Origin of the sequence: Mycobacterium scrofulaceum, assembly GCF_002086735.1 — a bacterium.
Classification (GTDB): domain Bacteria; phylum Actinomycetota; class Actinomycetes; order Mycobacteriales; family Mycobacteriaceae; genus Mycobacterium; species Mycobacterium scrofulaceum.
Genome location: NZ_MVIJ01000040.1, coordinates 1 through 53,178, shown reverse-complemented (window position 1 = coordinate 53,178; position 53,178 = coordinate 1). Strand labels below are relative to the sequence as shown.

General features: G+C 70.6%; 54 protein-coding genes and 1 pseudogene. 36 read left to right on the top strand and 19 right to left on the bottom strand.

Annotated elements, in window-relative coordinates:
- From BST44_RS21870 to aroQ, 5 genes and pseudogenes are all read left to right on the top strand, one after another.
- Positions 1 to 278, top strand: a pseudogene (locus BST44_RS21870) (prepilin peptidase); the annotation flags it as partial.
- Between the two features lie 32 nt (positions 279 to 310).
- Positions 311 to 1,516, top strand: coding sequence for a chorismate synthase (gene aroC, locus BST44_RS21865; protein WP_083179182.1), 1,206 nt, complete (start codon positions 311 to 313; stop codon positions 1,514 to 1,516).
- Positions 1,516 to 2,061, top strand: coding sequence for a shikimate kinase (locus tag BST44_RS21860; RefSeq protein ID WP_083179181.1), 546 nt, complete (start codon positions 1,516 to 1,518; stop codon positions 2,059 to 2,061). The genes aroC and BST44_RS21860 overlap by 1 nt, the downstream gene beginning before the upstream one ends.
- Positions 2,058 to 3,149, top strand: a complete 1,092-nt coding sequence (aroB, locus tag BST44_RS21855) for a 3-dehydroquinate synthase (protein WP_083179180.1) — start codon at positions 2,058 to 2,060, stop codon at positions 3,147 to 3,149. The genes BST44_RS21860 and aroB overlap by 4 nt, the downstream gene beginning before the upstream one ends.
- Positions 3,146 to 3,586 (top strand): type II 3-dehydroquinate dehydratase, encoded by a 441-nt coding sequence (aroQ, locus tag BST44_RS21850; protein WP_083179179.1) that lies wholly within the window; start codon positions 3,146 to 3,148, stop codon positions 3,584 to 3,586. Before aroB ends, aroQ begins: the two co-directional genes overlap by 4 nt.
- Here the strand turns inward: aroQ and BST44_RS21845 are convergent.
- Positions 3,583 to 4,290, bottom strand: a complete 708-nt coding sequence (locus tag BST44_RS21845; protein ID WP_208619866.1) for a B-4DMT family transporter — start codon at positions 4,288 to 4,290, stop codon at positions 3,583 to 3,585. The genes aroQ and BST44_RS21845 overlap by 4 nt on opposite strands.
- A 33-nt stretch (positions 4,291 to 4,323) precedes the next feature.
- Between BST44_RS21845 and BST44_RS21840 the strand changes: the two genes are divergently transcribed.
- From BST44_RS21840 to BST44_RS21815, 6 genes are all read left to right on the top strand, one after another.
- Positions 4,324 to 5,442 carry a M24 family metallopeptidase gene (locus BST44_RS21840; protein WP_083179177.1) on the top strand — a complete coding sequence of 373 codons (1,119 nt, stop codon included), beginning with the start codon at positions 4,324 to 4,326 and terminating at the stop codon, positions 5,440 to 5,442.
- Between the two features lie 51 nt (positions 5,443 to 5,493).
- Positions 5,494 to 5,715, top strand: a complete 222-nt coding sequence (locus BST44_RS21835; RefSeq protein WP_083179189.1) for a hypothetical protein — start codon at positions 5,494 to 5,496, stop codon at positions 5,713 to 5,715.
- Positions 5,716 to 5,834: 119 nt separating this feature from the next.
- Positions 5,835 to 6,398: an elongation factor P gene (gene efp, locus BST44_RS21830; protein WP_083179176.1), complete on the top strand. Its 564-nt coding sequence runs from the start codon at positions 5,835 to 5,837 to the stop codon at positions 6,396 to 6,398.
- Positions 6,395 to 6,901: a transcription antitermination factor NusB gene (nusB, locus tag BST44_RS21825; protein ID WP_083179175.1), complete on the top strand. Its 507-nt coding sequence runs from the start codon at positions 6,395 to 6,397 to the stop codon at positions 6,899 to 6,901. Before efp ends, nusB begins: the two co-directional genes overlap by 4 nt.
- The gene (locus BST44_RS21820) at positions 6,898 to 7,311 is read left to right on the top strand and encodes an antitermination protein NusB (protein WP_083179174.1); all 414 of its coding nucleotides are present in this window, start codon (positions 6,898 to 6,900) and stop codon (positions 7,309 to 7,311) included. Before nusB ends, BST44_RS21820 begins: the two co-directional genes overlap by 4 nt.
- 78 nt (positions 7,312 to 7,389) lie before the next feature.
- Positions 7,390 to 10,242: an aminotransferase class I/II-fold pyridoxal phosphate-dependent enzyme gene (locus BST44_RS21815; RefSeq protein ID WP_083179173.1), complete on the top strand. Its 2,853-nt coding sequence runs from the start codon at positions 7,390 to 7,392 to the stop codon at positions 10,240 to 10,242.
- 11 nt (positions 10,243 to 10,253) lie between these two features.
- Here the strand turns inward: BST44_RS21815 and BST44_RS21810 are convergent, their stop codons facing one another.
- Entirely contained in the window at positions 10,254 to 10,505 is a 252-nt protein-coding gene (locus tag BST44_RS21810) for a hypothetical protein (RefSeq protein ID WP_083179172.1), read from the bottom strand.
- A gap of 58 nt (positions 10,506 to 10,563) precedes the next feature.
- Between BST44_RS21810 and BST44_RS21805 the strand changes: the two genes are divergently transcribed.
- Positions 10,564 to 11,985: a sensor histidine kinase gene (locus BST44_RS21805; protein WP_083179171.1), complete on the top strand. Its 1,422-nt coding sequence runs from the start codon at positions 10,564 to 10,566 to the stop codon at positions 11,983 to 11,985.
- Here the strand turns inward: BST44_RS21805 and BST44_RS21800 are convergent.
- Entirely contained in the window at positions 11,967 to 12,635 is a 669-nt protein-coding gene (locus BST44_RS21800) for a response regulator transcription factor (RefSeq protein ID WP_083179170.1), read from the bottom strand. The genes BST44_RS21805 and BST44_RS21800 overlap by 19 nt on opposite strands.
- Before the next feature lie 4 nt (positions 12,636 to 12,639).
- Positions 12,640 to 13,416: a COG4705 family protein gene (locus BST44_RS21795; protein ID WP_083179169.1), complete on the bottom strand. Its 777-nt coding sequence runs from the start codon at positions 13,414 to 13,416 to the stop codon at positions 12,640 to 12,642.
- 298 nt (positions 13,417 to 13,714) lie between these two features.
- Here BST44_RS21795 and BST44_RS21790 point away from each other — a divergent pair, with 298 nt between their 5' ends.
- Positions 13,715 to 14,983: an MFS transporter gene (locus BST44_RS21790; protein WP_142274630.1), complete on the top strand. Its 1,269-nt coding sequence runs from the start codon at positions 13,715 to 13,717 to the stop codon at positions 14,981 to 14,983.
- A gap of 121 nt (positions 14,984 to 15,104) precedes the next feature.
- Here BST44_RS21790 and BST44_RS21785 read toward each other — a convergent pair whose 3' ends face one another.
- From BST44_RS21785 to BST44_RS21770, 4 genes are read right to left on the bottom strand one after another with little or no spacing between them, the layout of a single operon-like run.
- Positions 15,105 to 15,644 (bottom strand): GNAT family N-acetyltransferase, encoded by a 540-nt coding sequence (locus tag BST44_RS21785; RefSeq protein WP_083179168.1) that lies wholly within the window; start codon positions 15,642 to 15,644, stop codon positions 15,105 to 15,107.
- A 1-nt stretch (position 15,645) separates the two neighbouring features.
- The gene (locus tag BST44_RS21780; RefSeq protein ID WP_083179188.1) at positions 15,646 to 16,851 is read right to left on the bottom strand and encodes a serine hydrolase domain-containing protein; all 1,206 of its coding nucleotides are present in this window, start codon (positions 16,849 to 16,851) and stop codon (positions 15,646 to 15,648) included.
- Between the two features lie 43 nt (positions 16,852 to 16,894).
- Positions 16,895 to 17,245 (bottom strand): STAS domain-containing protein, encoded by a 351-nt coding sequence (locus tag BST44_RS21775; RefSeq protein WP_083179167.1) that lies wholly within the window; start codon positions 17,243 to 17,245, stop codon positions 16,895 to 16,897.
- 48 nt (positions 17,246 to 17,293) lie between these two features.
- Positions 17,294 to 17,926, bottom strand: a complete 633-nt coding sequence (locus tag BST44_RS21770; protein WP_142274631.1) for a class I SAM-dependent methyltransferase — start codon at positions 17,924 to 17,926, stop codon at positions 17,294 to 17,296.
- 212 nt (positions 17,927 to 18,138) lie between these two features.
- Here BST44_RS21770 and pyrR point away from each other — a divergent pair, with 212 nt between their 5' ends.
- From pyrR to pyrF, 7 genes are all read left to right on the top strand, one after another.
- A complete protein-coding gene (gene pyrR / locus BST44_RS21765) occupies positions 18,139 to 18,711 on the top strand; it encodes a bifunctional pyr operon transcriptional regulator/uracil phosphoribosyltransferase PyrR (RefSeq protein ID WP_083179165.1) in 573 nt (190 codons plus the stop codon).
- Complete coding sequence (locus BST44_RS21760; protein ID WP_083179164.1) at positions 18,708 to 19,667, top strand: aspartate carbamoyltransferase catalytic subunit; 960 nt, start codon at positions 18,708 to 18,710, stop codon at positions 19,665 to 19,667. Before pyrR ends, BST44_RS21760 begins: the two co-directional genes overlap by 4 nt.
- Complete coding sequence (locus BST44_RS21755; RefSeq protein WP_083179163.1) at positions 19,664 to 20,968, top strand: dihydroorotase; 1,305 nt, start codon at positions 19,664 to 19,666, stop codon at positions 20,966 to 20,968. The genes BST44_RS21760 and BST44_RS21755 overlap by 4 nt, the downstream gene beginning before the upstream one ends.
- Positions 20,965 to 21,465 (top strand): PH-like domain-containing protein, encoded by a 501-nt coding sequence (locus tag BST44_RS21750; RefSeq protein ID WP_083179162.1) that lies wholly within the window; start codon positions 20,965 to 20,967, stop codon positions 21,463 to 21,465. The genes BST44_RS21755 and BST44_RS21750 overlap by 4 nt, the downstream gene beginning before the upstream one ends.
- Positions 21,462 to 22,592, top strand: a complete 1,131-nt coding sequence (carA, locus tag BST44_RS21745) for a glutamine-hydrolyzing carbamoyl-phosphate synthase small subunit (protein WP_083179161.1) — start codon at positions 21,462 to 21,464, stop codon at positions 22,590 to 22,592. Before BST44_RS21750 ends, carA begins: the two co-directional genes overlap by 4 nt.
- A gap of 82 nt (positions 22,593 to 22,674) precedes the next feature.
- Entirely contained in the window at positions 22,675 to 26,028 is a 3,354-nt protein-coding gene (gene carB, locus BST44_RS21740; protein ID WP_083179160.1) for a carbamoyl-phosphate synthase large subunit, read from the top strand.
- Positions 26,025 to 26,852 carry an orotidine-5'-phosphate decarboxylase gene (gene pyrF / locus BST44_RS21735; protein WP_083179159.1) on the top strand — a complete coding sequence of 276 codons (828 nt, stop codon included), beginning with the start codon at positions 26,025 to 26,027 and terminating at the stop codon, positions 26,850 to 26,852. The genes carB and pyrF overlap by 4 nt, the downstream gene beginning before the upstream one ends.
- Positions 26,853 to 26,983: 131 nt before the next feature.
- Here pyrF and BST44_RS21730 read toward each other — a convergent pair whose 3' ends face one another.
- Complete coding sequence (locus BST44_RS21730; RefSeq protein WP_083179158.1) at positions 26,984 to 27,406, bottom strand: TOBE domain-containing protein; 423 nt, start codon at positions 27,404 to 27,406, stop codon at positions 26,984 to 26,986.
- A gap of 464 nt (positions 27,407 to 27,870) precedes the next feature.
- Between BST44_RS21730 and mihF the strand changes: the two genes are divergently transcribed.
- The 5 genes from mihF to metK all read left to right on the top strand — a co-directional run bounded on the left by mihF (position 27,871) and on the right by metK (position 31,889).
- Positions 27,871 to 28,185 carry an integration host factor, actinobacterial type gene (mihF, locus tag BST44_RS21725; protein WP_007171927.1) on the top strand — a complete coding sequence of 105 codons (315 nt, stop codon included), beginning with the start codon at positions 27,871 to 27,873 and terminating at the stop codon, positions 28,183 to 28,185.
- 49 nt (positions 28,186 to 28,234) lie between these two features.
- Entirely contained in the window at positions 28,235 to 28,903 is a 669-nt protein-coding gene (gene gmk, locus BST44_RS21720; RefSeq protein WP_142274629.1) for a guanylate kinase, read from the top strand.
- A 75-nt stretch (positions 28,904 to 28,978) separates the two neighbouring features.
- On the top strand, positions 28,979 to 29,305 hold the full coding sequence (gene rpoZ, locus BST44_RS21715) for a DNA-directed RNA polymerase subunit omega (protein WP_055403752.1): 327 nt from the start codon (positions 28,979 to 28,981) through the stop codon (positions 29,303 to 29,305).
- A gap of 21 nt (positions 29,306 to 29,326) precedes the next feature.
- Positions 29,327 to 30,580: a bifunctional phosphopantothenoylcysteine decarboxylase/phosphopantothenate--cysteine ligase CoaBC gene (coaBC, locus tag BST44_RS21710; protein ID WP_083179156.1), complete on the top strand. Its 1,254-nt coding sequence runs from the start codon at positions 29,327 to 29,329 to the stop codon at positions 30,578 to 30,580.
- Positions 30,581 to 30,677: 97 nt separating this feature from the next.
- A complete protein-coding gene (gene metK / locus BST44_RS21705) occupies positions 30,678 to 31,889 on the top strand; it encodes a methionine adenosyltransferase (RefSeq protein ID WP_083179155.1) in 1,212 nt (403 codons plus the stop codon).
- A gap of 78 nt (positions 31,890 to 31,967) precedes the next feature.
- Here metK and BST44_RS21700 read toward each other — a convergent pair whose 3' ends face one another.
- Genes BST44_RS21700 through lipI form a run of 3 tightly spaced genes read right to left on the bottom strand, consistent with a single transcriptional unit; the run spans position 31,968 to position 35,424 of the window.
- The gene (locus BST44_RS21700; RefSeq protein ID WP_083179154.1) at positions 31,968 to 33,452 is read right to left on the bottom strand and encodes a flavin-containing monooxygenase; all 1,485 of its coding nucleotides are present in this window, start codon (positions 33,450 to 33,452) and stop codon (positions 31,968 to 31,970) included.
- 9 nt (positions 33,453 to 33,461) lie between these two features.
- Positions 33,462 to 34,427, bottom strand: coding sequence for an alpha/beta hydrolase (locus BST44_RS21695; protein ID WP_083179187.1), 966 nt, complete (start codon positions 34,425 to 34,427; stop codon positions 33,462 to 33,464).
- Positions 34,428 to 34,449: 22 nt separating this feature from the next.
- On the bottom strand, positions 34,450 to 35,424 hold the full coding sequence (lipI, locus tag BST44_RS21690; protein ID WP_083179153.1) for an esterase LipI: 975 nt from the start codon (positions 35,422 to 35,424) through the stop codon (positions 34,450 to 34,452).
- Here lipI and BST44_RS21685 point away from each other — a divergent pair.
- The 3 genes from BST44_RS21685 (at position 35,423) to BST44_RS21675 (ending at position 38,851) form a co-directional block, all read left to right on the top strand.
- Positions 35,423 to 36,157: a lysoplasmalogenase gene (locus BST44_RS21685; RefSeq protein WP_083179152.1), complete on the top strand. Its 735-nt coding sequence runs from the start codon at positions 35,423 to 35,425 to the stop codon at positions 36,155 to 36,157. The genes lipI and BST44_RS21685 overlap by 2 nt on opposite strands.
- A gap of 121 nt (positions 36,158 to 36,278) precedes the next feature.
- A complete protein-coding gene (locus BST44_RS21680) occupies positions 36,279 to 38,234 on the top strand; it encodes a primosomal protein N' (RefSeq protein ID WP_083179186.1) in 1,956 nt (651 codons plus the stop codon).
- A gap of 128 nt (positions 38,235 to 38,362) precedes the next feature.
- Positions 38,363 to 38,851 (top strand): MarR family winged helix-turn-helix transcriptional regulator, encoded by a 489-nt coding sequence (locus tag BST44_RS21675; RefSeq protein ID WP_083179151.1) that lies wholly within the window; start codon positions 38,363 to 38,365, stop codon positions 38,849 to 38,851.
- On the opposite strand, the gene BST44_RS21670 is transcribed toward BST44_RS21675, so the two are convergent.
- A complete protein-coding gene (locus tag BST44_RS21670) occupies positions 38,848 to 39,672 on the bottom strand; it encodes a class I SAM-dependent methyltransferase (RefSeq protein ID WP_083179150.1) in 825 nt (274 codons plus the stop codon). The two genes, BST44_RS21675 and BST44_RS21670, sit on opposite strands and share 4 nt — an antisense overlap.
- A 166-nt stretch (positions 39,673 to 39,838) precedes the next feature.
- On the opposite strand from BST44_RS21670, the gene fmt reads away from it, so the two are divergent.
- The 4 genes from fmt (at position 39,839) to ribD (ending at position 44,236) form a co-directional block, all read left to right on the top strand.
- Complete coding sequence (gene fmt, locus BST44_RS21665) at positions 39,839 to 40,771, top strand: methionyl-tRNA formyltransferase (RefSeq protein ID WP_083179185.1); 933 nt, start codon at positions 39,839 to 39,841, stop codon at positions 40,769 to 40,771.
- Positions 40,768 to 42,156, top strand: a complete 1,389-nt coding sequence (locus BST44_RS21660; RefSeq protein ID WP_083179149.1) for an RsmB/NOP family class I SAM-dependent RNA methyltransferase — start codon at positions 40,768 to 40,770, stop codon at positions 42,154 to 42,156. Before fmt ends, BST44_RS21660 begins: the two co-directional genes overlap by 4 nt.
- 371 nt (positions 42,157 to 42,527) lie before the next feature.
- Complete coding sequence (gene rpe, locus BST44_RS21655; RefSeq protein ID WP_083179184.1) at positions 42,528 to 43,217, top strand: ribulose-phosphate 3-epimerase; 690 nt, start codon at positions 42,528 to 42,530, stop codon at positions 43,215 to 43,217.
- The gene (ribD, locus tag BST44_RS21650; protein ID WP_083179148.1) at positions 43,214 to 44,236 is read left to right on the top strand and encodes a bifunctional diaminohydroxyphosphoribosylaminopyrimidine deaminase/5-amino-6-(5-phosphoribosylamino)uracil reductase RibD; all 1,023 of its coding nucleotides are present in this window, start codon (positions 43,214 to 43,216) and stop codon (positions 44,234 to 44,236) included. The genes rpe and ribD overlap by 4 nt, the downstream gene beginning before the upstream one ends.
- A 31-nt stretch (positions 44,237 to 44,267) precedes the next feature.
- Here the strand turns inward: ribD and BST44_RS21645 are convergent, their stop codons facing one another.
- Together BST44_RS21645 and BST44_RS21640 are read right to left on the bottom strand one after the other, a co-directional pair.
- Positions 44,268 to 45,824, bottom strand: a complete 1,557-nt coding sequence (locus BST44_RS21645; protein ID WP_083179147.1) for an MFS transporter — start codon at positions 45,822 to 45,824, stop codon at positions 44,268 to 44,270.
- Entirely contained in the window at positions 45,821 to 46,528 is a 708-nt protein-coding gene (locus BST44_RS21640; protein WP_083179146.1) for an LppX_LprAFG lipoprotein, read from the bottom strand. The genes BST44_RS21645 and BST44_RS21640 overlap by 4 nt, the downstream gene beginning before the upstream one ends.
- A 129-nt stretch (positions 46,529 to 46,657) precedes the next feature.
- Between BST44_RS21640 and BST44_RS21635 the strand changes: the two genes are divergently transcribed.
- Positions 46,658 to 47,266, top strand: coding sequence for a riboflavin synthase (locus tag BST44_RS21635; protein ID WP_083179145.1), 609 nt, complete (start codon positions 46,658 to 46,660; stop codon positions 47,264 to 47,266).
- A gap of 349 nt (positions 47,267 to 47,615) precedes the next feature.
- Here the strand turns inward: BST44_RS21635 and BST44_RS21630 are convergent, their stop codons facing one another.
- Complete coding sequence (locus BST44_RS21630; RefSeq protein WP_083179144.1) at positions 47,616 to 48,689, bottom strand: putative sugar O-methyltransferase; 1,074 nt, start codon at positions 48,687 to 48,689, stop codon at positions 47,616 to 47,618.
- 181 nt (positions 48,690 to 48,870) lie between these two features.
- Positions 48,871 to 49,146, bottom strand: a complete 276-nt coding sequence (locus BST44_RS21625; RefSeq protein ID WP_244184894.1) for a hypothetical protein — start codon at positions 49,144 to 49,146, stop codon at positions 48,871 to 48,873.
- Positions 49,147 to 49,412: 266 nt separating this feature from the next.
- Between BST44_RS21625 and BST44_RS21620 the strand changes: the two genes are divergently transcribed.
- The 3 genes from BST44_RS21620 (at position 49,413) to BST44_RS21610 (ending at position 51,725) form a co-directional block, all read left to right on the top strand.
- Positions 49,413 to 50,690, top strand: coding sequence for a bifunctional 3,4-dihydroxy-2-butanone-4-phosphate synthase/GTP cyclohydrolase II (locus BST44_RS21620; protein ID WP_083179143.1), 1,278 nt, complete (start codon positions 49,413 to 49,415; stop codon positions 50,688 to 50,690).
- A 79-nt stretch (positions 50,691 to 50,769) separates the two neighbouring features.
- Positions 50,770 to 51,267 (top strand): 6,7-dimethyl-8-ribityllumazine synthase, encoded by a 498-nt coding sequence (ribH, locus tag BST44_RS21615; RefSeq protein WP_083179142.1) that lies wholly within the window; start codon positions 50,770 to 50,772, stop codon positions 51,265 to 51,267.
- Entirely contained in the window at positions 51,264 to 51,725 is a 462-nt protein-coding gene (locus tag BST44_RS21610; protein WP_083179141.1) for a PH domain-containing protein, read from the top strand. Before ribH ends, BST44_RS21610 begins: the two co-directional genes overlap by 4 nt.
- A gap of 44 nt (positions 51,726 to 51,769) precedes the next feature.
- Here the strand turns inward: BST44_RS21610 and BST44_RS21605 are convergent, their stop codons facing one another.
- A complete protein-coding gene (locus tag BST44_RS21605; RefSeq protein WP_083179140.1) occupies positions 51,770 to 52,108 on the bottom strand; it encodes a hemophore-related protein in 339 nt (112 codons plus the stop codon).
- A gap of 94 nt (positions 52,109 to 52,202) precedes the next feature.
- Positions 52,203 to 53,081, bottom strand: coding sequence for a PPW family C-terminal domain-containing PPE protein (locus tag BST44_RS31350; RefSeq protein WP_083179139.1), 879 nt, complete (start codon positions 53,079 to 53,081; stop codon positions 52,203 to 52,205).
- Positions 53,082 to 53,178: the final 97 nt, after the last annotated feature.

The window sequence follows — 53,178 nt, the reverse complement described above, 5'->3', positions numbered from 1 at the left end:
GCTGGGATGCCCTGGCCGGGTCGGCGGCGCTGGCGGCGATCTACCTGCTGGTGCACGTCGTCGCGCCGGCGGGGATGGGGGCCGGGGACGTCAAGCTGGCGGTCGGCCTGGGCGCGCTGGCCGGCTGTTTCGGCGCGGGGGTGTGGTTCCTGGCGGCGCTGGCCGCGCCGGTGCTGACGGCGCTCGTCGCGGCGGTGTGCCGCGCGCGGGCCGTGCCGCACGGCCCGTCGATGTGCCTGGCCACCGCCGCCGCGATCGGGCTGGCCGTCGGGATTTAAGCCCGCGCCGGGCCCCGTGGGAAGATGTTCGGGTGTTGCGTTGGATCACCGCCGGGGAGTCGCACGGCCGCGCGTTGGTGGCCATGCTCGAGGGCATGGTGGCCGGCGTGGAGGTCAACTCGACCGATATCGCCGACCAATTGGCCCGCCGCCGACTCGGCTACGGTCGCGGGGCGCGGATGAAGTTCGAGCGCGACGCGGTGACCGTGCTGTCCGGGGTGCGCCACGGCGTCACGCTCGGCGGCCCCATCGCGGTCGAGATCGGCAACACCGAGTGGCCCAAGTGGGAGACCGTGATGGCCGCCGACCCGGTCGACCCCGCGGAGCTGGCGAACGTCGCGCGCAACGAACCGCTCACCCGCCCGCGCCCCGGCCACGCCGACTACGCGGGCATGCTCAAGTACGGCTTCGACGACGCCCGGCCGGTGCTGGAGCGGGCCAGCGCCCGCGAGACGGCGGCCCGCGTCGCGGCGGGCACGGTCGCGCGGTCCTTCCTGCGTCAGGCGCTGGGCGTCGAGGTGCTCTCCCACGTCGTCGCGATCGGCCCGTCGGCGCCCTACGACGGCCCGCCGCCGCGCCCGGAGGACCTGCCGGCGATCGACGACAGTCCCGTGCGCGCCTTCGACAAGGCCGCCGAGGAGGCGATGATCGCCGAGATCGAGGCGGCCAAGAAGGACGGCGACACGCTGGGCGGCGTGGTCGAGGTGGTGGCCCTGGGCCTGCCCGTTGGGCTGGGCTCGTTCACCAGCGGGGACAACCGGCTGGACAGCCAGCTCGCCGCCGCCGTGATGGGCATCCAGGCCATCAAGGGTGTGGAGATCGGCGACGGCTTCGAGACGGCGCGCCGGCGCGGCAGCCGCGCCCACGACGAGATGTACCCCGGACCCGACGGTGTGGTCCGCTCGACCAACCGCGCCGGCGGGCTGGAGGGCGGCATGACCAACGGGCAGCCGCTGCGGGTGCGCGCCGCGATGAAACCGATCTCCACCGTGCCGCGGGCGCTGGCCACCGTCGACATGGCGACCGGCGACGAGGCCGTCGCCATCCACCAGCGCTCCGACGTGTGCGCGGTGCCGGCCGCCGGCGTCGTGGTCGAGGCCATGGTGGCGCTGGTGCTGGCGCGGGCGGCGCTGGAGAAGTTCGGCGGCGACTCGCTCACCGAGACCCGCCGCAACATCGAGGCCTACCAGCGCGCCGTCGCCGATCGGGAAGCGCCGGCCGCCCGGGGTACCGCGTAATGGCGCCCAGGGCGGTGCTCGTCGGGTTGCCGGGCTCGGGCAAGTCCACCATCGGACGGCGCCTGGCCAAGGCGCTCGGCGTCGGGTTCCTCGACACCGACGCGGCGATCGAGCAGCGCACCGGCCGCACCATCCCCGACATCTTCGCCGCCGACGGCGAGCAGGAGTTCCGCCGCATCGAGGAAGAGGCGGTGCGTGCCGCGTTGGCCGATCACGACGGCGTGCTGTCGCTCGGCGGCGGGGCCGTCACCAGCCCGGGGGTGTGCGAGGCGCTCGCCGGCCACACCGTCATCTACCTCGAGATCAGCGCCGGCGAGGGCGTGCGGCGCACCGGCGGCAGCGCGGTGCGCCCCCTGCTGGCCGCGACGGACGAGGCCGAGAAGTTCTCGAAATACAAAGCGCTGATGGCGCACCGGGTCCCTCTCTACCGGCGCGTGTCGACGATCCGTGTGGACACCAACCGCCGCAACCCCGGGGCGGTGGTGCGCTACATCGTGTCTCGGCTGCAGGCGCCCGAGAGCGCCCACGCGGAGGCCGCCACATGACCGCGCCAGTCACCGTGCAGGTGGCCGTCGACCCGCCCTACCCGGTGATCATCGGCACCGACCTGGGCGACCAGCTCGTCGAGCTGCTCTGCGAGCGCCACCGGGTCGCCGTCGTGCACCAGCCGGTGCTGGCGCACACCGCGGAGGCGATCCGAAGCCGGCTGGCGGACAAGGGCGTCGACGCGCACCGCATCGAAATCCCGGACGCCGAGGGCGGCAAGGACCTGCCGGTCGCCGGCTTTCTCTGGGAAGTGTTCGGCCGCATCGGGATCGACCGCAAGGACGCGGTGGTCAGCCTGGGCGGGGGCGCCGCCACCGACGTCGCCGGTTTCGCGGCGGCCACCTGGCTGCGCGGCGTCGACGTCGTGCACATCCCCACCACGCTGCTCGGCATGGTCGACGCGGCCGTCGGCGGCAAGACGGGCATCAACACCGACGCGGGCAAGAACCTGGTGGGCGCGTTCCACCAACCGCTGGCGGTGCTGGTCGACCTGGCCACCCTGGAGACGTTGCCGCACAACGAACTCGTCGCCGGCATGGCCGAGGTGGTCAAGGCCGGGTTCATCGCCGACCCGGTGATCCTCGACCTCATCGAGGCCGACCCGCGGGCGGCGGTGGACCCCACCGGTGACGTGCTGCCGGAGCTGGTCCGGCGCTCGATCGCCGTCAAGGCGAAGGTGGTCGCCGCCGACGAGAAGGAATCGGAGCTGCGCGAAGTCCTGAACTACGGCCACACCTTGGCGCACGCGATCGAACGCAGGGAACGCTACGAGTGGCGGCACGGCGCCGCGGTGTCCGTGGGCCTGGTGTTCGCCGCGGAGCTGGCCCGCCTCGCCGGGCGGCTCGACGACGCGACCGCGCGGCGCCACCGCGCCGTCCTGTCCGCGCTCGGCCTGCCCGTCAGCTACGACCCCGACGCGCTGCCGCAGCTGCTGGAATACATGGCGCAGGACAAGAAATCGCGGGCCGGCGTGCTGAGGTTCGTGGTCCTCGACGGGCTGGCCAAGCCGGGGCGGCTCGCCGGGCCTGACCCGTCGCTGCTGGCGGCGGCGTATTCGGGGCTGTCCGACGACGAGGGGGCCCGATGACCACGACCGTCCGCGTCATCAACGGCCCGAACCTGGGCCGGCTGGGCCGGCGCGAGCCCGACGTCTACGGGGACACCACGCACGAGCAACTGGCCGCACTGATCGAGCGCGAGGCCGCCGCGCTCGGCCTGAAAGCCGTTGTCCGCCAAAGCGACAACGAGGCCCAGCTGCTGGAGTGGATCCATGCGGCCGCCGACGCGGGCGAACCGGTGGTGCTCAACGCCGGCGGCCTGACCCACACCTCGGTGGCGCTGCGCGACGCGTGCGCGGAGTTGCGCGCGCCCCTGATCGAGGTGCACATCTCCAACGTGCATGCGCGCGAGGAGTTCCGGCGCCACTCGTACCTCAGCCCGGTCGCCACCGGGGTGATCGTCGGGTTGGGAGTCCGGGGCTATCTGCTCGCCCTGCGCTACCTGGCGGAGTCCGCCGGGGGTTAGTCCTTGCCGGGCTCGGGCTTGGTGTGCTCGTCGCCGACGGGGCGGATCACCTCGGTCTTGGGGTCGTCGTCGGGCTTGGCGAGCGTTTCGGTCGGGGCTTCCTGCTCCGTGGTGCCCACGGCTTCGGTCGGCGCCTCCCGCTCGGCCGTGGCGACCGCCGCGGTCCGCTCCTCGTGCTGCGCCCCGGCCGCGGGAATCTCCCCGGTCGGCGCGTCGTCACCGCGCACCGCGGAGAACACGTCGGTGTCCGCCCGCTCCTCGTCCGTCCCCGGCCGGCGGGGCGGGGGATTGCGGTCCACCCGCCAGCGGCCGATGGTCACGCCGATGATCCCGGGCAGGAACACGCACAGCGCGGTGAACGCGGCGAACGTGGTCAGCTCGTTGATCAGGCCGCCGGTGTAGAGACCCTTGTACACCAGCGCGATGAGCCAGGACACGGCTCCGGACAGGACCCCGGCCAGCAGACCGGCCAACAGCCAGGTCATCGCCAGATCGCGGCGCCGGTCCGGGTCCGGGTTCGCGATGGCGTCGGCCCGGCCGTCGAAGACCCCCCACACCGCCACGCCGATGATGAACAGAAGCAACAGCACCACACTAAAAAGCCCGGCCTGCGTCTGCCACGCGTTGATCAACGCCCCCTGGAACAAGCGGACCACGACCATCGCCGCGGCGTAGACCAATCCGCGCAACATCCAGCTCCTCATGGGCAATCAGCGTAGCGAGTACCGTCAAGGGTCGTGACACATTCTCAGCGCCGGGACAACCTGAAAGCGCAAATCCGGGCCGGTGGGCTGGACGCGATGCTGGTCAGCGACCTGAACAACGTCCGCTACCTGTCCGGTTTCACCGGATCGAACGGCGCGTTGCTGGTGTTCGCCGACGATCGCGGGCCGGTGCTGGCCACCGACGGCCGGTATCGCACCCAGGCCGCGGAGCAGGCGCCGGGTCTCGAGATCGCCATCGAGCGCGCCCTGGGCCGCTACCTGGTCGGCCGGGCCGCCGACGACGGCGTGGGGCGGCTGGGTTTCGAGAGCAACGTGGTCACCGTCGACGCCTTCGACGTCCTGACCGGCGAACTCGGCGAGCGCAAGGCGGCGACCGAGCTGGTGCGCGCCGCCGGAACCGTCGAGGCGCTGCGCGAGGTCAAAGACGACGGCGAGGTGGCCCTGCTGCGGCTGGCCTGCGAGGCGGCCGATGCCGCGCTGGCCGACCTGGTGGAGCGGGGCGGCCTGCGCCCCGGGCGGACCGAACGCGAGGTGAGCCGCGAGCTGGAGGCCCTGATGCTCGACCACGGCGCGGACGCGATCTCCTTCGAGACCATCGTGGCGGCGGGCCCGAATTCGGCGATCCCGCATCACCGCCCCACCGACGCCGCGCTGGCGACCGGCGATTTCGTCAAGATCGACTTCGGCGCGCTGGTGGCCGGCTATCACTCCGACATGACCCGCACCTTCGTGCTCGGCAAGGCCGCCGACTGGCAGCTGGAGATCTACCAGCTGGTCGCCGACGCCCAGCGGGCCGGGCGGGAGGCGTTGCGCCCGGGCGCCGGCCTGCGTGACGTCGACGGCGCGGCGCGGGGACTCATCGTCGACGCGGGCTACGGCGAGCAGTTCGGCCACGGGTTGGGGCACGGTGTGGGGCTGCAGATCCACGAGGCGCCGGGGATCGGGGCCACGTCGACCGGCACGTTGCTGGCCGGTTCGGTGGTGACCGTCGAGCCGGGCGTCTACCTGCCGGGCCGCGGCGGCGTGCGCATCGAGGACACCCTGGTCGTGCCCGGCGAGGCGGCGGCGACCCGCGGGCAGGCGCCGGAGTTGCTGACCCGGTTCCCCAAGGAGTTGGCGGTTATCGACTAGGTGAACCGCGCGGTTCGGCGGCCCGGGCCGTCCGGGGTAAAGTCGGGTGGCGTGAATGGGGTGGAGCCAATCGAACGTGGGCTGGCGCGCCTGCGGGACTTTCGGTGGGAGCTGAACGCCCAGCCCTTGCGGGAGCTGCGGCTGGAGGTCGACATCGTCTATTTCACCGTCCCGGTGCCGTTTTTCGGCGGGAAGAAGCTGAGCGTGCCCTTCTTGACGATGATCAAGCGGGTGCCCCCTTCGCCGGGCGAACAGACCGAGCCCGGCCGGTAAGGCGAGGGCTTCCCGCCGGCGCCCGACCCGCGGGACCGGGCCGCGTCGCGCTCTAGACTGACGGACAAATTGCAGACGGTCGCGAACGACCGTCCATTCCCTAGGAGATACACCGAACCGTGGCAAGCACCGCCGATTTCAAGAACGGACTGGTGCTGGTGATCGACGGCCAGCTCTGGCAGATCGTCGAGTTCCAGCACGTCAAGCCCGGCAAGGGCCCCGCCTTCGTGCGCACCAAGCTGAAGAACGTGCTGTCCGGCAAGGTCGTCGACAAGACCTACAACGCCGGCGTGAAGGTGGAGACGGCCACCGTCGACCGGCGCGACGCCACCTACCTGTACCGCGACGGCTCGGACTTCGTGTTCATGGACAGCCAGGACTACGAGCAGCACCCGCTGCCGGAAGGGCTGGTCGGCGACGCCGCCCGGTTCCTGCTCGAGGGCCTGCCGGTGCAGGTGGCGTTCCACAACGGGGCCCCGCTGTACCTCGAGCTGCCGGTGTCGGTCGAGATGGAGGTCACCCACACCGAGCCGGGCCTGCAGGGCGACCGGTCCAGCGCCGGCACCAAGCCCGCCACCGTGGAGACCGGTGCCGAGATCCAGGTGCCGCTGTTCATCAACACCGGCGACAAGCTGAAGGTGGACACGCGCGACGGCAGCTATTTGGGGCGCGTCAACGCGTGAGCAGGCCAGCGCGACCCGTTAAAGGGCGCCATCAGGCCCGCAAGCGTGCCGTTGACCTGTTGTTCGAGGCCGAGGCCCGCGGTCTGGGACCGGCCGAGGTCGTCGACGTGCGCGCCACCCTGGCCGCGGCGAACCCCGACGTGGCGCCGCTGCAGCCCTACACCGTCGCGGTGGCCCGCGGGGTCGGCGAACACGCCGCCCACATCGACGACCTGATCAGCTCGCACCTGCAGGGCTGGACGCTGGACCGGCTGCCCGCCGTGGACCGCGCGATCCTGCGGGTCGCGGTGTGGGAGCTGCTCTACGCCGACGACGTCCCGGAGCCGGTCGCCGTCGACGAGGCCGTGCAGCTGGCCAAGGAGCTGTCCACCGACGAGTCGCCGGCGTTCGTCAACGGCGTGCTGGGCCAGGTGATGCTGGTGACCCCGCAGATCCGGGCGGCCGCCGCGGCGGTCCGCACCCACGCGGCCGGCGCGGCGGAAGACGAGGAACACCGGGCGTGACCCGGCTGGAGCTGCGCGCCGTCGTCGCGGGGTTGCTGGCCGCGACGGTGGTGCTGGGTGCCGTCGTGTGCGCCGCGTTCGGGTGGACGATCGTCGCGTCGGCGCTGTCGATCTACGCGCTGGCGGTGGGCGCCTGGCTCTATCACTGCGTCGAACGGCTGATCATGGCCCGCCGCATCAGCACGGTGCGCACCGCCGCCAGGCCGCTGCAGCCGCTGCTCCCGGTGATGGCCGCGCTCATGGGCCTGACCCAGGCCGTGGTGCGGTCGCTGTCCGACGTCACCGAGTTGCCGGTGCGCCGCTGGGACCTTCCGGTGCTGCGCTGGGTGGACGGCACCCGCCCCGGCCGGCGCGTCGTCGACGTTGACGAGGATGACGCCGACGAGGATGACGACGAGCTGAACAGCTGAGGGGAGCTGATGCGAAACGATCACGTCGGCACCGCGGCGGGGTGAGAATACAAGTCGCCCAGAAGAACAGGTGAGGTCATGACTCGATACACCACCCAGCCGCGACGACTCCGGGTCTCCGCGCTCGCGGCGGTGGCCAACCCGTCCTACGCCCGCGTCGACACCTGGAACCTGCTCGACGACGCGTGCCGCCACCTCGCCGAGGTCGACCTGGCCGGCCACGACAAGGCCCACGACGTGGCCCGGGTGAAACGCCTGATGGACCGCATCGCCGCCTACGAGCGGTACTGGCTGTATCCCGGCGCGCAGAACCTGGCGACCTTCCGCGCGCACCTGGAGAGCCTGTCCACGGTGCGGCTCACCGAAGAGGTCTCCATGGCGGTGCGGCTGTTGAGTGAATACGGAGACCGCGCAGGCCTTTTCGACACCTCGGCGCCGCTGGCCGACCAGGAGCTGGTGGCCCAGGCCAAGCAGCAGCAGTTCTACACCGTGCTGCTCGCCGACGACGCGCCCGCGACGGCCCCCGACTGCCTGGCCGAATGCCTGCGCGCCCTGCGCAACCCGTCCGACGACGTGCAGTTCGAGATCCTGGTGGTGCCCAGCGTCGAGGACGCCATCGCCGCCGTCGCGCTGAACGGAGAGATCCAGGCCGCGATCGTCCGCGACGACCTGCCGCTGCGGTCGCGCGACCGGTTGCCGCTGATGAACACCCTGTTGGGGGCCAACGAAGACGTGGACATTCCCGACCGCGCCAACGACTGGGTGGAATGCGGCGAGTGGATCCGGGAACTGCGCCCCCACATCGACCTGTATCTGCTGACCGACGAGTCGATCGCGGCGGGCGACGACACCGAGCCCGACGTCTACGATCGCACGTTCTACCGGCTCAACGACGTCACCGACTTGCACAGCACGGTGCTCGCCGGGCTACGGAACCGTTATGCCACACCGTTTTTCGACGCGCTGCGCGCGTATGCGGCCGCGCCGGTGGGCCAGTTCCACGCCCTGCCCGTCGCGCGCGGCGCCAGCATCTTCAACTCGAAGTCGTTGCAGGACATGGGCGAGTTCTACGGCCGCAACATCTTCATGGCCGAGACCTCGACCACCTCCGGTGGCCTCGACTCGCTGCTCGACCCGCACGGCAACATCAAGAAGGCGATGGACAAGGCCGCGCACACGTGGAACTCCGACCACACGTATTTCGTCACCAACGGCACTTCGACGGCCAACAAGATCGTCGTGCAATCGCTGACCCGGCCGGGCGACATCGTGCTGATCGACCGCAACTGCCACAAGTCGCACCACTACGGGCTGGTGCTGGCCGGCGCCTACCCGCTGTACCTGGACGCCTACCCGTTGCCGCAGTTCGCCATCTACGGGGCGGTGTCGCTGCGCACGATCAAGCAGACGCTGCTGGACTTAGAGGCCGCCGGACAGCTGAACCGGGTGCGCATGCTGCTGCTGACCAACTGCACCTTCGACGGGGTGGTGTATAACCCGCTGCAGGTCATGCTGGAGGTGCTGGCCATCAAGCCGGACATCTGCTTCCTGTGGGACGAGGCGTGGTACGCCTTCGCCACGGCCGTGCCCTGGGCGCGGCAGCGCACGGCGATGGTTTCGGCCGAGCGCGTCGAGAAGATGCTCGCCTCGCCGGAATACGCTGCCGAATACAAGAATTGGGCGGCCGAGATGGAGCGGGTCGACCGGTCGGAGTGGGCCGACCGCCCGCTGTTGCCCGACCCCGCCCGCGCCCGCGTCCGCGTCTACGCCACGCATTCGACGCACAAGTCGCTGTCGGCGCTGCGCCAGGCGTCGATGATCCACGTCCGCGACCAGGACTTCAACGCGCTGACCCGCGACGCGTTCGGTGAGGCGTTCCTGACCCACACCTCGACGTCACCGAACCAGCAACTCCTGGCGTCGCTGGACCTGGCGCGGCGGCAGGTCGACATCGAGGGCTTCCAGCTGGTCCGGCAGACCTACGACATGGCGCTGGTCTTCCGGCACCGCGTCCGGCGGGACCGGTTGATCAGCAAGTGGTTCCGCATCCTCGACGAGTCCGACCTGGTGCCCGAGGAGTTCCGGGCATCGTCGGTGAGTTCCTACCGCGAGGTCCGCCAGGGCGCGCTGGCCGAGTGGAACGAGGCGTGGCGTTCCGACCAGTTCGTGCTGGACGCGACACGGGTCACCTTGTTCGTCGGCAAGACCGGGATGAACGGGTACGACTTCCGCGAGAAGATCCTGATGGAGCGGTTCGGCATCCAGATCAACAAGACCTCGATCAACAGCGTGCTGCTGATCTTCACCATCGGCGTCACGTGGTCGAGCGTGCATTACCTGCTCGACGTGTTGCGCAGGGTGGCAATCGATTTCGACCGCTCCGAGAACGCGGCCAGCGTCGCCGACCGGGCGCTGCACGCGCGCCACGTCGAGGAGATCACGCAGGACCTGCCGCACCTGCCCGACTTCAGCGAGTTCGACATCGCCTTCCGGCCCGTCGACGCGTGCATCTTCGGCGACATGCGGTCGGCGTTCTACGCCGGATACGAGGAGTCCGACCGCGAGCACGTCCTGATCGGCATGGCGGGGCGCCGGCTGGCCGAGGGCAAGACGCTGGTCTCCACCACGTTCGTGGTGCCCTACCCGCCGGGCTTCCCGGTGCTGGTTCCCGGTCAGGTGGTCTCCAAGGAGATCATCTACTTCCTGGCCCAGCTCGACGTCAAGGAGATCCACGGATACAACCCCGACCTGGGGCTGTCGGTGTTCACCGAGGCCGCGCTGGCGCGGATGGAGGCCCAGCGCAGCGCGGCGACGGCCGCGGTCGGGTCCGCGGTGGCCGCCTTCGAGCTGCCCGCGGACGCCTCCGGACTCAACGGCGGGCGCAACGGCGACGGCGCCGACCGCATCGTCAGCGAGGACGCCTCGGCCTAGGGGCTGGGCGGTCAGTTCCGTGGCGGGCCCTGGGGCCCGCCCAGTTCGCCTTGCCGGATCCCTCGTGTGATCTCGTCGCTGCGGGCGGGGCTGCCCGCCGGGGCCGTCTCCGGACAACTGCAGCTCAGCGTGTTGAACGGGCTGGTGTCGGCGCCGGCCGGCACCGCCCCCACCAGCCCCAAGCCCGTGACGATCGCGAGAAAGGCCAGTATTCGTGTGGTCGCGCGGTTGGTGCGGCGCGCAAGGCGTGCAGTACCTGACATGACGGGTTCAGCCTAGGAGGCAGTCGCTGAGAGGGCGCTGAGAAGCGCGCTGAGCTCGGTGTTTCCAGCCGGTCCCCGGCCCTGCAGAATCGGAGGCGTGCAGTTGCCTCAACTCCCGCACTGGGGTATCCCCGCCCGCTCGGCCGCGGTGTCGGCGGCCGTCGTCCTGTGCGCACTCGCCCTGGCCGGCGCGGGGCTGGACCTGACGCTGTATCGGTCGCTGTTGGGGGGTGTCGACTATGCGTCCGCGGAAAGGGTCCGCGACGTGGCGAAGGAATTGCAGTCCGATCCGCCGGCCCGTCTCGACAGCAGCCTGTTCAGCACCGACCAACGGGTGGTCGCGGTCCAGGTGGTCGCCCCCGACGGCAGGGTGATCAGGCGGTCGCGGTCGGCGCCGAGGTCGGCGCTCGTCCCCGTCACCGCCTTCGGCTTCGGCCTGCGGCGGGGGTTGTCCGACGACGCCGTGGCGGGTGACAACATGCGTGTCAGCGGGCAACGCGTGGCCACCGCGTCCGGCGACTACACGGTGCTGGTGGGGGGCGGCAGCCAGACGGTCGAGGCGACGGCGCGGACCGTCGCGCTGCTGTTGGCGGGCGGTGCGCCCATCGTCATCGCGGTGGCGGCGGGCGCGACGTTCTGGCTCGTCCGCCGGTCGCTGCGATCCGTGGACGCCATCCGCGCGCGGGTCGCCGAGATCTCGGCATCGGACCTGGCCGAACGGGTGCCGGTGCCGAACGGCCGCGACGAGATCGCGGCGCTGGCGGTCACCATGAACCAGATGCTGTCCCGGATCGAGGCGGGCCATCGTGCTCAACAACGCTTCGTCGGCGACGCGTCGCACGAACTGCGCAGCCCGCTGGCCACCATCATCTCCGGGCTGGAGGTCGCCGAGGCGCACCCGGATCTGCTCGACGCGGAGCTCGCGGTCAACACCCTGCTCCCCGAGGCGCAGCGCATGCACACGCTGATCGAGGATCTGCTGCTGCTGGCGCGCGCCGACGAGCGAAGGCTGGTGCGCCGCCAAGAAGAGCTCGCCCTCGACGACGTCGCGCAGGCCGAGGTCGCCCGGGCGCGCCGGGACGCGCCGTGCGCCGTGGGCGCCGACACCTGCCCGGTGCGGTGCACCGGCGACCCGGTGGCCATCTCGCGGATGATTCGCAATCTGATGGAAAATGCCGTCCGCCATGCCCGTTCGCGCGTCCACCTGGAAGTCGGCAGCCGCAACGGCACGGCGATCCTCACCGTCAGCGACGACGGCCCCGGAATCCGCGCGGCCGACCGGTCCCGGGTGTTCGAACGCTTCGTGCGGCTGGACTCGGACCGGGCCCGCAGCGGCGGGGGAGCCGGCCTGGGCCTCGCGATCGTCGCCGAGGTCGTCGCCGCGCACGGCGGCACCGTCACCGTCGACGACCGACCGGGCGGCGGGAGCCGATTCAGCGTGTCCCTGCCGCAACGCGGCCCTCACCCCGACAATCGGTAACCGACGCCCCGGATCGTTTCGATGGTGTTGGTGCCGAACGGAATATCGATCTTGCGCCGCAGATACCCCACGTAAACCTCGACCACGTTGTCGGGGCCGTGATAGTGAGCGTCCCACACGTTGCGCAGTATCTCGGCCTTGGTGACGACCATGTCCTTGTTGCGGAGCAGGAATTCGAGCACGCCGAACTCCCGCGGAGTCAACGCGATCGGGGAGGCGCCGCGCTGCACGCTGTGCCGCGCCGGATCGAGCAGCAGGGATCCCGCGGTCAGCACCGCCGGCCGCTGCGGCACGCCGCGGCGCACCAGCGCGCGCAGCCGCGCGACGAGCACCCGGAAGGAAAACGGTTTGGTCAGGTAGTCGTCGGCTCCCAGGTCGAAGGCGTCGGTCTCGTCGTACTCCCCGTCCTTGGCGGTCAGCATGAGCACCGGCGTCCACACGTTGCGCGCCCGCATCCGGCGCAACACCTCGTACCCGCTGTGGCCGGGGAGCATGATGTCGAGGATCACCACGTCGAAGTTGTTGTCGACCGCCTCCCGCAGGCCGTCGACGCCCGTGCCCACGGCCACCACCACGAATCCCTCGGCCTTGAGCCCCCTGGCGATGGTCGCCGACAGCCGCGCCTCGTCCTCGACCAGCAGGACCTTCATGCCGTCACGCCTCTTCGGGGACGGCGCCGGGGTGGCGCCCCGGGCGCTGCGGCAAGACGACAACCAAGGCCACCATGATCGCCGCGATCACCGCCGACGCCAGCGGGCGGCTCAGCGCCAGGCCGCCGTCGGCGACCGGCTTGTCGATGAAGTCGCCGACCGTCGCGCCCAACGGCCGGGTCAAGATGAACGCGACCCAGAACAACGCGACGCGGGATACGGCGGTCCAGTAGTAGAGCGCGACGACCACGGCCAGGCCCGCGGCGAACACCAACGCACCGCGCTCGTAACCGAAGTCGCGGGTGTCGGCGAGCCAGTCACCGAGCGCGGTGCCCAGGGTCTGCGAGAAAGTGATTGTCGCCCAATAGAACGCCTCCACTTTCGGCGTCGAGACGGTGGTCACCGACACGGTGCCCTCCGACCATCGCCACAGGCCCAACGTGGCCAGCAGGCAACCCAGCAGCACCAGCGATCCGCCGGTGTAGCCGATCCCGAGCGATCGGTCGGCGAAGTCGGCCAACGTCGTGCCGAACGTGGTGGAGGCCACGATCGTCGCCCAGTACAGGGCGGCTTGGAAGCGCTCGGCGAGGATCTGAGCGACGACCAGCACCACCAACGCGACACCGAACAGCGCGACCCCCGCTGCGTAGCCCCAGTTCAGGGTCATCGTGACGGTGTCCCCGCCCGTCTCGCCCAACGTGGTCGCCAGAATCTTGACGACCCAGAAGCCCAGGGTGACCGCGGGCACCTTGGTCAGCGCCTGCCGCGAAACGTCATTCATCCACAGTCATCTTCCGGTGTCATCTCCGGTCTCGTCCTTGGGGTATTTCTAGGGTAGCCGCGCTGAGAAAACGCTGAGTCCGCGCATGAGAGTTTCCTGTGTTGAACCTGTGCGAGTCCGTCGTGCGCCGAGTCCACGAAACACCCAGTCCCACAACGGATAACGTGAGACGCACGCCGTCGGCGCAGGGGCGGCCGCCGCGGGTTCGTGATCAAAAAGCTTAAGGTTCAATGAGTTACGGCGCGCCGTTGGCGTCGCGCGGCCCAGCGTCGGGCGCATGTCGTGCCACCATGGGGTGATGTCCCTCGAGGCGAAGAGTGCCGACGAACTCGGCACGGGCGCGCGCTGGTCGCTCATGGTCGTCTCCCTGGCCGTGACCGCGACGTCGTTCCTGTTCATCAACGGCGTCGCGTTCCTGATCCCGTCGCTGCAGGCGCGCCGCGGCATTCCGTTGGCCGAAGCGGGCCTGTTGTCGTCCATGCCGAGTTGGGGCATGGTGGCGACGCTGGTGCTCTGGGGCTGGGTGCTGGACCGCGTCGGTGAGCGGATCGTGCTGACGGCCGGATCGGCGCTCACCGCGGCGGCGGCCTACGCCGCGGCGTCGGCGCATTCGATGCTGGCCATGGGCGCGTTCCTGTTCCTCGGCGGGATGGCCGCCGCCAGCTGCAACACCGCCGGCGGCCGGCTGGTGTCCGCGTGGTTCCCGTCGCACCAGCGGGGCCTGGCGATGGGCATCCGCCAGACCGCGCAGCCGTTGGGCATCGCCCTGGGCGCGATGGTGATCCCCGAGCTGTCCGAGCGGGGCCCGCGTTCGGGGCTGATGTTCCTCGCGCTGATGTGCACGATGGCGGCGGTCGCGAGCGCGCTGGGGATCGTCGACCCGCCGCGGAAATCACGCAAGGTCGCCACCGACGCGGAGCTGGCCAGCCCGTATCGCGGCTCGTCCGTACTGCCGCGGATCCACGCCGTCAGCTCGCTGCTGATGGTGCCGCAGACGGTGACGGTGACGTTCATGCTGGTGTGGCTGATCGATCGCCGCGGCTGGTCGGTGGCCGGCGCGGGCGGGCTGGTCATGGTCTGCCAGCTGCTGGGCGCGGTGGGACGAATCGTGGTCGGACGTTGGTCCGATCGCGTCGGATCGCGCATGCGACCGGTCCGCGTCATCGCCGCCGCCGGCGCGGCAGCCCTCTTCCTGCTCGCCCTCACCGACAACGGCGGGTCGGGCTACGACGTGTTGCTGATGGCCGCCGTCGCGGTGATCGCGGTGCTGGACAACGGGCTCGAGGCCACCGCCATCACCGAATTCGCCGGGCAATTCTGGAGCGGGCGCGCCCTGGGGGTGCAGAACACCACCCAGCGGGTGATGGCCGCCGCAGGGCCGCCGCTGTTCGGCGCGCTGATCGTGGCCGCCGGATACCCGCCGGCCTGGGCGCTGTGCGCGTTGTTCCCGCTGGCGGCCGTCCCGCTGGTGCCCGCCGACTCGGGCGGAGCGAGACCATCGGGAAGCGCGGCATCGCCGGGATCGGGCCGTGGCCGCGAGGTGGTCGGCGCTCCGCGATCACGCTGAGGCGTTGTTTAGGGCGTCGGATAACCCGCGATCGCCCGTGCGCTCACGGTTTCGAGCGTGCGCACGGGGCGGCGACACGCCGGGAAACCCCACCCTGGATGCACGCGGGAAGCGGCGCCGCTCAGCGCAGGATCCTCGCGTACAGCAGGCTGTCCTGCGGCTCGATGCCCAGGTTGGGGTAGACCGCGTGGCGGGCCAGCCGGCCCTCCAGCACGAAACCGGCGCGCTCCAGCAGCCGCGCCGAGCGCACGTTGTCGACGTTGCAGGTGGCCCACACCCGATACACCCCGCGGTCGCTGTCGAGCGCGTCCAGCAGCATGTCGAGAACCTCGGCCATCAAGCCCTTGCCCCACCACCGCCGGCCCAGGCAATAGCCGATTTCGACCGAGTGCGGCACCGGGCGCCGGCAACTGGCCAGCCCGATCACCTCACCGCTGTGCCGCAGCTCGATCACCCACGTCCGCTCGTCGGGCGTGGCGTTGAGCTTCTCGGTGATCACCCGCCGGGTCGCCGCCACGTCCGGATGCGGCGCCCACATCAGATACCGGGTGACCTCGGGGTCCCGGGCCACCCGCTGGAACAGCGCGCCGGCGTCGTCGAGCACGGGCCGGCGCAGCACCAGCCGCGGCCCGGTGATGCGGTCGGGTGGGTAGTCGGCCACGTCAGAGGCCGAGCGCTTGATAGGTGCGGCGGACGAATTTCGGTTGCGCGGATTGGAGTTTCGCCAGCGAGGTGTTGCCGGCCACCGCCGCCGCCACGTCCGCGGACATGTCGGGCATGTTCTGCACCAGGTAGATCAGGATCAGCTCGGCGCCCGGGTCGGCCTGCCACCACGTCCCGTAGGCGCCCGGCCAGCTGAACGTCCCCAGCCCGCCCGGCCCGAACAGCGGCGCGCTCCTGGCCGGGTCGGTCACCACCGACAGGTTCAGGCCGAAGCCGCGGCCCACCCAGTACGGCGCCCCGAGGAAGTGGTGCCGCTTCTGTTCGTCGGTCAGCCGGTCGGTGCGCATCAGGCGGGCGGACTCGGGCGACAACACCCGCACCCCGTCGATCGTCCCGTCGCCGAGCAGCATCCGCACGAACCGCAGGTAGTCGTCGGCGGTCGACAACAGGCCACCGCCCGCGTTGGGGAAGGAGGGCGGCGTGATGTGCGGCGGGCCCATCACGTCGTGGTGCAGTTGGCCGTCCCCGTCGAGGCGGTACATCGTCGCGGCACGGCGGCGCGCCTCGAGGGACACGAAGAACCCGGTGTCGGGCATGCCCACCGGGCCCAGCACCCGTTCGTCGAGCACCTCGTGGAACGGCTTGCCCTCGATGCGTGCCGCGATGACGCCCAGCAGGTCGATGGAGTGGCTGTAGGTGAGCCGGTCGCCGGGTTGATGCACGAGAGGCAGTTTGGCCAGCTCGGCCAGCCAGGCGTCCGGGCCCTGGTTGAACGGCAGCCGTATGTACGCCTTCGCGATCGGCCCGGACACCGAGAAGCCGTAGGCCAGGCCGCTGGTGTGGGTGAGCAGGTCCTCGATCAGGATCGCGCGCCGCACCGGGTGCGTCCGGTCCAGCGGGCCGTGCGGGTCGTCGAGCACCCGCAGGTCGGCCAGCTCCGGCGCCCAGCGCACCACCGGGTCTTTCAGCGTGAGCTTGCCCTCGTCGACCAGGCTCATCACCGCCGCGACGGTGACCGGCTTGGTCATCGAGGCGATCCGGAACAGCGTGTCGCGCTGCATCGGCAGGGCGGCGTCCACGTCGCGGTGACCGATTTCGTTGACCTGCAACACTTCTCCGCGCTGCCAGACCATGGTCAGCGCACCGGCGAGCAGGCCCGCGTCGCACACTTCGCGGATGGAGGCGCCATTGACGTCGAGATTCACCCGATTGAGGTTAGCGTCGGGCCCGGTGCGCGCGATCGTCACACTAGGACTGTCGCCCGTCCAGCGCCTCCGAGACGGTGGGATAGAGGTCGATGAACTCGTCGAGGCCCACGATGCGCAGCGGCCTGCTGGTGGCCGAGCCGTCGGCCGCCACCCGCAGCGAGGTCGGGCTGTTCTCGGTCAGGCGATGCACCTCGACCAGCACGGTGATGCCGGCGGAGGACAGGAAATCCACCTCGGTGAGGTCGATGACGAGCACCGCGGGCGTGCCGGACAGGGCAACGTCGATGTGCGTGGCGAGCGAGGGCGCGGTGATGATGTCCACCACACCGTTGACCTGCAACACCACCGCGTCACCGGCATCGCGGCGGGTGACGAAGAACTCCTCGCTCACGATTCGAACGTACTGTCTTCTCCGCAACGCCCGACCACCCGGGCCGGTTCAGTGGCGCCGCGCCCGCACGTACCAGAACGCCATCTCGACCTGCGAGCCGTCCACCTCGCGGCGCATCGTGGCGGGCTCCAGCGATTCGATGTCCCAGCCCGCGCCGCCGAGCACGTCGCGCAGCGTCTGCTCCGAGACCGACGGCCGGGGCCACCGCTCGTCGGGGCCGTTGGTGTCGGAGAAGCAGCTGATCAACAGCGTGGCGCCGGGCCTGCACGCCCGGCGCACGGCGGCGGCGTAGCTGCGCTTGCCGTCGTCGTCCAGGCAGTGGAACATGCCGCTGTCGATCACCGTGTCGAACGCGTCGGTGAAGCCCTCCAGTTTGGTGGAGTCGGCCACCGCGAACGTGACGTCCGCCCCGGCCTCGTGCGCCCGCCGCTGGGCGGTGACCAGCGCGGTGGGCGAGATGTCCAGCCCGGTGACCCGGAACCCGTTTCGCGCCAGGTAGATCGCGTTGTCGCCGAGCCCGCAGCCGATGTCTAAGACGTCGCCGTGGACCCAGCCGCCGCCATGCCACGCGACGACACTGTCCTTGGGTGCCTTGGTATCCCACGGCGGAGTGGCCATCGGCGGGATCCCCTCGCCGGGGCTCTCGCCGCGGTAGAGCGCGTCGAAATCCATCCGCTGCAATCCCGAGAATCCCGAGCCGGTCATTTCCGCCAGGGTAGCGCGGCGAGGCGGGTGGGGCGGCTGTGGCGGGGTAGTTGCGGCGGGGCGGGCGATCGAGGGTGGCGCCGCCTCGTGCCTCCCGCCGCCGCAGGCTGAAGGGATGCTACGCTGCCGGGCAGTCGACATCCTTTAACGATCCGTCCGGCGAGGCGGAGAAGGAGGTCAAGTCTCGCATGGGTGCTGTGGACGAGAGCGGCTCGGGCCGCGAGTCCCGGGAACTGATGTCGGCGGCCGACGTCGGCCGCACCATTTCCCGCATCGCGCATCAGATCATCGAAAAGACCGCGCTGGACGGTCCCGACGCGCCCCGGGTGGTGCTGTTGGGCATCCCGACCCGGGGCGTGACCCTGGCCGAGCGGCTGGCCACCCACATCGCCGAGTTCAGCGGCGTGGAGGTCGGCCGCGGCGGGCTCGACATCACGCTCTACCGCGACGACCTGATGCAAAAGCCGCCGCGGCCGCTGGAGGCCACCTCGATCCCGGCCGGCGGCATCGACGACGCGTTGGTGATCCTCGTCGACGACGTGCTCTACTCCGGGCGCTCCGTGCGCTCCGCGCTCGACGCGCTGCGCGACGTCGGCCGCCCGCGGGCGGTGCAGCTGGCGGTGCTGGTCGACCGCGGCCACCGCGAATTGCCGCTGCGCGCCGACTACGTCGGCAAGAACGTGCCCACCTCCCGCGGCGAGAGCGTGCACGTGCTGCTGAGCGAGCAGGATGGCCGCGACGGGGTGGTGATCTCGCGATGACGCGTCACCTGCTGGCCGCCGGGGACCTCGGCCGCGACGAGGCCACCGCGATCCTCGACGACGCGGACCGGTTCGCCGAGGCGTTGGTGGGCCGTGAGATCAAGAAGCTGCCGACCCTGCGTGGGCGCACGGTGATCACCATGTTCTACGAGAACTCCACCCGCACCCGGGTGTCGTTCGAGGTGGCCGGCAAGTGGATGAGCGCCGACGTGATCAACGTCAGCGCGGCCGGGTCGTCGGTTGGCAAGGGTGAGTCGCTGCGCGACACCGCCCTGACGCTGCGGGCGGCCGGCGCCGACGCGCTCATCATCCGCCATCCGGCGTCCGGGGCGGCCCACCTGCTCGCCGACTGGACATGCGCCGACGACCACGCCGGCCCCTCGGTGATCAACGCCGGCGACGGCACCCACGAGCACCCGACGCAGGCGCTGCTCGACGCGCTGACCATCCGCCAGCGCCTCGGCGGCATCGAAGGCAGGCGCATCGTGATCGTCGGCGACATCCTGCACAGCCGGGTCGCCCGCTCCAACGTCATGCTGCTGAACACCCTGGGCGCCGAGGTGGTGCTGGTCGCCCCGCCGACGCTACTGCCGGTCGGGGTCGACGGCTGGCCGGTCACCGTGTCCGGCGACTTCGACGCCGAGCTGCCCGCCGCCGACGCGGTGCTGATGCTGCGCGTGCAGGCCGAGCGGATGAACGGCGGCTTCTTCCCGTCGGTGCGCGAATACTCCTCCCGCTACGGGCTTTCGGATCGCCGCCAGGCGATGCTGCCCGGCCACGCGGTGGTGCTGCACCCGGGTCCGATGCTGCGCGGCATGGAGATCGCGTCGTCGGTGGCCGACTCGTCGCAATCGGCGGTGCTGCAACAGGTTTCCAACGGTGTGCACGTGCGGATGGCGGTGCTGTTCCATGTGCTGATCGGCGCCGAGTCGGCCGGAACTGAGGGGGCGGCATGAGCGTCCTGATCCGCGGGGTGCGGTTGTACGGCGAGGGTGACCGGGTCGACGTGCTGGTCGGCGGTCCCGGTTTTGAAGGCCAGATCGCCGAGATCGGGGCCGGGCTCGCGATCCCCGAAGACGCCGACGTCATCGACGCCACGGATCACGTGTTGCTACCCGGGTTGGTCGACCTGCACACCCACCTGCGCGAGCCCGGGCGCGAATACGCCGAGGATATCGAAACCGGTTCGGCCGCAGCGGCTTTGGGCGGATACACCGCGGTGTTCGCGATGGCCAACACGAATCCGGTCGCCGACAGCCCGGTGGTCACCGACCACGTCTGGCACCGCGGCCAGCAGATCGGCCTGGTCGACGTGCACCCCGTCGGCGCCGTCACCGTCGGACTGGCCGGCGCCGAGCTCACCGAGATGGGCATGATGGCGGCCGGTGCCGCGCAGGTTCGGATGTTCTCCGACGACGGCATCTGCGTGCACGACCCGCTGGTGATGCGCCGCGCCCTCGAGTACGCCACCGGCCTGGGGGTGCTCATCGCCCAGCACGCCGAGGAACCCCGGCTGACCGTCGGCGCCGTCGCGCACGAGGGACCCACCGCGGCCCGGCTGGGACTCTCGGGCTGGCCGCGGGCCGCCGAGGAGTCGATCGTCGCCCGCGACGCGCTGCTGGCCCGCGACGCCGGCGCCCGCGTCCACATCTGCCACGCGTCCACCGCGGGCACCGTCGAGTTGCTTAAATGGGCTAAGGGGCAAGGGATTTCGATCACCGCGGAGGTCACCCCGCATCACCTGCTGCTCGACGACAGCAGGCTGGCCAGCTACGACGGGCGCAATCGCGTCAACCCGCCGCTGCGCGAATCCGGCGACGCGGCGGCGCTGCGCCAAGCCTTGGCCGACGGCGTCATCGACTGTGTGGCCACCGACCACGCCCCGCACGCCGAGCACGAGAAGTGCGTGGAGTTCGCCGCGGCGCGGCCCGGCATGCTCGGCCTGCAGACCGCGCTGTCGGTGGTGGTGCAGACGATGGTCCGGCCCGGGCTGCTGACCTGGCGCGACGTCGCCCGGGTGATGAGCGAGAACCCGGCGAGCATCGTCGGGCTGCCCGATCAGGGCCGCCCGCTGGAGGTGGGGGAGCCGGCAAACCTGACGGTGGTCGACCCCGACGCCACCTGGACCGTCGCCGGTTCCGGTCTGGCCAGCCGGTCGGCCAACACGCCGTTCGAGTCGATGGAGCTGCCCGCCACCGTGACCGCGACCCTGCTGCGCGGCAAGGTCACCGCTCGAGACGGGAAGTGTCCGGCATGAATTCGGGGACGCTGGTGGGGTCGCTCATCTTCGCGGCCGTGCTGGTGGTAATCATCGCGGTGGTCATCCAGCTGATGATGCGCAGCTGGCAGCGTCGCTCGCGGCGGCAGACGGAACTGATCGGCGACCTGCCCGAGGTGCCCGACCAGGTGGGCGCGGTGATCGCCACCACCCGCGGCCACTACTGCGGTTCCATGATGGCCCCGGACTGGAACGAGCGGATCGCGGCCGGTGACCTGGGTTTCCGCAGCAAGGCGGCGCTGACCCGCTACTCCGGCGGGATTCTGGTGGAACGCCAACGGGCTCAGCCGATTTGGATCCCCAAAGACTCGATCACCGACATCCGCATGGAGCGCAGCATGGGGGGCAGGGCGGTGGCCCGGATCGGGATCCTGGCGATCCGGTGGCGGCTGCCGTCGGGCGTCGAGATCGACACCGGCTTTCGGGCCAACCATCGCGACGAGTACGCCGAGTGGCTGGAAGAGGAAGCAGCGTGACGAATAAGGCCCTACTGGTACTCGAGGACGGGCGAGTCTTCACCGGAACGGCGTTCGGCAAGGTCGGCCAGACGCTCGGCGAGGCCGTGTTTTCCACCGGCATGTCCGGCTACCAGGAGACGCTGACCGATCCCAGCTATCACCGCCAGATCGTGGTGGCCACCGCCCCGCAGATCGGCAACACCGGCTGGAACGACGAGGACGCCGAGAGCCGCGGCGACAAGATCTGGGTCGCCGGCTACGCCGTGCGCGATCCCTCACCGCGCGCGTCGAATTGGCGCGCCACCGGCACCCTGGAGGACGAGCTGGTGCGCCAGCACGTCGTCGGGATCGCCGGCATCGACACCCGGGCGGTGGTGCGCCACCTGCGCACCCGCGGATCGATGAAGGCCGGGGTGTTTTCCGGTGCGGCGCTCGCCGACCCGGCCGAGCTGGTGGAGCGGGTGCGGGGGCAGGAGTCCATGCTGGGCGCCGATCTCGCCGGCGAGGTCAGCACCCCGGAGCGCTACATCGTGGAACCCGAGGGCCCACCGGGGTCTTCGAGGTTCACCGTGGTCGCGCTGGACCTGGGCATCAAGACCAACACCCCGCGCAACTTCGCGCGCCGCGGGGTCCGCAGCCACGTGCTGCCGTCGTCGACGAGCTTCGAGCAGATCGCCGACATCGCACCCGACGGCGTTTTCCTGTCCAACGGCCCGGGCGATCCCGCCACCGCCGACGACGTCGTCGCGCTCACCCGCGAGGTGCTGGGCGCCGGGATCCCGCTGTTCGGCATCTGTTTCGGCAACCAGATCCTGGGCCGGGCGCTGGGCCTGTCCACCTACAAGATGGTGTTCGGCCACCGCGGCATCAACATCCCGGTCATGGACCACGCCACCGGCCGGGTGGCGGTCACCGCGCAGAACCACGGCTTCGCGCTGGAGGGCGAGGCGGGCCAGTCCTTCGACACGCCGTTCGGCCCGGCCGTCGTCAGCCACACATGCGCCAACGACGGGGTGGTCGAAGGCGTCAAACTCGCTGACGGGCGGGCGTTCTCGGTGCAGTACCACCCCGAGGCCGCCGCCGGCCCACACGACGCGGAATACCTGTTCGACCAATTCATCGACCTGATGGCGGGCCACCAATGACCGCGAGTGACCGTGTCTGTCCGGCGACACGCCGTAAACGGTGTACAAACGCGGTCGCTCGCGTCAAAGAAGGAGGGTGCTAGTGCCGCGTCGCACCGACTTGCGTCACGTGCTGGTGATCGGCTCGGGGCCGATCGTCATCGGCCAGGCGGCCGAATTCGACTACTCCGGCACCCAGGCCTGCCGGGTGTTGCGGGCCGAGGGGCTCCAGGTCAGCCTGATCAACTCCAACCCGGCCACCATCATGACCGATCCGGAGTACGCCGACCACACCTACGTCGAGCCCATCACCCCCGCGTTCGTCGAGCGGGTGATCGCCCAACAGGCCGAGCGCGGCAACAAGATCGACGCCCTGCTCGCCACGCTGGGCGGACAGACCGCGCTCAACACCGCGGTCGCGCTGCACGAGAACGGGGCGCTGGAGCGCCATGGTGTCGAGCTCATCGGCGCGGACATCGACGCCATCCAGCGCGGCGAGGACCGGCAGATGTTCAAGGACATCGTCGCCAAGGTCGGCGGCGAATCCGCCCGCAGCCGCGTGTGTTTCACCATGGACGAGGTACGCGAGACGGTCTCCGAACTCGGGCTGCCCGTCGTGGTGCGGCCCAGCTTCACCATGGGCGGGCTGGGTTCGGGCATGGCGCGATCCGTCGAGGAGGTCGACCGGATGGCCGGCGCCGGCCTGGCCGAGAGCCCCAGCGCTAACGTGCTGATCGAGGAATCGATCTACGGCTGGAAGGAATTCGAGCTCGAGCTGATGCGCGACGGCCACGACAACGTGGTCGTGGTGTGCTCGATCGAGAACTTCGATCCGATGGGCGTGCACACCGGTGACTCGGTCACCGTCGCGCCCGCCATGACGCTCACCGACCGGGAATACCAGCGGATGCGCGACCTGGGCATCGCGATCCTGCGCGAGGTCGGGGTGGACACCGGCGGCTGCAACATCCAGTTCGCGGTCAACCCTGTCGACGGCCGGCTGATCGTCATCGAGATGAACCCCCGGGTGTCCCGGTCCAGCGCGCTGGCCTCCAAGGCCACCGGCTTCCCGATCGCCAAGATCGCCGCCAAGCTGGCCATCGGCTACAGCCTCGACGAGATCGTCAACGACATCACCAAGGAAACGCCGGCCTGCTTCGAACCCACCCTCGACTACGTGGTCGTCAAGGCGCCGCGGTTCGCATTCGAGAAGTTCCCGGGGGCCGACCCCACCCTGACCACCACGATGAAGTCCGTCGGCGAGGCGATGTCGTTGGGCCGCAACTTCATCGAGGCGCTCGGCAAGGTGATGCGGTCGCTGGAGACCACCCGGGCGGGTTTCTGGACCAAGCCCGACGATGACGGCGACATCGACGAGGTCCTGACTCGGCTGCAAACCCCGACCGAGGGTCGGCTCTACGACATCGAGCTGGCGCTGCGGCTGGGCGCCTCGGTCGAGCAGGTCGCCGGGGCCAGCGGCGTCGACCCGTGGTTCTTGGCCCAGATCGGCGAGCTGGGCAAGCTGCGCGCCGAGCTGGTCGACGCGCCGGTGCTCGACACCGACCTGCTGCGGCGGGCCAAGCACAGCGGGCTGTCGGACCGCCAGATCGCCGCGCTGCGGCCGGAGTTGGCGGGCGAGGACGGGGTGCGCTCACTGCGCGAGCGCCTCGGCATCCACCCGGTGTACAAGACCGTGGACACTTGCGCGGCGGAGTTCGAGGCCAAGACGCCGTATCACTACAGCAGCTACGAGCTCGACCCGGCGGCCGAGTCGGAGGTGGCCCCGCAGGCCGAGCGGCCCAAGGTGCTGATCCTCGGGTCCGGCCCCAACCGCATCGGCCAGGGCATCGAATTCGACTACAGCTGCGTGCACGCGGCAACCACGTTGTCGCAGGCCGGTTTCGAGACCGTGATGGTCAACTGCAACCCGGAGACGGTGTCCACCGACTACGACACCGCCGACCGGCTGTACTTCGAGCCGCTGACGTTCGAGGACGTCCTCGAGGTGTTCCGCGCCGAACAGCAGTCGGCCGGCGACGGCCCCGGCGTGGTCGGGGTCATCGTGCAGCTGGGCGGCCAGACCCCGCTCGGGCTGGCGCAGCGCCTCGCCGACGCCGGGGTCCCGATCGTGGGCACCCCGCCGGAGGCGATCGACCTGGCCGAGGACCGCGGCGCGTTCGGCGACGTGCTGGCCGGCGCCGGATTGCCGGCGCCGAAATACGGCATGGCAACGACTTTCGCGCAGGCCCGCCGGATCGCCGAGGAGATCGGCTATCCGGTGCTGGTGCGGCCGTCGTACGTGCTGGGCGGCCGCGGCATGGAGATCGTCTACGACGAGCAGACGCTGGAGGGCTACATCACCCGCGCCACCGCGCTCTCGCCCGAACACCCGGTCCTGGTCGACCGATTCCTCGAGGACGCGGTGGAGATCGACGTCGACGCGCTGTGCGACGGCGCGGAGGTCTACATCGGCGGCATCATGGAGCACATCGAGGAGGCCGGCATCCACTCCGGCGACTCGGCCTGCGCGCTGCCGCCCGTCACGTTGGGCCGTAGCGACATCGAGAAAGTGCGCCGCGCGACGGAGGCCATCGCCCACGGCATCGGGGTGATCGGGCTGCTCAACGTGCAGTACGCCCTCAAGGACGACGTGCTCTACGTCCTGGAAGCCAACCCGCGCGCGAGCCGCACCGTTCCCTTCGTCTCCAAGGCCACCGCGATCCCGCTGGCCAAGGCGTGCGCCCGGATCATGCTGGGTGCCACCATTCCCCAGCTCCGCGCCGAGGGCCTGCTGGCGTCCTCCGGGGACGGCGCCCACGCACCGCCGCAGGCCCCGATCGCGGTCAAGGAGGCCGTGCTGCCGTTCCACCGCTTCCGCCGGACCGACGGGGCCGCCATCGATTCGCTGCTGGGCCCCGAGATGAAATCGACCGGCGAAGTGATGGGGATCGACCGGGACTTCGGCAGCGCCTTCGCCAAGAGCCAGACCGCGGCCTACGGCTCGCTGCCCGCCGAGGGCACCATCTTCGTCTCGGTCGCCAACCGCGACAAGCGATCCCTGGTGTTCCCGGTCAAGCGCCTGGCCGACCTCGGCTTCCGCGTCCTGGCCACCGAGGGCACCGCGGAGATGTTGCGCCGCAACGGGATTCCGTGTGACGAGGTGCGCAAGCACTTCGAGGACCCGCAGCCCGGCCGCCCCGCGATGTCGGCCGTCGACGCGATCAAGGCCGGTGAGGTGGACATGGTGATCAACACGCCATACGGCAACTCCGGCCCGCGCATCGACGGCTACGAGATCCGCTCGGCGGCGGTGTCGGTCAACATCCCCTGCGTCACCACGGTGCAGGGCGCGTCCGCCGCCATCCAGGGCATCGAGGCGGGCATCCGCGGCGACATCGGCGTCCGGTCGCTGCAAGAGCTGCACAGCCTCATCGCCCCGGACAAGGGCGCACGGTGACGAGGTTCGGCCTGCGGCTGGCCGAGGCCAAGGCGCAGCGCGGCCCGCTCTGCGTGGGCATCGACCCGCATCCGGAGCTGCTGCGCGCCTGGGATCTGCCGACCACCGTCGACGGGCTGGCCGCCTTCTGCGACATCTGCACCGAGGCCTTCTCCGGTTTCGCCGTCGTCAAGCCCCAGGTCGCGTTCTTCGAGCCCTACGGCGCGGCCGGGTTCGCGGTGCTGGAACGCACCATCGCTGCCCTGCGCGCGGCGGGCGTGCTGGTGTTGGCCGACGCCAAGCGCGGCGACATCGGCACCACGATGGCGGCGTACGCCACCGCCTGGGCGGGGGATTCGCCGCTGGCCGCCGACGCGGTGACCGCGTCGCCCTACCTGGGGTTCGGCTCGCTGCGGCCGCTGCTGGAAGCCGCGGCGGCGCACGACCGGGGGGTGTTCGTGCTGGCGGCCACCTCCAATCCCGAGGGCGCGACCGTACAGCGCGCCGCCTTCGACGGCCGCACGGTCGCCCAGCTGGTCGTCGACCAGGCGGCCGTGGTGAACAAATCGGCGACCCCGTCCGGGCCCGGCTACGTCGGCGTGGTGGTGGGCGCGACGGTGCTCCAGGCGCCCGACCTCAGCGCGCTGGGCGGCCCGGTGCTGGTGCCGGGCCTGGGCGTGCAGGGCGGCCGGCCCGAGGCGCTCGCCGGGCTCGGCGGAGCGGATCCCGCGCAGCTACTGCCCGCGGTGGCCCGCGAGGTGCTGCGTGCCGGGCCGGGGATTCCGGAGCTGCGGGCGGCCGGCGAGCGGATGCTGGACGCCGTCGCCTATCTGGGCACCCTGTAGGTCCTGTCGGCCGCTCTGTAAGCCCCTTGCCGGTGAACTCTTGGCATTGGGTGTGCGCTGAGGGCGTATCCGGCCCCTTCTGCGCCGTCAGCGCACCCGCGGAGCCGTCAGCGCACCCGCAAAGCGTGGGGTCAGTCCGACGCCATCGACGTGCTGGGCCGGGCGGTCTCCACGATCACGGTGGTGGCCTTCACGACGGCCACGGCGACGCTGCCGGGCCGCAGCTGCAGCTCCTCGGCGGCCTCGGTGCTCATCAGCGAGACGACGGTGAACGGGCCGCACTGCATCTCCACCTGCGTCATCACCGTGTCGCTGGTGACCTTGGTGACCAGCCCGACGAACCGGTTGCGCGCCGAGCTGCCGATACTCAGCGGGTCCGGCGGCGGGGCGGGCGCGTTCGACCGGGAAAAGCGCGCCAGATCCTCGCTGGCGATGACCTTGCGGCCGGCCGCGTCGTGGCCGACCGTCAGCGATCCCTGGTTGATCCATCGCCGGACGGTGTCGTCGCTGACTCCGAGCAGCTCAGCGGCCTGACGGATCCGCAGGTTCGACACCGCTAAATGGTAACCCGGCGAGGATCGGCCGCGGGCCGTACCAGCGCTCGACGCGTGACCGTGCCGTCCGGGCGGCGCAGGCGCGACACGCGCGACACGCGACGGAAAATGCGTGATCCCCCGCACGAGGCGTTTCGGGTCGCCGGGACCGCCCTTCGCCGCGGCCCCAGCGGCGGCGCCCGCCCCGGCAATCCGAGGTAAAACCCCAGCTCAAGTGCCATATGCGGGCGCCCGACGCGGTGCCGCCCACGCCGCGACGACGCCGATCGCGGCCGCCGCGCGCGACGCGCGACGAACCGCAATTGAGGGCCAAACGCCCGGCGCATGCTGGGACTTTGCCCCCCGAACCAGGGGGTCGGGTTAGATTTCGTCAGGAGGCCTGAGTACGGTCGTCTCCGCTGGCAGAAGAACCGGCGAGACAAAATGAGATCGATTGAAATTGATTGATCAGATACGGAGGAATCGTGGCCCTTCCCCAGTTGACCGACGAGCAGCGCGCGGCCGCGTTGGAGAAGGCGGCTGCCGCACGTCGAGCACGAGCAGAGCTCAAGGACCGGCTGAAGCGCGGCGGCACCAACCTCACCCAGGTGCTCAAGGACGCCGAGACCGACGAAGTCCTGGGCAAGATGAAGGTTTCTGCGCTTCTCGAGGCGTTGCCCAAGGTGGGCAAGGTCAAGGCGCAGGAAATCATGACTGAGCTGGAGATCGCCCCCACCCGCCGCCTGCGCGGCCTCGGCGACCGCCAGCGCAAGGCCCTGCTGGAAAAGTTCGGCTCCTAGCCCGGCCTCGGTCAACCCGCGCTATGGGCGCACCGGCCCAGGGGCGCCAGTGAGCGCAAGCGGGGGACCGGACGTCGAGCACGGCACGCGTCCCGCACCATCAGGTAAGGGGCGTGTGGTCGTGCTGTCCGGTCCCTCCGCGGTCGGCAAGTCGACAGTGGTCCGGTGTCTGCGCGAGCGGATCCCGGACCTGCACTTTTCCGTTTCGGCCACGACACGGGCGCCGCGGCCGGGCGAGGTCGACGGCGTCGACTACCATTTCGTCACCCCCACCCGCTTCCAGCAGCTCATCGACGACGGCGCGCTGCTGGAGTGGGCCGAGATCCACGGCGGCCTGCACCGGTCGGGCACCCTGGCCGAGCCGGTGCGGACCGCCACCGCCGCCGGGATTCCGGTGCTCATCGAGGTCGACCTGGCCGGCGCGAGGGCGGTCAAGAGGGCGCTGCCCGAGGCGATCACGGTGTTCCTCGCTCCGCCCAGTTGGCAGGACCTGGAGGCCAGGCTCGTCGGCCGCGGCACCGAAACGCCGGAGGTCATGCAGCGTCGTCTCGAAACGGCGCGCGTCGAGATGGCGGCCCAGGACGACTTCGACGAGGTCGTGGTCAACCGTCAATTGGAGTCTGCGTGCGCCGAATTGGTATCCTTGCTGCTAGGAACTGCGCCGAGCCCGCATGACCCGCCTGGCCAGACCAGCCAGGGCAGATCGCATCGAGATTGAGCATTCGAATTGTCAGCGGTAGCCAATCCGTTTCGGGGCTCTGACCGCCTTCGCACGTTGAGGAGTTTGACCTAAGTGACTATTCCGCAGTCCGACGCGGCGTTGGCCGCCGTCCCCGACCGCTTCGACCCCTCGGCGGGGGGCCAGGGCGCCTACGACACCCCGCTGGGCATCACCAACCCGCCCATCGACGAGCTGCTGGACCGCGTGTCGAGCAAGTACGCGCTGGTGATCTACGCCGCCAAGCGGGCCCGCCAGATCAACGACTACTACAACCAGCTCGGCGAGGGCATCCTCGAATACGTCGGGCCGCTGGTCGAGCCGGGGCTTCAGGAGAAGCCGCTGTCGATCGCGCTGCGCGAGATCCACGCCGACCTGCTCGAGCACACCGAGGGCGAGTAACAGGGCAGGGCCGGGCGCGCTGTGGACGACCGTAATCGGGTCGCGAAAAGGGTCATAGTCGGCGTCTCCGGTGGCATCGCCGCCTACAAGGCGTGCACGGTCGTCCGCCAGCTCTCCGAGGCCGGGCATCTCGTCCGCGTCATCCCCACCGAGTCCGCGCTGCGGTTCGTCGGCGCCGCCACGTTCGAGGCGCTCTCCGGCCAGCCGGTGCACACCGGGGTCTTCGACAACGTCCCCGAGGTGCCGCACGTCCAGCTCGGCCAGAAGGCCGACCTGGTGGTGGTGGCGCCGGCCACCGCGGACCTGCTGGCCCGCGCGGTGCACGGCCGCGCCGACGACCTGCTGACCGCCACGCTGCTCACGGCACGGTGCCCGGTGCTGTTCGCGCCGGCGATGCACACCGAGATGTGGCTACACCCGGCCACCGTCGACAACGTGGCCACGCTGCGGCGCCGCGGGGCGGTGGTGCTGGAACCGGCGTTCGGCCGGCTCACCGGCACCGACAGCGGGTCGGGCCGGCTGCCCGAGGCGGAGGAGATCACCACGCTGGCCCAGCTGCTGCTGGAACGCCACGACGCGCTGCCCTACGACCTCGCCGGCTGCAAGGTGCTGGTGACCGCCGGCGGCACCCGGGAGCCGATCGATCCGGTGCGCTTCATCGGCAACCGCAGCTCGGGCAAGCAGGGTTATGCGGTGGCCCGCGTCGCCGCCCAGCGCGGCGCCGAGGTCACGCTGATCGCCGGACACACCGCCGGGCTGATCGACCCGGCCGGCGTCGAGGTGGTCCAGGTCAGCTCCGCGCAGCAGCTCGCAGACGCGGTCGCCAAGCACGCCCCGGCGGCGGACGTGCTGGTGATGGCGGCGGCCGTCGCCGACTTCCGCCCGGCGCAGGTTTCCGCCGCCAAGATCAAGAAGGGCGACGAGGGACCGCCGACGATCGAGCTGGTGCGCAACGACGACGTGCTGGCCGGCGCGGTGCGGGCGCGCGCCAACGGCGAGCTGCCCAATATGCGGGCCATCGTCGGGTTCGCCGCCGAAACCGGCGATGCCGACGGCGATGTGCTGTTTCACGCCCGCGCCAAGCTGCGCCGCAAGGGCTGCGACCTGTTGGTGGTCAACGCGGTGGGGGACGGCCGGGCGTTCGAGGTGGACAGCAACGACGGGTGGCTGCTGGCGTCCGACGGCACCGAGTCCGCGCTGCAGCACGGCTCCAAGACGTTGATGGCCAGTCGTATCGTGGATGCGGTCGCCACGTTCCTGCACGGCGGCGGGTAATACGGTTCGGTTTTCCTGCGGCGCGAGGCCAGGGGCCGGCCGGCCCGATGCCAGCCGATATGATTCGGTTAACTAATTATTTGGAAGGATTGAGACTGTGAGCGAAAAGGGTCGCCTGTTTACCAGTGAGTCGGTGACTGAGGGACATCCCGACAAGATCTGTGACGCGATCAGCGACTCGGTCCTCGACGCCCTGCTGGCGCAGGACCCCCGCTCACGTGTCGCGGTGGAGACGCTGGTCACCACCGGTCAGGTGCACGTCGTCGGCGAGGTGACGACGACGGCGAAGGAAGCGTTCGCCGACATCACCAACACCGTCCGGGCGCGCATCCTCGAGATCGGCTACGACTCGTCGGACAAGGGCTTCGACGGGGCGTCGTGCGGCGTGAACATCGGCATCGGCGCCCAGTCGCCCGACATCGCCCAGGGCGTCGACACCGCCCACGAGACGCGCGTCGAGGGCGCGGCGGACCCGCTGGACTCGCAGGGCGCCGGCGACCAGGGCCTGATGTTCGGCTACGCGATCGCCGACACCCCCGAGCTGATGCCGCTGCCGATCGCGCTGGCCCACCGCCTGTCCCGGCGGCTGACCGAGGTCCGCAAGAACGGCGTGCTGCCGTATCTGCGGCCGGACGGCAAGACGCAGGTCACCATCGAATACGAGGACAACGTCCCGGTCCGGCTCGACACCGTGGTGATCTCCACCCAGCACGCGGCCGACGTCGACCTGGAGCGGACGCTGACCCCCGACCTTCGCGAGAAGGTGGTCAACACCGTGCTCGACGACCTCGCGCACGACACGCTGGACACCTCGTCGACGCGGTTGCTGTTCAACCCGACCGGCAAATTCGTCGTCGGTGGCCCGATGGGCGACGCCGGGCTGACCGGGCGCAAGATCATCGTCGACACCTACGGGGGCTGGGCGCGTCATGGCGGCGGCGCCTTCTCCGGCAAGGACCCGTCCAAGGTGGACCGCTCGGCGGCGTACGCGATGCGCTGGGTGGCGAAGAACATCGTGGCCGCCGGGCTGGCGGAGCGGGTCGAGGTGCAGGTGGCCTACGCCATCGGTAAAGCCGCCCCGGTCGGCCTCTTCGTGGAGACCTTCGGCACCGCCACGGTCGACCCGGTCAAGATCGAGAAGATCGTCCCGGAGGTGTTCGACCTGCGGCCCGGCGCCATCATCCGCGACCTGGACCTGCTGCGCCCGATCTACGCGCAGACCGCCGCCTACGGCCACTTCGGCCGCACCGACGTCGAACTGCCGTGGGAGCAGCTCAACAAGGTCGACGACCTCAAGCGCGCCGTCTAGGTTCCTCGGCGAGCAGACGCAAAATCGCATGAATCACTAAGCTAAAAGGCGATTTTGCGTCTGCTCGCGGCACCGGCGTCAGCCGGTGAACCGGTAGTCGTCGAGGTCGAACCGCCGGCTGCGCCAGTAGGCCTCCACGGTGGTGGTGGGGCGCAGCGGCACGTCGCCGTTCTTGTCGAAGTAATAGCTGTTGGCCAGCCGGCAGCTGTCCTGCCAGAAGATCTGCCGGTGCCGCCGGCGCAGCATCTCGGCGAAGTACCGGCCGTTGGCCTCCTCGGTGACCTCGACGCGCGTCGCGCCCTCCCGCCGGGCCCGTTTCAGGCACCGCACGATGTGGTGGGTCTGCGTCTCGATGAGCGCGAAATACGAAGAGCCGACGTAGCCGTACGGGCCGAACACGGTGAACAGGTTGGGGAAGTCGGGCACGCTGACACCCTCATAGGCCTGCAGCCGGTGTTCGTCCCAGAACCGGCTCAACGACTTGCCGCCGCTGCCGGTGACCGCGAACGTCGGGACGTCGTCGGGGTCCATCACCTTGAATCCAGTGGCCAGGATGAGCACGTCGATCTCGTGGCTTTCGCCGTCGGTGGTGGCCACCGCCGTTTGCGTGATCTTGTCGATCGGGTCGGTGACCAGTCGCACGTTGTCGCGGTTGAACGTGGCCAGGTACTCGTTGTGGAAACCGGGGCGTTTGCAGCCGACCGCGTAGCGCGGCGTGAGCTGGTCACGCACCGCCGGGTCGTGCACCTGCTTGCGCAGATAGGCCCGCCCCGCCGACTCCATCCGTTTGGCCAGCGGCAGCACGGTGAAGTAGTGCGCCGAGATGGGGAAGGTGATTTCGACGAACGCCTGGCTCAGTAGCCGCTGCAGGACCAAGACGGCGGGGATGCGCATCGCCCAGCGGGCCGGCGCGGGCAACTCGACGTCGAGCTTGGGGAAGCACCAGATCGGCGTGCGCTGAAAAACCGTGAGCTGCTTGACGATCGGCGCGATCTCGGGGATGACCTGAACGGCCGAGGCGCCGGTGCCGATGATCGCGACGCGCTTACCGGTCAGGTCCCGGTCGTGGTCCCAGCGCGCGGTGTGCATGGTGACGCCGCCGAAGGTGTCCACGCCGTCGATGTCGGGCAGCTTGGGCACGGTCAGCACGCCGCAGGCGCTGATCAGGAACCGGGCGGTCACCGTGCCGCCGGGGTCGACCTGCACCCGCCACAGGGACTGCTCGTCGTCGAACTCGGCGGATAACACCTTGGTGTTCAACCGGATTCGCGATCGGATGCCGTATTTGTCGACGCAGCGTTCGGCGTACGCCTTGAGTTCACGCCCCCGCGCGTACGTGCGCGACCAGTCCGGGCTCTGCTCGAAGGAGAACTGGTAGGAGAACGACGGGATGTCCACGGCGATGCCGGGATAGGTGTTCCAGTGCCAGGTCCCGCCGACCCCGTCGCCGGCCTCGACGACCAGATAGTCGGGCAGGCCGGCGGCGTCCAGCTTGATGGCGGCGCCGATGCCGGAGAAGCCGGCACCGACGATCAGCGTGTGGTAGTCGGGGGTCTGACTCATCGGTGCCGCCTAGGGGTGCAGGGCCTTCTTCAGCGCGGCCAGCCCGCGGTCGGTGGCGGCACCGGCCGCGGGAATCACCAGGGCGAAGCTGGCGTAGCCGTGCACCAGGTCGGGCTCGTTGCTCAATTCCGCGGGCACACCGGCGGCGGCCAGGAGCTCGGCGTAACGGGCCCCGTCGTCGCGCAGCGGATCGTGTTCGGCGGTCCCGATGTAGGCGGGCGGCAGCCCGGACAGGTTTGTCGCGTTCGCCGGGGCGAGGGTGACGGGCAGCGTCCCGGGGTCGCTGATGTCGACGTCGGGCAGATACCAGGACAGGAAGGCGTCGATCACGTCGCGGTCCAGGATGGGGGCGTTGGCGTTCTCGGTGAACGACGGCATCGACAGGTCCGCGGTGACGACCGGGTACCACAGCAGCTGGAAGCTGAGGTCGGGACCGGCGTTCGCGCTGGCCAAATGCGCCATCACGGCGGCCAGGTTCCCGCCGGCCGAGTCGCCGGCGACGGCGATCCGGCCCGGGTCACCGCCGAGCTCCGCGGCGTTGGCGGCCACCCACTGCAACGCCGCCCAGGCGTCCTCGACCCCCGCCGGGAACGGGTGCTCCGGGGCGAGCCGGTAGTCGACGGACACCACGATGGCCTCGGCGCCGACGGCGTGCGCGCGGGCCAGCGGGTCGTGGGTGTCCAGTCCGCCGAGGCAGAACCCGCCGCCGTGGTAGAAGACGACGACGGGCAACGCCTCCTCCGGTTCCAGGGGCGGCCAGTAGATGCGCACGGGGATGTCGGTGAGTTCCCCGTGACCGATCGTGCGGTCCTCGATCCGCAGGTCCGGCAGCATTTCCGGGGGCACCTGGAGCAGCCGCAGCCGCTTGCGCGCGACCTCCACGCCGTCGGCCGCGCTGAAGGTCATGGGGAAGGCGTCGAGCAGCGCCTTGAACGTCGGGTCGATGCCCGGTCGGGCGAAGGTGGGCTCCGTCATGGATTCACCGTACGCTCCGGGTTCACCCACGCAGGCCCGATCGCAGGGCCGTCAGCCCACGCTGCATCGCCGCGGTGGCCGCGGGCACCGCGCCGGCGTAACCCAGGTAGCCGTGCACCAGGGTTTCGGCGTTGTGCACCTCGACGGCCACGCCGGCGTCGGCCAGCCGTTCGCCGTACCGGATTCCGTCGTCGCGCAGCGGGTCGTAGCCCGCGACGGCGATGTAGGCCGGCGGCAGGCCGGACACGTCCTGCGCGCGCCCCGGCGCCATCCCCGGCGGCGGCGCGGACAAGTCGACTTCGCCCGCGTACCAACGGGAGAACTCGGCGACGGCCCTGACGTCGAGGATCGGCGCGTGGGCGTTTTCGGTGAACGACGGCAGCGATGCGTCCCACATCGTCGAGGGATACCACAACAGCTGGAACGCGATCGGCGGCGCACCGTCGTCGCGCGCCCGCTGCGCCAGCACGGCGCTGATCGTGCCGCCGGCCGAATCCCCGGCCACGCCGAGGCGGTTCGGGTCACCGCCCAACTCGGCGGCGTGCCCCGCTGCCCAAAGCGTTGCCGCCCAAGCGTCTTCGACGGCGGCGGGGTAGGGGTGCTCCGGCGCCAGCCGGTAGTCGACGGAGATCACGATGGCGTCGGCGCCCGCCGCGTGCTGGCGCGCGGTGCCGTCGTAGCTGTCGAGGTCACCCACGACGAAGCCGCCGCCGTGGAAATACAGCACGACGGGCGGCGCGCTGCTCCCGGTGCTGGTACCGGAATCGATTGGGGGCCAATAGATCCGGACAGCGATCGGCCCGTCCGGACCGGGAATGGCCCGGTCCTCGACGCGCAGCTCGGGATGCAGCGGCCGGCGGGGCAGGTCGCGGAAGCGCTGCCGCGCCGCGTCGACGCCGTCCTCGGTGGATAGCCGGAAGGGAACCGCATCCAGTACCTTCTGCAGGATGGGGTCGATAGCGGGCTTTTCGTCGGCTGTGTTGTCCAAGCTGGGCATGGACGTACCGTACGCACCTCGGCTGGTGTTCGGCGGCTGGGTGGTCGCCGGCTGGGCGGCCCTGGGCTACGGCGTCTACCTGACCGTGCTGGCGTTGGGCTCGCCGCCGGGGACCGAGCTGACCGGGCACTGGGTGCTGCAGCCGCTGTTCAAGGCGTCGATGGCGTTGCTGCTGACCGCCGCCGCGGCCGGCCACGCCGTCGTCCGCGAGCGGCGATGGCTGATGCCGGCGCTGCTGCTGTCGGCCGTCGGGGACTGGGCGCTGGCGATCCCGTGGTGGACGCAGTCTTTCGTGGTGGGCCTGGCCGCGTTCCTGTTGGCGCACTTGTGTTTCCTGGGCGCACTGGTGCCGCTGGCCCCGAGGCGCCCCTCGAAGCTGCGGATCGCCGCCGTGGTGGCCATGTGCCTGGCCACCGTCGGGCTGCTGGCGTGGTTCTGGCCGCACCTGGGCAAGCTGACGCTGCCGGTGACGGCCTACATCCTGGTGCTGACCGCGATGGTGTGCGCCGCGCTGGTGGCGCAGCTGCCGACGATCTGGACGGCGGTGGGGGCGGTGTGTTTCGCGGCGTCCGATTCGCTGATCGCCATCGGCCGCTTCATCCTGGGCAACGAGGCGCTGGCGGTGCCGATCTGGTGGTCCTACGCGGCGGCCCTGATCCTGATGACGGCCGGGTTCTTCTTCGGCCGTGAGGCATCGGTCGACGCCGGCGCCCCGGGCCCGGCCGAAAGCTGAACCGTCGGTCGAAAGCGGACGTAAAGACGTTGAGCAGCAACCCATTACGGGTCCAGAGGTTGATGTGACCGCCGACGCGCGCACGCCCGTTCAGGTCGAACCCATCGCCCGGGTGCTGCCGATGCTCTCGGTGCCGCACCTGGACCGCGAATTCGACTACCTGGTGTCGGCCGAACAGTCCGACGACGCCCAGCCGGGGGTGCGGGTGCGGATCCGATTCCACGGCCGGCTGGTCGATGCGTTCCTGCTGGAGCGGCGCAACGACACCGACCACCAGGGCAAGCTCGGCTGGCTGGACCGCGTCGTGTCGGCCGAACCGGTCCTGACGCCCGAGATTCGCCGGCTGGTCGACGCGGTCGCGGCGCGCTACGCCGGGACCAGGCCGGATGTGCTGCGCCTGGCGGTGCCGGCCCGGCACGCGCGGGTGGAGCGGGAACCGGCCACCGCCGCCCGGTCGCCGGTGCCCGTCGCGGTCGACCCGGCGGCGTGGGAGGTGTACGGCCGCGGCGCCCAGTTCCTGGACGCGCTGGCCGAGTCCCGGGCCGCGCGGGCGGTCTGGCAGGCGCTGCCGGGGGAGTCGTGGGCGGACCGGTTCGCCGAGGCCGCCGCGCAGACCATCCGCGCCGGGCGGTCGGTGCTGGCGATCGTGCCCGACCAGCGCGACCTGGACGCGCTGGCGCGGGCCGCGACCGCGCGGATCGACGAGAGCGGGGTGGTGGCGCTCTCGGCGGGGCTGGGACCAGCCGCCCGCTACCGGCGGTGGCTCGCCGCGCTGCGCGGCCAGGCACGGCTCGTGATCGGCACGCGCAGCGCGGTTTTCGCGCCGCTGAGCGACCTCGGCCTCGTCATGGTGTGGGCCGACGCCGACGACAGCCTGGCGGAGCCGCGGGCGCCCTACCCGCACGCCCGCGAGGTGGCGATGCTGCGGGCACACCAGGCCCGGTGTGCGGCGCTGATCGGGGGCTACGCGCGCACCGCCGAAGCGCAGGCGCTGGTGCGCAGCGGGTGGGCGCACGACATCGTCGCGGCCAGGGCGGTGGTGCGCGCCCGCACGCCGCGGGTGGTCGCCCTCGATGACACGGGCTACGCCGACGAGCGCGACCCGGCCGCCCGCACGGCCCGCATCCCGTCGATCGCGCTGCGCGCCGCCCGGTCGTCGCTGCAGGCCGGGGCGCCGGTGCTGGTGCAGGTGCCGCGGCGCGGTTACGTCCCGTCGCTGGCCTGCGCGCGCTGCCGCACCATCGCGCGGTGCCGGCACTGCACGGGGCCCCTCTCGCTTGCCGAGTCCCCGCAGCAGGGCGGCCCCGCGCTGGTCTGCCGGTGGTGCGGGCGGATCGATCCGACGCGGCGGTGCGCGCGCTGCGGGTCGGACGCGGTGCGCGCCGTGGTGGTCGGGGCGCGCCGCACCGCCGAGGAGCTCGGGCGGGCCTTCCCCGGCACCGCGGTGGTCACCTCGTCGGGGGACGGCGTCGTGCCGGAGGTCGCCGCCGGCCCGGCCCTGGTGGTGGCCACCCCGGGGGCGGAGCCGGTCGCGGCGGGCGGCTACGGGGCGGCGCTGCTGCTCGACACCTGGGCGCTGCTGGGCCGGCAGGACCTGCGTGCCGCCGAGGACGCGCTGTGGCGGTGGATGAGCGCCGCGGCGCTGGTGCGCGCGCGCGGCGACGGTGGGGTGGTGCTGGCGGTGGCCGAATCGTCGATCCCCACGGTGCAGTCGCTGATCCGCTGGGATCCGGTGGGCCACGCCGAGGCGGACTTGGCGGCGCGCGCCGAAGTCGGCCTGCCGCCGAGCGTGCACATGGCGGCCCTGGACGGCGCCGCCGAGGCGGTGGCGGCGCTGCTGGAGGAGGCCGGGCTGCCCGACGGGGCCGACGTGCTCGGGCCGGTGGATTTGCCGGCCGGTGTGCGCCGGCCTGCCGGAACGCCGGCCGGTACGCCGGTCACGCGGATGCTGGTGCGCGCCCGCCGTGAGCAGGGCCTGGCGCTTGCCGCGGCGCTGCGCCGCGGGGTGAGCGTGCTGTCCGCCCGCCAGGCCCACGAGCCGGTCCGGGTGCAGATCGATCCGCTGCACATCGGGTGACCTCGCCAAATCCTTCCCGGGGAGATAGTATGCGTCGGAAATAATTCCTCACCACGACGTTGGAAGGTGCACACCCTTCCCGTTCTTCAGCCGCCGATACGCCGGAGTTAGTCCGGAGAAGGGGCGAGATGGCAGCGGACAACGCGGCGACAGCGGACGAGTCGCTCGACGTAATCACCGACGCTTTGCTGACGGCTTCCCGGTTGCTGGTCGCCATCTCGGCACGCTCGATCGGGCAGGTCGACGAGACCATCACGATCCCGCAATTCCGGACCCTGGTGATCCTGTCCAATCGGGGCCCGGTCAACCTGGCCACGCTGGCCGGTCTGCTCGGGGTACAACCGTCGGCCACCGGGCGGATGGTCGACCGGCTGGTCGCGGCCGGGCTGATCGACCGGCTACCGCACCCGACATCCCGGCGCGAGCTGCTTGCCGCGTTGACGAAGCGGGGGCGGGAGGTCGTTCGTCAGGTCACCGCGTACCGGCGCAGCGAAATCGCGGCCATCGTGGAGCAGATGCCGCCGCCGGAGCGGCACGGGCTGGTGCGGGCCCTGACCGCGTTCACGGCGGCCGGCGGCGAGCCGGACGTCCACATGGACGCCGACATCGATCTCTAACGCTTCTCGGCGGTGATCAGCAGGTACTCCCACTGCATGATGCCGTTGGTGAGGTAGCGCTGCGCCAGTTCGAGAAGTTGGGCGTCGAGCTCGGCGGACAGCACGCGGTTGTGTCCGATGTTGGCGTAGGCCTCGATCGTCGGCCCGTAGTGGTTCTTGAAGTACGTGTGCACGGCTTCGGCGCTGTCGAACCGGTTCACTTCCAGCATGCCGCGCACCGCGGTCATCCGGCCGACGCGCCGGCCGAGCAGGCCGGTGACGTAGCCTTCCCGCCCCCATAGCGCGGCCGGCGGCACCGCCTGCGACAGGCTGGGCCGGTACGGGCGGATGGTCGCGAGCATCCGCCCGAAAAACCCTTCCGGGGTCCAGCTGATCACGCCGATCGTCCCGCCCGGTTTGCAGACGCGGACCAGCTCGTCGGCGGCCCGCTGCTGTTCCGGCGCGAACTGCACGCCGATCGCGGAGATGACGACGTCGAACTCACCGTTGCCGAAGGGCAGCGCGTGCGCGTTGGCCTCCCGGTAGTCGATCGTCAGGCCCTGGGCGGCGGCCCGGGCCCGCGACCGCTGCAGCAGCTCGGGCGTCAGATCGCTGGACACGACGTCGGCGCCCGTCGCGGCGGCGGGCAGCGAGATATTGCCGGAGCCGGCCGCGACGTCGAGTACCCGTACGCCCGGACCGATGCCCATCGCCTTGACCAGGACCGGGCCCAGCGGGGCCATCACTTCCTCGGCCATCAGGGCGTAGTCGCCGAGCGCCCATACCGCGCGGTGCGGGGCAGCTTCGCTGATCGTGGTGTCGATCGAGGTGTCGAGAGTCATCAGACCTCCTTGGGGTGAGGAAAGGGCTGCCCACTCGACCTCGTTGTCACTAGCACGGCAGTGCGGTCAGGCCATTAGAAAATTGCCTTCAGAAACAGTATGCATCAGAAATAATAACTGTGCGCAACTTACGGCCGTATCGGCGGCGGCTTTCTAGACTGTGCCGGTGCGTCTAGTCTTCGCCGGCACCCCCGAACCCGCGCTGCCCGCGCTGCGCCGCCTCCTCGACTCGCCCCGCCACGAGGTGATCGCCGTGCTGACGCGGCCCGACGCGGCGGTCGGCCGGCACGGCAAGCCGCAGCCCTCGCCGGTGGCGCGCGAAGCTCTCGATCGCGGTATCCCGTTGCTGCGGCCGGCGCGGCCGAACGCCGACGAGTTCGTCGCCGAACTGTCGGCGTTGGCGCCCGACTGTTGCGCGGTGGTGGCCTACGGTGCGCTGCTGCGCGACGGCCTGCTCGGCGTGCCCCCGCGCGGGTGGATCAACCTGCACTTCTCGCTGCTGCCCGCCTGGCGGGGGGCGGCACCGGTGCAGGCAGCGATCGCGGCCGGGGACACCATCACCGGGGCGACGACGTTCCGGATCGAGCCCAGCCTGGACTCGGGCCCCATCTACGGAGTCGTCACCGAAACCATCCGGCCGACCGACACCGCCGGCGAACTGCTCGAGCGACTGGCCGTTTCGGGTGCGGCGCTGCTGTCGACCACGCTGGACGGCATCGCCGATCAGACGTTGACGCCCCGGCCGCAACCCGCCGACGGGGTCAGCGTGGCCCCGAAGATCACCGTCGAACAGGCCCGGGTGCGCTGGGACCTGCCCGCGCTCGTCATCGAGCGCCGGATCCGCTCGGTCACCCCCAGCCCGGGAGCCTGGACACTGATCGGCGACGTGCGCATCAAGCTCGGCCCGGTGCACGTTGACGCGGACGCCCCAGAACCCCTGGCGCCCGGCGCGATTCACGTTGACCGCAAACACGTGTGGATCGGCACCGGTTCCCAGCCCGTGCGGCTTGGCCAAATACAGCCGCCGGGAAAGAAATTCATGAACGCCGTGGACTGGGCCAGGGGCGCACGACTCGACCCCGCGGCGCGGGCGACGTGAACCCGCCCCGACCGCCTAACAGCGGACGCGGCAGGCGGCGCCGGCCGCTCGACCCCGCGCGCGCCGCCGCGTTCGAGGTGTTGCGGGCGGTCAGCGAGCGCGACGCCTACGCCAACCTGGCCCTGCCCGCGCTACTGCGCGAACGCGGGATCAGCGGCCGCGACGCCGCTTTCGCCACCGAGTTGGCGTACGGGACCTGTCGCACCAGGGGGCTGCTCGACGCGGTCATCGGAGCCGCTGCGGGCCGCTCGCCGGACACCATCGACCCGGTGCTGCTCGACCTGCTGCGGCTCGGCGCCTACCAGTTGCTGCGCACCCGGGTCGACTCGTACGCCGCGGTGTCCACCACCGTCGAACAGGCCGGGATCGAATTCGATTCGGCCCGAGCCGGATTCGTCAACGGCGTGCTGCGTACCGTCGCCGGCCGCGACGAGAAGTCGTGGGTCGAGGAACTGGCGCCCGACCCGTCGCGCGACCCCGTCGGGCACGCCGCCTTCGTGCACGCACACCCGCGCTGGATCGCGCAGGCCTTCGCCGACGCCCTGGGTCCGGCCGCCGGCGAGCTGGACGCGGTGCTGGCCAGTGACGACGAGCGCCCCCAGGTGCACTTGGCCGCCCGCCCCGGGGCGTTGACCGCCGCGGAGCTGGCCGACGCCGTGGGCGGCACGGTGGGCAGGTATTCGCCCTACGCGGTGTACCTGGCGGGCGGCGATCCGGGGCGGCTGGCGCCGGTGCGCGACGGCATCGCGCTCGTCCAGGACGAGGGCAGCCAGCTGGTGGCCCGCGCACTGACGCTGGCGCCGGTCGACGGCGACGCCGGGCGGTGGCTGGATTTGTGCGCCGGGCCGGGCGGCAAGACCGCATTGCTGGCCGCGCTCGGGGCCGGATCCGGGGCCCGCGTCACGGCGGTGGAGCCGGCCCCGCGCCGGGCCGACCTGGTGGTCGAGAACACCCGCGGGCTCCCGGTCGACGTGATGCGGGTCGACGGGCGGCAGACCGGGCTCGAGCCGACCTTCGACCGGGTGCTCGTCGACGCGCCCTGCACCGGCCTGGGGGCGCTGCGGCGCAGGCCCGAGGCGCGGTGGCGTCGCCAGCCCGCCGACGTGCCCACGCTCGCGAAGCTGCAGCGCGAACTGCTGGGCGCCGCGATCGCGTTGACCCGGCCCGGCGGTGTGGTGCTTTACGCGACCTGTTCGCCGCACCTCGCGGAGACCGTCGGGGTGGTCGCCGACGCGCTGCGCCGCCACCCGGTGTGCGCCTTGGACACCCGGCCGCTGTTCGAGCCCGTCACCGGGCTGGGGGATGGGCCGTACGTCCAGCTCTGGCCGCACCGGCACGGCACCGACGCCATGTTCGCGGCCGCGCTGCGCCGCGAGGCGGGGTAGCGCGTGCGCGAACCGATGGGTCCCGGCGCGGCCGCGCTGCGCCGCGAGGCGGGGTAGCGCGTGCGCGAACCGATGGGTCCCGGCGCGGCCGCGCTGCGCCGCGAGGCGGGGTAGCGCGTGCGCGAACCGATGGGTCCCGGCGCGGCCGCGCTGCGCCGCGAGGCGGGGTAGCGCGTGCGCGAACCGATGGGTCCCGGCGCGGCCGCGCTGCGCCGCGAGGCGGGGTAGCGCGTGCGCGAACCGATGGGTCCCGGCGCGGCCGCGCTGCGCCGCGAGGCGGGGTAGCGCGTGCGCGAACCGATGGGTCCCGGCGCGGCCGCGCTGCGCCGCCTCGCGTGAACCCGATCGCGACGCTCAGTAGTGTGGCGCACATGGCTGGCAACCCCGGTAGGCCGCTCATCGCGCCGTCCATCCTGTCCGCCGATTTCGCGCGGCTGGCCGATGAGGCCGCCGCGGTGGTCGGCGCCGACTGGCTGCACGTCGACGTGATGGACAACCACTTCGTGCCCAACCTGACCATCGGCCTGCCGGTGGTCGAAAGCCTGCTCTCCGCGACCAGCATCCCGATGGACTGCCATCTGATGATCGAGGACCCCGATCGGTGGGCCCCCGGCTACGCCGAGGCCGGCGCCTACAACGTCACCTTCCACGCCGAGGCCACCGACAATCCGGTCGGGGTGGCGCGCGACATCCGCGCCGCCGGCGCCAAGGCGGGGATCAGTGTCAAGCCGGGAACGCCGTTGGAGCCGTACCTGGAGATCCTGCCGCACTTCGACACCCTGCTGATCATGTCGGTGGAGCCGGGCTTCGGCGGCCAGAGTTTCATCCCCGAGGTGCTCAGCAAGGTCCGCACCGCGCGCAAGCTGATCGACGCGGGGGAGCTGACGATCCTGGTCGAAATCGACGGCGGCATCAACGACGACACCATCGAGCTGGCCGCCGAGGCCGGCGTCGACTGCTTCGTCGCAGGGTCGGCCGTCTACGGCGCGGAGGACCCGGGGGCCGCCGTAGCGGCGCTGCGCAGGCAGGCGGCCGACGCGTCACCGCACCTGCGCCGATGAACCAGCCCGGCGACCGCCTCGACGCCGCCATGCGGCTGGCGATCGAGCAGTCGAAGCAGGTCAAGGGCGCCACCTATCCGAACCCTCCGGTCGGGGCGGTCGTCCTGGACGCCGGCGGCGTGGTCGTCGGCGTCGGCGGGACCGAGCCCGCCGGTGGCGACCATGCCGAGGTGTTGGCGCTGCGACGGGCCGGCGACCTGGCGGCCGGCGGGACCGCGGTGGTCACGCTCGAACCCTGCAACCACTACGGCCGGACCCCGCCGTGCGTCAACGCCCTGGTGGAGGCGAAGGTCGGGGCGGTGGTCTACGGCGTCGCCGACCCGAATCCGGCCGCCGCGGGCGGCGCCGCCCGGCTGGCGGAGACGGGTGTGAAAGTGACGGGCGGGGTGCTGGCCGACGAGGTGGCCGGCGGGCCGCTGCGCGAGTGGCTGCACAAACAGCGGACCGGATCGCCGCACGTGACGTGGAAATACGCCAGCAGCGTCGACGGCCGCAGCGCGGCCGCCGACGGGACCAGCCAATGGATTTCCAGCGAGGCCTCGCGGCTGGACCTGCATCGGCGCCGCGCGGCCGCCGACGCGATCGTGGTCGGCACCGGGACCGTGCTGGCCGACGACCCGGCGTTGACCGCCCGGTTGCCCGACGGCTCGCTCGCCCATCGGCAGCCGCTGCGCGTGGTGGTCGGTATGCGCGAAATCCCCTCGGAGGCAAAGGTTCTCAACGACGATTCGCGGACCATGGTGATTCGCACGCACGATCCGATGGAGGTCATCAAGGCGCTTTCGGATCGCACCGACGTGCTGCTGGAGGGAGGACCCACCCTGGCCGGCGCTTTCCTGCGGGCCGGGGTGGTCAACCGCATCCTGGTCTACGTCGCGCCGATGCTGCTGGGCGGCCCCGTCTCCGCGGTCGACGACGTCGGGGTGCCCACCATCGCGCGGGCGTTGCGCTGGCAGTTCGACGGCGTCGACCGCGTCGGCCCGGATCTGCTGCTCAGCCTGGTACCGCGCCGCGACTAACGAGCGACTGACGCCCCGACTAGCGGTTGATCTAGCGCTCGCCTAGCGAAACAGCTTGCGGTTCAGGGACTTCCGGCTCCTCGGCGTGTTCCTTGCGGCCACCGATCAGCAGCCCAAGCAGCGCGCCGACGATGCAGATGACCACGGTGGCGCTGAAGATGTCGCCGTACATCATCGCGAACGCCTTGAGGTACATCGTGCCCTGGGCCGCGATCCGCTCCAGCAGGGACGCGTTGGGAGGTATCGCGGCCGTCAACCCCGCGACGATCTGGTTGAACCGGTACAGGCCCCACGCGCTCAGCGCGGCGACGCCGATCAGCATGCCCGTCATCCGGGCGACAACCACCGCCGCCGAGGCGATGCCGTGCTGGGCCGAGGGAACCACCCGCAGGGCGGCCGAGGTCAGGGGCCCGATCACCAGGCCCAGGCCCACGCCGGCGACCAACAGGTCGGCGTGCAGCACCGGGACGCTGAACACCCCGAAGATGTCGTGTTTCTGGCTCAGCACGTCCTGGCGCCAGTAGTGAATCAGCCAGTAGCCGTACGCCGCGATCAGCAGGCCGACAAAGGTCATCACCCGGTCGCCGACCCGGGTGGCGATCCAGCCGCCCAGCACGGCCCCGATCGGCAGCGCGATCAAAAACCACAGCAGCAGCCCGGCGGCCTGGGTCTGGTCCATCTGCAGCACGCCCTGGCCGAACAGCTCGACGTCGACCAGGGTCACCATCAGCGCCGCGCCCGCAGCCAGCGATGCGCCCAGCGCGGCCAGGAACGGGCGGAAGTGCACCCCCGCGGGCTCGATCAGCCGGGTGCGCGAGAACCGTTCCCAGAGCAGGAACAGCACCGCGACCACCACCGCCCCGATGACCAACGGCAGCCCGTAGCTCGGCAGGATCTGCTTGCCGTCGGGTTGGGGGTTGTAGAGGCCGATCACGGCGAGCCCCAGGGCGACCGCGAGCAGCACACCGCCGACCAGGTCGACCCGTTCGGGGTTCTCGACCTTTTCGTGCGACGGCAGGCTGAATTGGATCATCGCCATCGCGACCAGGGTCAGCGGGACGTTGATCCAGAACACGTAGCGCCAGTCGTGGAACAGGTACACGATGAAGATCCCGTACAGCGGGCCCAGCACGCTGCCGAGTTCCTGCGCGGCGCCGATGCCGCCCAGCACGCCGGCGCGGTTGCGCTGCGCCCACAGGTCGGCACCCAGGGCGAGCGTCACCGGCAACAGCGCGCCGCTGGCCACACCCTGAATCGTGCGGCCGCCGATCAACAGGTGAAAGTCGCCCCAGTGCCCGGCCAGCGCGGTCACCACCGAGCCGACCATGAACAGGGCGAGGCTGACCTGCAGCACCAGCTTGCGGCCGAACCGGTCGGAGGCCCGTCCCAGCAGCGGCATGGCGGCGATGTAGCCCAGCAGGTACATCGTGATGATCCAGGTGATGCGCTGCAGCTGGTTGATCGGGATGTGAACGTCGCTCATGATGTCGCGCATGATCGTGACGACGACGTAGGCGTCCAGCGCACCCAGCAGGACCGCCAGGCTGCCGGCGCTGATCGCGACGCGGCGCCCGGTCTGCGAACTCATGAACTCACCGGGGGCTTGGTGACCTGGACCTGCTCACCCCAATTGGACAGGGTGACCTGGACGGAGTTGCCGGAACTCTTCTGCAGGTTGGCCTGGACCAGCTGGTGGTCACCGCTCTCCTGGACCCAGACGGTGCTCGGGACGGGTTGCGTCGCGTTGAACTGCGGCATGATCTTGTTCACCGCGTCCGCCGTCACGTTACCGCTGATGCGAATGGTGTTCTGGCCGTTGATGGTGTCGCGGCCCTCGGCCTTGGCGTTGCTGAAGTTCGCCAGCGCGTTGCCCAGCCCGGTCTCGGGATTCAGCAGCACCGACACGTCGTAGATGTCGGATGCCTTGCCGAAGTCGCTCCACTTGTTGGGCGTCAGCGTCGCATAGAGGTTGCCGTCGACGACCACGAAGTTCGCGTCGATGTCGGAACCGCCCAGGGTGATCGTGGCGTTGCCCTTGGCGGCGGTGGCCGGCGTCGTGGTGAGGTCACCGGTCAGCGTCTTGATGGGCAGCCCCTGGATCTTGCCCTGGATGCTGAGCACGAGGTGCACACTCTTGACGGCCTTGGTGGCGTCGGCCGACTGCTTGACCAGGGTCGTGGCGTCGGGTAGCGGTGCGCTGCTCTGTTTCGAGCCCGACGAACAGCCGGCGATCAAGGCGGTGGCGAGGGTCAGGGATGCGAGGACGGCCGATAGACGGCGGCGGGTCTGCATACCTTGCATCGTAGAGGGTCCCGGCGACCGGCTTGGGAGACACAGGGCCGCCGCGTCCGCCCGGCGATGACGCGCTGTCGTGCTCACCAGCGCGACCGGGGCCTACCGGCGGCCGATTAGCCTGATGGCATGTTCACCGGAATTGTCGAGGAACTCGGAGAGGTGACGGGCCGCGACGTGCTCGCCGACGCGGCACGGCTGACGATTCGCGGCCCGGTGGTGACCTCCGACGCGGGGCACGGCGATTCGATCGCGGTCAACGGCGTCTGCCTGACCGTCGTCGAGCTGCTGCCCGACGGCCAATTCACCGCCGACGTGATGGAGGAGACCCTCAACCGGTCCAACCTGGGCGCCTTGCAGGTCGGCAGCCCGGTCAACCTCGAGCGCGCCGCGGCGGTCAACAGCCGGCTCGGCGGCCACATCGTGCAGGGGCACGTGGACGGGACCGGCGAGGTGGTGGGCCGGGCGCCGTCCGAGCACTGGGAAGTGGTGCGGATCGGGATCCCCGCGGCGGTGGCGCGCTACGTCGTCGAAAAGGGGTCGATCACCGTCGACGGGATTTCGCTGACGGTCTCCGGGCTCGGCAGCGAACCGGGGGACTGGTTCGAGGTGTCGCTCATCCCCACCACTCGCGAGGTGACGACCCTGGGCCGCGCTCCGGTCGGAACGCAGGTCAATCTCGAAGTCGACGTGATCGCGAAATACGTTGAGCGGCTGCTGACGCATGACCCGAGTTGACAGGCATAAAATCGCATGTTCCCACAGCCGGGCACCGGCGTCATCAACAAGCCGTGCGGGAATTCTCCGCGTGGCTAGCCGCCGCCACACTGCTGCGGATCGTGCTCAGGCCGAAGCCCGCAAACTGCGACTCGGCGATTTATAAAGCACCCGGCTGGCATTTAAATCAATTGCAACACAACGCGATTCAATACCCAACATCGAGCAATTTCCGCTGTGGCGTTTACCCCGATTGAGCGCGCCGCCAGGCCGACGTGGGTGGGCAACCGAAACGACGAAGCCGGCCACTAGGGCCCCGGCTGTCGCGGTGAACTCGACTCTTCACGCTCTTGGCCGCTTACGGCGGTGGCTAGGCGTCCCTAGTCTCGGCGGCGCGAAAGAGGTAATACCACGCGGGGGAAACTCCATGTTTTTGGACCTCCGGGTCCCGGTACTTCGGCTCGGCATGACAGAGGTGGTAACCATACTGTGCGAGTAGCGGATTGATATCGGTACCGTCGTCCAACCGTACGGCGTATTGCCCCTCGTCGTCAGCGTTGGGAACGATGAAAAGGTACTCGATCTTGAGTTCGGCGCACCGGGAGGTCCAATAAGCGACGGCCTCAATTGCGCATTCGGAGAAGCTATGGATGTTGACCGCTAGTTTGATCGTTCCGGGAACGAGATCCCGTTGGTCGTCCAACGCGACGACACGTGTACGTTCCGCGCCTTTTCTCGACAGGTAATACGAGGAGATGAACGTCGACTCGGGGATGGCGTCGATGCAGAAATAGGTATCGATGTTGCCGAACGCCGTTACAGCGCGGTGGGCGAGCCTGCCGTATCCCGCGCCGATATCGAGCACTTTCAACCCCGGCCGGCGCGAGATCCGCAGCGTACGTTCCAGAAACAGCAGCTCACAGACCGAGTCGAGGAGGTCGCGGCTGACGAGCCTCTGATTCCCGTCTTGGTCTGTGTCGGATGTCGGAAACGTAAATACGCCGAAGTCGCCGTCCTCGGTGAGGATGTCGAGAAGACTCAGCGTGTCAATGGATTTCAAATACGAGTATGTCAGCGCATGTTTCTCGGGCGTGTTGTTGGCCTGGAACTGCCAGACGTAGCAATTGTCGCCTCGGAAATAGAGCAGATCCTCCGGCGTGACGTAACCGGGAGCCCAAACGGGCGGTGTGCCGCTGTTGAGGCCGCCATAGCGCTCACGTAGCGCTTGGAGCTCGGGATTTGTCGCACGCAGGGCGGTGTAATCAACGGAAGCAACGCCTTGCCCCGAGTGCCCTCGCCAGTCGAGAAGCCATGGACGCTTACCGTCCTTGATGCGCTCGAGGTCCTCACGGGACAGGGCCGTCAGCATCTCCTGTGTCGCGCGGGCGAGCTGCGACAGGGCCACATCGTCGGGAGTGTCCTGCGGCCAGTCGGAAAACACCATGCCGCTCCTCGTGTACGTCCGGTTTTGCCGCTCTTGAGCGTTCCCACGGTAATGCTCTGGCAATCGGACTTCGCCGCGTGACGTGTAGGGACGAAAGGAGTGGATAAAGATGTTCAGCGGCTGCTCACCGCGCTGTCACAGCTGGGCCGCGTTCGGAGAAGCGCGCCACATGCCGGTTCGGTCAGCAGGGCTCGCCCGGCGGCGTCCAGTACGGCTCGCCGGACGGGGTGTAGCACGGCGGCGGCGCGTCGGGCGGCGGCACCGTCATCGCGTCCGCCGGCAGGACCCAGTTACCCCAACGCCCCGGATCGGTGCATCCACCGACGCTCACATGCCGACCGCCGACGTCGGCGCACGCGTCGGCCGTCGCCCGTTGCGGGCAGGCGATGCCCACTGCAAGTCCCGCCGCGAACATCGAGGTCACGGCCGGTACCGCCAGTCTCACTGCGATTCTCATGCCGCTCAGCGTAGATTGCTGGCTTCGGATGAGGAGCGGTTTCGCCGCACAGGTGCGGGACCAGCCTGCGGCGGCGGAAGGCCCGGAGCGCGCGGCGTTGCGCCGCGGCTGCCCGGGGGTGGACCGGGTCACGGCATCGGCCCTCCGGCGGCGCGGGCGCCGGTCCCCGCGGACGCCGCGGCAATAACGTGGCCCGGGCGGTGGTTCATACTGAATGCAAGACTTGGGCTCTTCCTGCGGACCCCTGAGACAGCAAGGTAGCGACGATGACGAGGTTGGACTCCGTCGAGAGGGCGGTTGCCGACATTGCGGCCGGTAAGGCCGTGGTCGTCATCGACGACGAGGACCGTGAGAACGAAGGCGACCTGATCTTCGCCGCCGAGAAGGCGACGCCGGAGCTGGTGGCGTTCATGGTGCGCTACACCTCGGGGTATCTGTGCGTCCCGCTGGACGGCGCGATCTGCGATCGGCTGGGGCTGCTGCCGATGTACGCGGTGAACCAGGACAAGCACGGCACCGCCTACACCGTCACTGTTGACGCGAGAAACGGTGTGGGAACCGGGATTTCGGCCTCCGATCGGGCCACCACGATGCGCCTGCTGGCCGACCCCGCCAGCGTTGCCAACGATTTCACCCGGCCCGGCCACGTGGTTCCGTTGCGCGCCAAGGACGGCGGCGTCCTACGTCGCCCCGGCCACACCGAGGCCGCCGTCGACTTGGCTCGGTTGGCCGGGCTGCAGCCCGCGGGGGCGATCTGCGAGATCGTCAGCCAAAAGGACGAAGGCTCGATGGCGCAGACCGACGAGCTGCGGGTCTTCGCCGACGAGCACGACCTCGCGCTGATCACCATCGCCGACCTGATCGAGTGGCGGCGCAAGCACGAGAAGCACATCGAGCGGATCGCCGAGGCCCGCATACCGACTCGGCATGGCGAGTTTCGCGCGATCGGCTACGCCAGCATCTACGAGGACGTCGAGCACGTGGCGCTGGTTCGCGGGGAGATCGCCGGACCGAACGCCGACGGCGACGACGTGTTGGTCCGGGTGCACTCCGAGTGCCTGACCGGCGACGTGTTCGGTTCCCGTCGCTGCGATTGCGGGCCGCAACTGGATGCCGCCATGGCGATGGTTGCGCGCGAGGGGCGCGGCATCGTGCTGTACATGCGCGGCCACGAGGGCCGCGGCATCGGCCTGATGCACAAATTGCAGGCCTATCAGCTGCAGGACGCCGGCGAGGACACCGTCGATGCGAACCTGAAACTCGGATTGCCCGCCGACGCAAGGGATTACGGAATCGGGGCGCAGATCCTGGTCGACCTCGGGGTCCGGTCGATGCGGCTGCTGACCAACAATCCGGCCAAGCGCGTCGGGCTGGACGGCTACGGCCTGCACATCATCGAGCGGGTGCCGCTGCCGGTGCGCGCCAACGCCGAGAACATCCGCTACCTGATGACCAAGCGGGACAAGATGGGCCACGACCTGGCCGGTCTCGACGACTTTCACGAATCGGTTCATCTGCCGGGCGAATTCGGCGGGGCCCTGTGACCGCCGGCGACGATGCAGTGGGGGCACCGCCCGCTCGCGGGGGAGTGGGCGCACCTCCTACTGGTTTGGGACGGCGCAGGTGAGCGGTAGCGGGGAGCCGGAGATTCCGGCGCTCGATGCCTCCGGTCTGCGGCTCGGCATCGTCGCGAGCACCTGGCACACCAAGATCTGCGATGCCCTGCTGGACGGCGCGCGCAGGGTGGCCGCCGAGTCGGGCATCGACGACCCGACGGTGGTCCGCGTGCTGGGCGCCATCGAGCTTCCCGTGGTGGCGCAGGAGCTTGCCCGCAACCATGACGCCGTCATCGCCCTCGGCGTCGTGATCCGCGGCGGCACACCACATTTTGAGTATGTCTGCGATTCGGTGACACAGGGTCTGACCCGGGTGGCGCTGGACGCGTCGACGCCCGTGGCCAACGGGGTGCTGACCACCAACACCGAGCAGCAGGCCCTCGACCGCGCCGGGCTGCCGGAATCGGTCGAAGACAAGGGCGCCCAGGCGGCCGGGGCGGCCCTGACCGCGGCGCTGACCCTGCGTGACCTGCGCGCCCTGCGTGACCTGCGCGCTCGGCCGTGACCGATCGCGAGGACTGGGACGTCGAGTTGCGTCCGCACCGCACAACGATATTTGTCTACGGCGCGGCGTTCGTCATCGCCGCGGTGCACATCGCGATCGGCTTTCTGCTCAAGGCCGGATCCACCGGGGTGGTCTTCCAGACCAGCGACCAGGTGGCGATGGTGTTGCTCGGTCTGGTGCTCGCCGGCGTGGTGCTGCTGTTCGCGCGACCTCGGCTGCGGGTCGGCGTGGCGGGCATATCGGTGCGCAATCTGCTGGGGGACAAGCTCATCGCGTGGCCCGACGTGGCCGGTGTCTCGTTCCCGGTCGGCAACCGCTGGGCCCGACTCGATCTGCCCGACGACGAGTACATTCCCGTCATGGCCATCCAGGCGGTCGACAAGGAGCGCGCCGTCGACGCGATGGAAACCGTGCGGTCGCTGTTGGCCCGCTACCGGCCCGACCTGCACTCGCACTGAAACGGGCCGTCCGCGCGCGCGGACAGCCCGTTCAGGTGGACGGGTCAGTACTTAGTGCAGTCCGTCATCATCTGCTGGAAGATCGGCAAAGCCTGCTGCGCGCCCTGGTTGTGCTCGATGGCGTGCAACAGGTTCACGCGCTGATCCGGCGACGACGCCAGGTACTGCTGCAGGAACTGCTGGTTCGGCGGCGACTGGTCCAGGTACTGGGCGGCCATCGGGTTTTCCGCGTGCACCGCCCGCATCGCCTGGTCGTAGCTGCATGTCGTGTGGATCATCGGGCCGTAGTCGGGGGCAGCGGATGCGACCCCAGCAGCGGCGGTCGACGCCAATGCCAGACCGCCAACCCCCAGCGCGAGCCTGGTCAACGAGCGCTTGAACATCTGTGGACTCCCTCCATTGATTGCCACCACTCTAACGTCCAGCTACGACCTAGGTAACCGAAATGGGCGGCCCGCAAACCGTCCGGGTGCCGGCTCAGTCGCCATCCTCGCTGGTCATCGGCCCTTCTGGGGCCGATCCGCCGGTTTCGGACGCCCAGCCGTTCGGCAGCATCGGGACGGTCGGTCCGCGCCCCGAATCGTCGCCGGTCAGGGTCGCCAGGCCGGCCGCCGGCCTGGCCCCGACCGAGCCGGTGACGCCGGACCACCCCATCGTTCCCGCGCCGTGAGCTGAGGCCGCGGTGTGCGCGGCGTACCCGTCGGAGTCGAGGTATTCGTAGCGGCGACCGGGGTCGACCAAGCCCGGCCGGGTGCGCCTGCGGTGCCGGCTCTGGTCCCTCCGCGCCGCGGCGGCCGGGGCCGCGATGGCGTCGGGCGCGGGTGACCGCTGGGCGGCGCCCGCGGCGAGGCTCATGTCCGTGCCGGCCCCGAGGCCGGGAGGGCCGACCACGTAGGGGTAGCCGAACGCGGCGGCGCCGGGGGCGGCCGGGGCCGGCGCCGGGGTGGAGACCGATGCCGCGGTGGGCGCCGGCGCGTGCACCGGGGCGGTGGCGGGGGCCGGAGCGGGTGCGCCGAGACCGGGCGCCATGGCCACGGGGGCTCCCGGGTGGGACGGAGCCGGGGCGGTCGCCGCTCCGGGCGGTCCGGGTGCGGGTTGGGGCGCGCCGGCCAACCCGGCCAGACCCGCCAGACCCGCGGCCCCCGCGGCGGGGATGGGGATGAAGGGGGCGATCAGCCCGACGGAGAGCTGCGTCAATTGGGGCACCTGGGGGAGGAACGTGTACAGCGCCTCGCCCGCCCAGTGCGGAACCTGGGCGGCGAGCATCGGGTCGCCCATCAGGGTGTTGAGAACCGTGGACGGGTTGGATCCGGACTGGCTGAGATCCGCGTTGAGTTCCTGGGCGACTTCCTGCACGCGAGTTACCCACCAGCTCAGCTGATCCGCGCCCCCGCCCGCGTCTTGGTTGGGGGGGTTGGCCAGCTGGATCGGCGGGGGCGCGGATCAGCTGAGC

What these genes read in the sequence shown, in the direction of transcription:
- BST44_RS21685 (WP_083179152.1), top strand. Translation starts at nt 35,423, where the DNA reads ATGGACGTACCGTACGCACCTCGGCTGGTGTTCGGCGGCTGGGTGGTC.
- BST44_RS21645 (WP_083179147.1), bottom strand. Translation starts at nt 45,824, where the DNA reads ATGAGTTCGCAGACCGGGCGCCGCGTCGCGATCAGCGCCGGCAGCCTG.
- BST44_RS21675 (WP_083179151.1), top strand. Translation starts at nt 38,363, where the DNA reads ATGGCAGCGGACAACGCGGCGACAGCGGACGAGTCGCTCGACGTAATC.
- BST44_RS21755 (WP_083179163.1), top strand. Translation starts at nt 19,664, where the DNA reads ATGAGCGTCCTGATCCGCGGGGTGCGGTTGTACGGCGAGGGTGACCGG.
- lipI (WP_083179153.1), bottom strand. Translation starts at nt 35,424, where the DNA reads ATGCCCAGCTTGGACAACACAGCCGACGAAAAGCCCGCTATCGACCCC.
- aroQ (WP_083179179.1), top strand. Translation starts at nt 3,146, where the DNA reads ATGACCACGACCGTCCGCGTCATCAACGGCCCGAACCTGGGCCGGCTG.
- BST44_RS21845 (WP_208619866.1), bottom strand. Translation starts at nt 4,290, where the DNA reads ATGAGGAGCTGGATGTTGCGCGGATTGGTCTACGCCGCGGCGATGGTC.
- BST44_RS21680 (WP_083179186.1), top strand. Translation starts at nt 36,279, where the DNA reads ATGCTCTCGGTGCCGCACCTGGACCGCGAATTCGACTACCTGGTGTCG.
- BST44_RS21760 (WP_083179164.1), top strand. Translation starts at nt 18,708, where the DNA reads ATGACGCGTCACCTGCTGGCCGCCGGGGACCTCGGCCGCGACGAGGCC.
- BST44_RS21695 (WP_083179187.1), bottom strand. Translation starts at nt 34,427, where the DNA reads ATGACGGAGCCCACCTTCGCCCGACCGGGCATCGACCCGACGTTCAAG.
- BST44_RS21605 (WP_083179140.1), bottom strand. Translation starts at nt 52,108, where the DNA reads ATGTTCAAGCGCTCGTTGACCAGGCTCGCGCTGGGGGTTGGCGGTCTG.
- pyrR (WP_083179165.1), top strand. Translation starts at nt 18,139, where the DNA reads ATGGGTGCTGTGGACGAGAGCGGCTCGGGCCGCGAGTCCCGGGAACTG.
- BST44_RS21750 (WP_083179162.1), top strand. Translation starts at nt 20,965, where the DNA reads ATGAATTCGGGGACGCTGGTGGGGTCGCTCATCTTCGCGGCCGTGCTG.
- BST44_RS21630 (WP_083179144.1), bottom strand. Translation starts at nt 48,689, where the DNA reads ATGGTGTTTTCCGACTGGCCGCAGGACACTCCCGACGATGTGGCCCTG.
- rpe (WP_083179184.1), top strand. Translation starts at nt 42,528, where the DNA reads ATGGCTGGCAACCCCGGTAGGCCGCTCATCGCGCCGTCCATCCTGTCC.
- BST44_RS21625 (WP_244184894.1), bottom strand. Translation starts at nt 49,146, where the DNA reads ATGAGAATCGCAGTGAGACTGGCGGTACCGGCCGTGACCTCGATGTTC.
- BST44_RS21620 (WP_083179143.1), top strand. Translation starts at nt 49,413, where the DNA reads ATGACGAGGTTGGACTCCGTCGAGAGGGCGGTTGCCGACATTGCGGCC.
- ribD (WP_083179148.1), top strand. Translation starts at nt 43,214, where the DNA reads ATGAACCAGCCCGGCGACCGCCTCGACGCCGCCATGCGGCTGGCGATC.
- aroB (WP_083179180.1), top strand. Translation starts at nt 2,058, where the DNA reads ATGACCGCGCCAGTCACCGTGCAGGTGGCCGTCGACCCGCCCTACCCG.
- BST44_RS21810 (WP_083179172.1), bottom strand. Translation starts at nt 10,505, where the DNA reads ATGTCAGGTACTGCACGCCTTGCGCGCCGCACCAACCGCGCGACCACA.
- BST44_RS21815 (WP_083179173.1), top strand. Translation starts at nt 7,390, where the DNA reads ATGACTCGATACACCACCCAGCCGCGACGACTCCGGGTCTCCGCGCTC.
- BST44_RS21860 (WP_083179181.1), top strand. Translation starts at nt 1,516, where the DNA reads ATGGCGCCCAGGGCGGTGCTCGTCGGGTTGCCGGGCTCGGGCAAGTCC.
- BST44_RS21800 (WP_083179170.1), bottom strand. Translation starts at nt 12,635, where the DNA reads ATGAAGGTCCTGCTGGTCGAGGACGAGGCGCGGCTGTCGGCGACCATC.
- BST44_RS21795 (WP_083179169.1), bottom strand. Translation starts at nt 13,416, where the DNA reads ATGAATGACGTTTCGCGGCAGGCGCTGACCAAGGTGCCCGCGGTCACC.
- BST44_RS21790 (WP_142274630.1), top strand. Translation starts at nt 13,715, where the DNA reads ATGTCCCTCGAGGCGAAGAGTGCCGACGAACTCGGCACGGGCGCGCGC.
- BST44_RS21700 (WP_083179154.1), bottom strand. Translation starts at nt 33,452, where the DNA reads ATGAGTCAGACCCCCGACTACCACACGCTGATCGTCGGTGCCGGCTTC.
- BST44_RS21640 (WP_083179146.1), bottom strand. Translation starts at nt 46,528, where the DNA reads ATGCAGACCCGCCGCCGTCTATCGGCCGTCCTCGCATCCCTGACCCTC.
- BST44_RS21635 (WP_083179145.1), top strand. Translation starts at nt 46,658, where the DNA reads ATGTTCACCGGAATTGTCGAGGAACTCGGAGAGGTGACGGGCCGCGAC.
- BST44_RS21670 (WP_083179150.1), bottom strand. Translation starts at nt 39,672, where the DNA reads ATGACTCTCGACACCTCGATCGACACCACGATCAGCGAAGCTGCCCCG.